53 protein-coding genes (1 of these 53 only partly in view) are annotated in these 55,581 nt (G+C 75.0%); 18 read left to right on the forward strand and 35 right to left on the reverse strand.

Translation table 11 applies throughout. The features are described 5' to 3' along the window. From ACZ3YL_RS02600 to ACZ3YL_RS02615, 4 genes are all read right to left on the reverse strand, one after another. Window positions 1-1,598 carry the 5' end (the start) of a hypothetical protein gene (locus ACZ3YL_RS02600; RefSeq protein ID WP_465654869.1) on the reverse strand. It extends 3,538 nt beyond the left edge of the window, so only the first 1,598 of its 5,136 coding nucleotides appear in the window; the start codon lies at window positions 1,596-1,598; its stop codon lies beyond the left edge, outside the window. Next, on the reverse strand, window positions 1,595-2,452 hold the full coding sequence (locus tag ACZ3YL_RS02605; protein ID WP_411293099.1) for a DUF4132 domain-containing protein: 858 nt from the start codon (window positions 2,450-2,452) through the stop codon (window positions 1,595-1,597). The genes ACZ3YL_RS02600 and ACZ3YL_RS02605 overlap by 4 nt, the downstream gene beginning before the upstream one ends. 277 nt (window positions 2,453-2,729) lie before the next feature. Beyond that, window positions 2,730-3,512, reverse strand: coding sequence for an ABC transporter ATP-binding protein (locus ACZ3YL_RS02610; protein ID WP_465654872.1), 783 nt, complete (start codon window positions 3,510-3,512; stop codon window positions 2,730-2,732). A 27-nt stretch (window positions 3,513-3,539) separates the two neighbouring features. Next, window positions 3,540-4,562 carry an ABC transporter substrate-binding protein gene (locus tag ACZ3YL_RS02615; RefSeq protein ID WP_465654874.1) on the reverse strand — a complete coding sequence of 341 codons (1,023 nt, stop codon included), beginning with the start codon at window positions 4,560-4,562 and terminating at the stop codon, window positions 3,540-3,542. 108 nt (window positions 4,563-4,670) lie between these two features. Between ACZ3YL_RS02615 and fhuB the strand changes: the two genes are divergently transcribed. The 3 genes from fhuB (at window position 4,671) to ACZ3YL_RS02630 (ending at window position 8,690) form a co-directional block, all read left to right on the forward strand. Next, entirely contained in the window at window positions 4,671-6,830 is a 2,160-nt protein-coding gene (gene fhuB, locus ACZ3YL_RS02620; RefSeq protein ID WP_465654876.1) for a Fe(3+)-hydroxamate ABC transporter permease FhuB, read from the forward strand. Further along, entirely contained in the window at window positions 6,800-8,026 is a 1,227-nt protein-coding gene (gene fes / locus ACZ3YL_RS02625) for an enterochelin esterase (RefSeq protein ID WP_465655250.1), read from the forward strand. Before fhuB ends, fes begins: the two co-directional genes overlap by 31 nt. A 70-nt stretch (window positions 8,027-8,096) precedes the next feature. Further along, window positions 8,097-8,690 carry a DUF397 domain-containing protein gene (locus ACZ3YL_RS02630; RefSeq protein ID WP_465654878.1) on the forward strand — a complete coding sequence of 198 codons (594 nt, stop codon included), beginning with the start codon at window positions 8,097-8,099 and terminating at the stop codon, window positions 8,688-8,690. Between the two features lie 43 nt (window positions 8,691-8,733). Here ACZ3YL_RS02630 and ACZ3YL_RS02635 read toward each other — a convergent pair whose 3' ends face one another. After that, window positions 8,734-9,285: a YceI family protein gene (locus ACZ3YL_RS02635; RefSeq protein WP_188309692.1), complete on the reverse strand. Its 552-nt coding sequence runs from the start codon at window positions 9,283-9,285 to the stop codon at window positions 8,734-8,736. A 121-nt stretch (window positions 9,286-9,406) separates the two neighbouring features. Beyond that, the gene (locus ACZ3YL_RS02640) at window positions 9,407-9,670 is read right to left on the reverse strand and encodes a Uma2 family endonuclease (RefSeq protein ID WP_188309691.1); all 264 of its coding nucleotides are present in this window, start codon (window positions 9,668-9,670) and stop codon (window positions 9,407-9,409) included. On the opposite strand from ACZ3YL_RS02640, the gene ACZ3YL_RS02645 reads away from it, so the two are divergent. Then, the gene (locus tag ACZ3YL_RS02645) at window positions 9,665-9,883 is read left to right on the forward strand and encodes a hypothetical protein (protein ID WP_188309690.1); all 219 of its coding nucleotides are present in this window, start codon (window positions 9,665-9,667) and stop codon (window positions 9,881-9,883) included. The two genes, ACZ3YL_RS02640 and ACZ3YL_RS02645, sit on opposite strands and share 6 nt — an antisense overlap. A 3-nt stretch (window positions 9,884-9,886) precedes the next feature. Here the strand turns inward: ACZ3YL_RS02645 and ACZ3YL_RS02650 are convergent, their stop codons facing one another. The 3 genes from ACZ3YL_RS02650 to ACZ3YL_RS02660 are packed head-to-tail and all read right to left on the reverse strand — an operon-like array spanning window position 9,887 to window position 18,757. Continuing rightward, entirely contained in the window at window positions 9,887-11,260 is a 1,374-nt protein-coding gene (locus ACZ3YL_RS02650) for a DHA2 family efflux MFS transporter permease subunit (protein ID WP_465654880.1), read from the reverse strand. Further along, window positions 11,257-11,442 carry an MbtH family protein gene (locus tag ACZ3YL_RS02655; RefSeq protein ID WP_188309688.1) on the reverse strand — a complete coding sequence of 62 codons (186 nt, stop codon included), beginning with the start codon at window positions 11,440-11,442 and terminating at the stop codon, window positions 11,257-11,259. Before ACZ3YL_RS02655 ends, ACZ3YL_RS02650 begins: the two co-directional genes overlap by 4 nt. Continuing rightward, entirely contained in the window at window positions 11,435-18,757 is a 7,323-nt protein-coding gene (locus ACZ3YL_RS02660) for an amino acid adenylation domain-containing protein (RefSeq protein ID WP_465654882.1), read from the reverse strand. Before ACZ3YL_RS02660 ends, ACZ3YL_RS02655 begins: the two co-directional genes overlap by 8 nt. A gap of 118 nt (window positions 18,758-18,875) precedes the next feature. On the opposite strand from ACZ3YL_RS02660, the gene ACZ3YL_RS02665 reads away from it, so the two are divergent. Continuing rightward, complete coding sequence (locus tag ACZ3YL_RS02665; RefSeq protein WP_465654884.1) at window positions 18,876-20,081, forward strand: amidohydrolase; 1,206 nt, start codon at window positions 18,876-18,878, stop codon at window positions 20,079-20,081. Window positions 20,082-20,224: 143 nt separating this feature from the next. On the opposite strand, the gene ACZ3YL_RS02670 is transcribed toward ACZ3YL_RS02665, so the two are convergent. The 8 genes from ACZ3YL_RS02670 to ACZ3YL_RS02705 form a co-directional block, all read right to left on the reverse strand. Next, window positions 20,225-20,848 carry an AMP-binding protein gene (locus tag ACZ3YL_RS02670; RefSeq protein ID WP_465654886.1) on the reverse strand — a complete coding sequence of 208 codons (624 nt, stop codon included), beginning with the start codon at window positions 20,846-20,848 and terminating at the stop codon, window positions 20,225-20,227. A gap of 137 nt (window positions 20,849-20,985) precedes the next feature. Continuing rightward, complete coding sequence (locus ACZ3YL_RS02675; protein WP_465654888.1) at window positions 20,986-21,219, reverse strand: phosphopantetheine-binding protein; 234 nt, start codon at window positions 21,217-21,219, stop codon at window positions 20,986-20,988. Continuing rightward, entirely contained in the window at window positions 21,216-21,902 is a 687-nt protein-coding gene (locus ACZ3YL_RS02680) for an isochorismatase family protein (RefSeq protein ID WP_465654890.1), read from the reverse strand. The genes ACZ3YL_RS02675 and ACZ3YL_RS02680 overlap by 4 nt, the downstream gene beginning before the upstream one ends. 41 nt (window positions 21,903-21,943) lie before the next feature. Continuing rightward, window positions 21,944-23,638 (reverse strand): (2,3-dihydroxybenzoyl)adenylate synthase, encoded by a 1,695-nt coding sequence (locus ACZ3YL_RS02685; protein WP_465654892.1) that lies wholly within the window; start codon window positions 23,636-23,638, stop codon window positions 21,944-21,946. After that, a complete protein-coding gene (gene dhbC, locus ACZ3YL_RS02690; protein ID WP_465654894.1) occupies window positions 23,635-24,837 on the reverse strand; it encodes an isochorismate synthase DhbC in 1,203 nt (400 codons plus the stop codon). Before dhbC ends, ACZ3YL_RS02685 begins: the two co-directional genes overlap by 4 nt. A gap of 73 nt (window positions 24,838-24,910) precedes the next feature. Further along, window positions 24,911-25,690, reverse strand: a complete 780-nt coding sequence (locus ACZ3YL_RS02695) for a 2,3-dihydro-2,3-dihydroxybenzoate dehydrogenase (RefSeq protein WP_465654896.1) — start codon at window positions 25,688-25,690, stop codon at window positions 24,911-24,913. Window positions 25,691-25,954: 264 nt separating this feature from the next. After that, window positions 25,955-26,515, reverse strand: coding sequence for a GNAT family N-acetyltransferase (locus tag ACZ3YL_RS02700; RefSeq protein ID WP_465654898.1), 561 nt, complete (start codon window positions 26,513-26,515; stop codon window positions 25,955-25,957). Window positions 26,516-26,537: 22 nt separating this feature from the next. Beyond that, window positions 26,538-27,674, reverse strand: coding sequence for a CapA family protein (locus tag ACZ3YL_RS02705; protein ID WP_465654900.1), 1,137 nt, complete (start codon window positions 27,672-27,674; stop codon window positions 26,538-26,540). Window positions 27,675-27,968: 294 nt separating this feature from the next. Between ACZ3YL_RS02705 and ACZ3YL_RS02710 the strand changes: the two genes are divergently transcribed. The 4 genes from ACZ3YL_RS02710 (at window position 27,969) to ACZ3YL_RS02725 (ending at window position 32,015) form a co-directional block, all read left to right on the forward strand. Further along, complete coding sequence (locus ACZ3YL_RS02710; protein WP_465654902.1) at window positions 27,969-28,724, forward strand: universal stress protein; 756 nt, start codon at window positions 27,969-27,971, stop codon at window positions 28,722-28,724. 141 nt (window positions 28,725-28,865) lie between these two features. Further along, on the forward strand, window positions 28,866-30,179 hold the full coding sequence (locus ACZ3YL_RS02715) for a M48 family metalloprotease (protein ID WP_465654904.1): 1,314 nt from the start codon (window positions 28,866-28,868) through the stop codon (window positions 30,177-30,179). Window positions 30,180-30,209: 30 nt separating this feature from the next. After that, the gene (locus ACZ3YL_RS02720; protein ID WP_188307094.1) at window positions 30,210-30,632 is read left to right on the forward strand and encodes a MarR family winged helix-turn-helix transcriptional regulator; all 423 of its coding nucleotides are present in this window, start codon (window positions 30,210-30,212) and stop codon (window positions 30,630-30,632) included. A gap of 285 nt (window positions 30,633-30,917) precedes the next feature. Beyond that, on the forward strand, window positions 30,918-32,015 hold the full coding sequence (locus ACZ3YL_RS02725; protein WP_465655252.1) for a PP2C family protein-serine/threonine phosphatase: 1,098 nt from the start codon (window positions 30,918-30,920) through the stop codon (window positions 32,013-32,015). 119 nt (window positions 32,016-32,134) lie between these two features. On the opposite strand, the gene ACZ3YL_RS02730 is transcribed toward ACZ3YL_RS02725, so the two are convergent. Together ACZ3YL_RS02730 and ACZ3YL_RS02735 are read right to left on the reverse strand one after the other, a co-directional pair. Further along, window positions 32,135-32,911 carry a GNAT family N-acetyltransferase gene (locus tag ACZ3YL_RS02730; RefSeq protein WP_188307093.1) on the reverse strand — a complete coding sequence of 259 codons (777 nt, stop codon included), beginning with the start codon at window positions 32,909-32,911 and terminating at the stop codon, window positions 32,135-32,137. Between the two features lie 4 nt (window positions 32,912-32,915). Then, a complete protein-coding gene (locus ACZ3YL_RS02735) occupies window positions 32,916-33,437 on the reverse strand; it encodes a MerR family transcriptional regulator (protein WP_188307092.1) in 522 nt (173 codons plus the stop codon). Window positions 33,438-33,557: 120 nt separating this feature from the next. On the opposite strand from ACZ3YL_RS02735, the gene ACZ3YL_RS02740 reads away from it, so the two are divergent. After that, entirely contained in the window at window positions 33,558-34,400 is an 843-nt protein-coding gene (locus ACZ3YL_RS02740) for an imine reductase family protein (protein WP_465654907.1), read from the forward strand. A 157-nt stretch (window positions 34,401-34,557) separates the two neighbouring features. Here the strand turns inward: ACZ3YL_RS02740 and ACZ3YL_RS02745 are convergent, their stop codons facing one another. Beyond that, complete coding sequence (locus tag ACZ3YL_RS02745) at window positions 34,558-35,334, reverse strand: SDR family NAD(P)-dependent oxidoreductase (RefSeq protein ID WP_465654909.1); 777 nt, start codon at window positions 35,332-35,334, stop codon at window positions 34,558-34,560. A gap of 233 nt (window positions 35,335-35,567) precedes the next feature. Further along, window positions 35,568-36,497 (reverse strand): NADP-dependent oxidoreductase, encoded by a 930-nt coding sequence (locus tag ACZ3YL_RS02750; protein ID WP_188310179.1) that lies wholly within the window; start codon window positions 36,495-36,497, stop codon window positions 35,568-35,570. A 148-nt stretch (window positions 36,498-36,645) separates the two neighbouring features. Here ACZ3YL_RS02750 and ACZ3YL_RS02755 point away from each other — a divergent pair, with 148 nt between their 5' ends. The 3 genes from ACZ3YL_RS02755 (at window position 36,646) to ACZ3YL_RS02765 (ending at window position 39,424) form a co-directional block, all read left to right on the forward strand. Further along, entirely contained in the window at window positions 36,646-38,007 is a 1,362-nt protein-coding gene (locus ACZ3YL_RS02755) for a helix-turn-helix transcriptional regulator (RefSeq protein ID WP_465654912.1), read from the forward strand. A gap of 103 nt (window positions 38,008-38,110) precedes the next feature. Further along, window positions 38,111-38,950 carry an SDR family NAD(P)-dependent oxidoreductase gene (locus tag ACZ3YL_RS02760; protein WP_465654914.1) on the forward strand — a complete coding sequence of 280 codons (840 nt, stop codon included), beginning with the start codon at window positions 38,111-38,113 and terminating at the stop codon, window positions 38,948-38,950. A 15-nt stretch (window positions 38,951-38,965) separates the two neighbouring features. Further along, the gene (locus ACZ3YL_RS02765; RefSeq protein ID WP_188310182.1) at window positions 38,966-39,424 is read left to right on the forward strand and encodes a protein-tyrosine phosphatase family protein; all 459 of its coding nucleotides are present in this window, start codon (window positions 38,966-38,968) and stop codon (window positions 39,422-39,424) included. A gap of 63 nt (window positions 39,425-39,487) precedes the next feature. Here the strand turns inward: ACZ3YL_RS02765 and ACZ3YL_RS02770 are convergent, their stop codons facing one another. Together ACZ3YL_RS02770 and ACZ3YL_RS02775 are read right to left on the reverse strand one after the other, a co-directional pair. After that, window positions 39,488-40,135: a restriction endonuclease gene (locus tag ACZ3YL_RS02770; protein WP_465654916.1), complete on the reverse strand. Its 648-nt coding sequence runs from the start codon at window positions 40,133-40,135 to the stop codon at window positions 39,488-39,490. Next, window positions 40,135-40,350: a hypothetical protein gene (locus ACZ3YL_RS02775; protein WP_465654918.1), complete on the reverse strand. Its 216-nt coding sequence runs from the start codon at window positions 40,348-40,350 to the stop codon at window positions 40,135-40,137. Before ACZ3YL_RS02775 ends, ACZ3YL_RS02770 begins: the two co-directional genes overlap by 1 nt. Window positions 40,351-40,843: 493 nt before the next feature. Between ACZ3YL_RS02775 and ACZ3YL_RS02780 the strand changes: the two genes are divergently transcribed. Further along, a complete protein-coding gene (locus ACZ3YL_RS02780; protein WP_188310184.1) occupies window positions 40,844-41,323 on the forward strand; it encodes a MarR family winged helix-turn-helix transcriptional regulator in 480 nt (159 codons plus the stop codon). Between the two features lie 27 nt (window positions 41,324-41,350). On the opposite strand, the gene ACZ3YL_RS02785 is transcribed toward ACZ3YL_RS02780, so the two are convergent. From ACZ3YL_RS02785 to ACZ3YL_RS02825, 9 genes are all read right to left on the reverse strand, one after another. Then, a complete protein-coding gene (locus ACZ3YL_RS02785; RefSeq protein WP_188310202.1) occupies window positions 41,351-42,295 on the reverse strand; it encodes an urease accessory protein UreD in 945 nt (314 codons plus the stop codon). A 95-nt stretch (window positions 42,296-42,390) separates the two neighbouring features. Next, window positions 42,391-43,011: an urease accessory protein UreG gene (gene ureG, locus ACZ3YL_RS02790; protein WP_188310185.1), complete on the reverse strand. Its 621-nt coding sequence runs from the start codon at window positions 43,009-43,011 to the stop codon at window positions 42,391-42,393. A gap of 30 nt (window positions 43,012-43,041) precedes the next feature. After that, window positions 43,042-43,743, reverse strand: a complete 702-nt coding sequence (locus ACZ3YL_RS02795) for an urease accessory protein UreF (RefSeq protein WP_188310186.1) — start codon at window positions 43,741-43,743, stop codon at window positions 43,042-43,044. Beyond that, the gene (gene ureC, locus ACZ3YL_RS02800; RefSeq protein WP_188310187.1) at window positions 43,740-45,464 is read right to left on the reverse strand and encodes an urease subunit alpha; all 1,725 of its coding nucleotides are present in this window, start codon (window positions 45,462-45,464) and stop codon (window positions 43,740-43,742) included. Before ureC ends, ACZ3YL_RS02795 begins: the two co-directional genes overlap by 4 nt. Continuing rightward, window positions 45,464-45,904, reverse strand: a complete 441-nt coding sequence (locus tag ACZ3YL_RS02805) for an urease subunit beta (RefSeq protein WP_465654921.1) — start codon at window positions 45,902-45,904, stop codon at window positions 45,464-45,466. Before ACZ3YL_RS02805 ends, ureC begins: the two co-directional genes overlap by 1 nt. Window positions 45,905-45,927: 23 nt before the next feature. Further along, window positions 45,928-46,827 (reverse strand): sirohydrochlorin chelatase, encoded by a 900-nt coding sequence (locus ACZ3YL_RS02810; RefSeq protein ID WP_465654923.1) that lies wholly within the window; start codon window positions 46,825-46,827, stop codon window positions 45,928-45,930. A 3-nt stretch (window positions 46,828-46,830) separates the two neighbouring features. Beyond that, a complete protein-coding gene (locus ACZ3YL_RS02815) occupies window positions 46,831-47,136 on the reverse strand; it encodes an urease subunit gamma (protein WP_188310190.1) in 306 nt (101 codons plus the stop codon). A 162-nt stretch (window positions 47,137-47,298) separates the two neighbouring features. Beyond that, window positions 47,299-47,784 (reverse strand): urea transporter, encoded by a 486-nt coding sequence (locus ACZ3YL_RS02820; RefSeq protein ID WP_465654926.1) that lies wholly within the window; start codon window positions 47,782-47,784, stop codon window positions 47,299-47,301. A 570-nt stretch (window positions 47,785-48,354) separates the two neighbouring features. Then, on the reverse strand, window positions 48,355-49,104 hold the full coding sequence (locus ACZ3YL_RS02825; protein WP_465654928.1) for an alpha/beta hydrolase: 750 nt from the start codon (window positions 49,102-49,104) through the stop codon (window positions 48,355-48,357). Between the two features lie 406 nt (window positions 49,105-49,510). Between ACZ3YL_RS02825 and ACZ3YL_RS02830 the strand changes: the two genes are divergently transcribed. Both ACZ3YL_RS02830 and ACZ3YL_RS02835 read left to right on the forward strand, forming a co-directional pair. Further along, the gene (locus ACZ3YL_RS02830) at window positions 49,511-50,044 is read left to right on the forward strand and encodes a SigE family RNA polymerase sigma factor (RefSeq protein WP_465654930.1); all 534 of its coding nucleotides are present in this window, start codon (window positions 49,511-49,513) and stop codon (window positions 50,042-50,044) included. After that, complete coding sequence (locus ACZ3YL_RS02835; protein WP_465654932.1) at window positions 50,041-50,955, forward strand: hypothetical protein; 915 nt, start codon at window positions 50,041-50,043, stop codon at window positions 50,953-50,955. The genes ACZ3YL_RS02830 and ACZ3YL_RS02835 overlap by 4 nt, the downstream gene beginning before the upstream one ends. A 335-nt stretch (window positions 50,956-51,290) precedes the next feature. On the opposite strand, the gene ACZ3YL_RS02840 is transcribed toward ACZ3YL_RS02835, so the two are convergent. Both ACZ3YL_RS02840 and ACZ3YL_RS02845 read right to left on the reverse strand, forming a co-directional pair. Further along, complete coding sequence (locus tag ACZ3YL_RS02840; RefSeq protein WP_465654934.1) at window positions 51,291-52,112, reverse strand: DUF4037 domain-containing protein; 822 nt, start codon at window positions 52,110-52,112, stop codon at window positions 51,291-51,293. A 158-nt stretch (window positions 52,113-52,270) separates the two neighbouring features. Then, the gene (locus tag ACZ3YL_RS02845) at window positions 52,271-53,227 is read right to left on the reverse strand and encodes a LysR family transcriptional regulator (protein ID WP_188310195.1); all 957 of its coding nucleotides are present in this window, start codon (window positions 53,225-53,227) and stop codon (window positions 52,271-52,273) included. A gap of 123 nt (window positions 53,228-53,350) precedes the next feature. On the opposite strand from ACZ3YL_RS02845, the gene ACZ3YL_RS02850 reads away from it, so the two are divergent. Together ACZ3YL_RS02850 and ACZ3YL_RS02855 are read left to right on the forward strand one after the other, a co-directional pair. After that, window positions 53,351-54,244 (forward strand): NAD-dependent epimerase/dehydratase family protein, encoded by an 894-nt coding sequence (locus ACZ3YL_RS02850; RefSeq protein WP_465654936.1) that lies wholly within the window; start codon window positions 53,351-53,353, stop codon window positions 54,242-54,244. Then, on the forward strand, window positions 54,241-55,137 hold the full coding sequence (locus ACZ3YL_RS02855; RefSeq protein ID WP_465654938.1) for an aldo/keto reductase: 897 nt from the start codon (window positions 54,241-54,243) through the stop codon (window positions 55,135-55,137). Before ACZ3YL_RS02850 ends, ACZ3YL_RS02855 begins: the two co-directional genes overlap by 4 nt. A 109-nt stretch (window positions 55,138-55,246) precedes the next feature. On the opposite strand, the gene ACZ3YL_RS02860 is transcribed toward ACZ3YL_RS02855, so the two are convergent. After that, window positions 55,247-55,549: a hypothetical protein gene (locus tag ACZ3YL_RS02860; protein WP_465654940.1), complete on the reverse strand. Its 303-nt coding sequence runs from the start codon at window positions 55,547-55,549 to the stop codon at window positions 55,247-55,249. Window positions 55,550-55,581: the final 32 nt, after the last annotated feature.

The following is a 55,581-nucleotide window of genomic DNA, read 5'->3' on the forward strand; positions in this document are numbered from 1 at the left end:
GGGGCGACCGTGCGGATGGCGGTGCGGTGCAGGGTCAGCGAGCGGACCAGGTCGTCGGCGCCGACCAGGCCGCGGATGGTTGCGAGGTCCTCGGCGCGCTCCTCTGCCCACTCCCGGAACAGCTCGTTCAGCAGCGGCAGGGCGGCCGAACGGTGCGTGACGGCCGGCTCCCAGGCAGCCGGGGCGGCGCGGCGCAGCAGCGGCCGGAAGCGTGCGTCGGCGGCGACGGCGGCGAGTGAGGCGCCGGCCGCACCCGGCCGGCCCTCCGTGCCGCTCTGGGAGACCCACTGGCGCAGGTCGAGGCCGAGGCCGGCCGGCGGGTCGGCCACCGGGATGCCCGCGGCGAGCAGGAGTTCCAGCAGGTCGATCCGGGTAAGGCTGCCGTTGGTGCCGGTGAGGAGGTCGACCGGGACGGCGTCGGTGCGCAGCCGCTCGACCATCCGCCCGGCCAGGGCGACAGTGTCCGGGCAGCTGGGCCTGTTGCGGTAGCCGCGGCCGAGGTGGTGGCACCAGCGCTGCAGCCAGGCGGCGGCGGGCTCGGCGCCCTCGGCGCGCGGGCCGGTGAGGAGTTCCTCGGCGCCGGTGTCGGCGAGGACCGCCAGCCAGGCGGCGTCCTGCGCGGCGGCGTCGGTGCCGCCGGTGGCCGGGTCGGGCAGCAGCTCCAGCAGCCGGGTGCGGATCTGGGCGTCGCGGCGGCCCAGTTCGACGAGGGCGCCGTGCCAGGACGTCCAGAACGCGGCGGGCGCCCGGTTGACCGCCGGGGACTCCAGCAGCTCGGCGAGCAGGGCCTGTTCGTGCTCGGCGCGGTCCAGCCCGGCGGCCCGGATCAGCGCTCGGGCGTCCTCGGCGACCCCGGCGTACGGGGCCATGCCGGCCGCGGAGCGTTCGGTGCACAGCTGGCGGAAGCGCTGCCAGGCGGTCTGCGGGTCGAGCCGCCGGGCGAGCTCCTTGACGTACTGGCGCAGGGACTTGACGGTGAGCGCACCGGCCAGGGCGAACTCCAGGAAGACGGCGCGCAGCCGCTCCTCGTCGACGGGCAGGGTGTGGGTGCGCTCGGCCTCGCGGGCCTTGCCGAACCAGGCGGCGGCGTAGGTCTGGTTGCCGTGGGCGAGGAAGATCCGGCCGACCTCCTCGCAGAAGGTGGGCAGGAAGTGCGGGACGGCGCGGCCGAGCCGGGTGGCGAGCTCGTCGAAGCCGTCCTTGGCGGCGCCGGGCTTGGACCGGGCCTGCCGGGCCAGCCGTTCCAGGTCCTTGACCAGGGCGAGCGCGTGGTGCCCGTTGGCGGGGTCGTGGACCAGCGCCCAGGCAGGGAAGCCGAGCGCCTCCTGGCGGACCTGGCCGACCTCGGCGGGCTCCCCGTCGGGGGCGAGGCCGAGGAACTCCAGCGCGAGGTCCTCGGCGGGGCCGAGCGCGCCGGGGACGAGCCGGACGATCCGGCGGCCGTCGAGGGCGGGGTGGGCGTAGCCGCGGGCGGTCAGCACGTCGGCGGCGCTGTCGGGGCGGCCGGCGTCGGGCAGGGTGCCGGAGGGCAGGACGGCGCCGGCGTCGAGCAGCGCCTCGGGCGTCGCGGCGCCCTGGTGCGGGACGGTGGTGGTCATGCGGCGTCCTCCCCTTCGATCGTGCGGCCCGCGTACAGGGCGGCGGCCATCCTCATGCCCTCGGACCAGGCGACCGGCCCGACCTCGGTGAGCGGCAGGGACCGGCCGTCGGGGCCGGCCCAGCTGAGCGCGCCCGTCTCGCAGGCGTCGTACTCGTAGTAGTCGCCGACCCACACCCGGGCCTCGACGGTGCGGCCACCCTCGGTGATCGGTTGGACGGCGGAGCCGCCGCGGACCCGGCAGCCGAGCCGGGTGCAGCGCCCGACCAGCTCGCGCAGTTCGCGGTAGCGGCCGCCGGCGTAGGTGCTCAGCCCGGTGCCGGCCGGGGGCTCGGCGGGCCGGTGCCAGACCTCGCGGTAGAGCTGCTGGACGCGCTGGGAGACGCCGAGTTCGACGGCGAACTCGCGCAGGTCGTCGAGGTCCGGGAGCAGCACCGGGTGGGGTATCAGGACCTCGCTGTCGGTGAGGCGCACGGTGTCGCCGTCCAGGTCGACCAGGCCGAGGCCGCGCTCGGCGTCGGCGTCGCGCAGGAAGCCGGCCACGGCGCCGTCCGCGCCGGTGACCACGACGTCCCGCAGGACGGCCTGCCAGGCCTCGTCCGGCCAGACGGCGGCGAGCACGGCGGCGGGCACCGGCAGCGAGCGCACCATCCACCGCTCGACGTCCTCCTGGCAGCGCCGCTCGTGCGCCGCGAGCCACTCGGCGAGCTGCTTGAGCTGGGTGACCACCGGGTCGTCACCGAGCTTCGACGGAACGGTTTTGAGCTCGCGGCCCGCCGCGTTGCGGCACACCACCCTGCCCGCTCCGTCGAGCGCGACGCGGTACCCGCCCGCGCCCGTTTCCACCCATGCCACGGCCGTACTCCTCCCACCGGGAACGTCGTCCTGGTCACCCTGCCGACCAGCGATGCGAGGAACGTAGCGAGGGACACTGACAACCCGACGGGCGGGGGGGGAGGCCGCTGGTGGGCGGGCGAGCCGAAACCACTCGAACGAGTGATCGATCGGGCACGAGGGGGCCGCCTTCGGGCACCTCGCCACCGGACGCCCGGACACCCGGACACCTCCGCCACCGGACACGCGCAGGCGGCGCCACCCCGGGGGTGGCGCCGCCGTACCGGCAGCCGGCCCGTCAGCCCCGCGGCGCCCGGGGCACGATGACCGGGGCGCCGTCGCCCGGCGCGGCCAGGACGTGGCTGTCGATGTCGTACAGCGCCCGCACCAGCGGCGCGTCCACCACCTCCCGGGGCGGCCCGCAGGCCACCACCGCCCCGCCCCGCAGGGCGACCAGCAGGTCGGCGTAGCGGGCGGCGGCCGCGAGGTCGTGCAGGACCATCACCACCGTGCGCCCGCCCGCCGCGACCTCCCGGACCAGTTCCAGCACCTCCACCGCGTGGCCGAGGTCGAGCGCGCTGGTCGGCTCGTCCAGCAGCACCACCGGGGCGTCCTGGGCGAGCACCATGGCGAGCCAGCAGCGCTGGCGCTGGCCGCCGGAGAGCTGGTCGAGGCGTCGGTCGGCGAGGGCGTCCACACCGGTGGCGCGCAGGGCCTCGGCGGTGAGCCGTTCGTCGTCGGGCGACCACTGGCGGAACAGGCCCTGGTGCGGGTGGCGCCCGTAGCGGACCAGCCCGGCCACGGTGACCGCCTCGGGCGCCTGGGGGCTCTGCGGGAGCAGCGCGACCCGGTGGGCGGCCCGGCGCGGGCTCAGCCGCCAGATGTCCTCGCCGCCGACCAGGATCCGCCCCCCGTCGGGCCGGTGCAGCCGGGCCACCACCCGCAGCAGGGTGGACTTTCCGCAGCCGTTCGGGCCGACCACCGCCACCACCTGCCCGGCGGGCACGGTGAGGTCGATGCCGCCGAGCACCGGGCGGCCGGGGCGGTACCCGGCGGTGACGCCCTGGATCGTCAACTCCATCTCACAGCCCCCCGGTTCCAGCCGCGCTCAGGATCCGGCCAGGGCCTTGCCGAGGTCGCCGATGACGACGTCGGCCGCCAGCGGGCCGCCCCGGGTGGACCAGACCGAACCGTCCACGGTGACGGTGTGGTCGTTCCTCACCGCGGTCAACTGCCGGTAGGCGGGCTTGGACTGGACGTCCTTGAGCGCGGCCTTGCCGTCGTCGGTGAGGGTGGACAGGAACAGCCAGTCGCCGTCGATCTCGGAGAGCTTCTCCAGGCTGAGCGCCGGGCTGTGGGCGTTGCCGTCCTTGTCCTGGGCGGCCGGGCGGGTGAGGCCCATGTCGAGGGCGACGCCGCTCGCGAACTGCTTCCTCTCCATCCAGCTCGGGCCGGTCGGGTTCCAGCGGACGATGGAGACGGCGGCGCCCTTGTTCTTGCCGAGGTCGGCGCCGGCCTTGACGGCCTTGGCCTGGTAGTCGTCGATCACCTTGTCGGCCCGGTCGAGCTTGTTGACGGCGTTCCCGATGCCCCGGAAGGCGAGCTTCCAGTCATCGGTGGGCGCCATGGTGACCAGGGTGGCGGGGGTGATCTCGCGCAGCTGCTTGAGCACCTGCTCGTCCTGCATGTCGCCGGCCAGGATGAGGTCGGGCTTGGCGGCGATCACCTTGTCCATCACCGGCTGCAGCAGGTTGCCGACCACCGGCACGCCCTGGACCTTGTCCTTGAGGTACGCGGGCGGCTCGCCCAGCCCCTGGCCGTTGGTGATGCCGACCGGCTTGACGCCGAGGGCGAGCACCGCGTCGAGGTCCTCCTGGGTGAGGGTGACGATCCGCTGGGGCGCGGCGGGGACCTCGACGGCCTTGCCGGTGGCGTCCTTGACGGTGCGCTTGCCGCCGTCGGCCGCGTCCGCCGCGCTGCCCGGGGCGGCGGACGCGGAGTTCGAGGACTTCTCGGAGTTCGAGCCCGAGGAGCCGCAGCCGGTGAGCAGGAGGGCGGCCGCCCCGGTGACGGCCAGCGCCCGGGCCGCGTGGCGGCGGGTGGGGCGGAGCGGGCTCTGGGCGTACGGCATGGATGCCTCCGGGGCGGGGGTGGTACGGGAGTTGGGTGGCGTCCGGGCAGCCGGGCAGCGCGGCGGTGCCCCACGGGACGCCCCCGTTGATTAGGTTAGCCTTACCTTATGACATCGTCGCACGTGGACGTCCACGAAGCGTCCACCGCCACCGCGCCCGACGCCCCTCCCCCACCGGCCCGGGCCCTGCGGGGCGGCGCCTGGGCGGTCGCCGCCGGGGCGGTCGCGCTCCTGCTCGCGCTCACCGCGCTGTCGCTGTCGGTCGGCGCCGGCGAGGCCGGAGCCGGACGGGTGCTGGACTACCTGCTCGACCGCCACGGCGCCCGCGCCGACGGCCGGCTCGCCCTGGTCGTCGGCGAACTGCGACTGCCCCGCACCCTCACCGCCCTGCTGGTCGGCGCCGCCCTCGGCGTGGCCGGTGCCCAACTCCAGTCCGTCACCCGCAATCCGCTGGCCGAGACCGGCCTGCTCGGCGTCAACGCGGGCGCCTCGCTCGGCGTCGTGCTCGGCATCGCCGTGCTCGGTGTGCAGACCTCCTACGGGTACCTCGCCTTCGCCTTCGGCGGCGCCGTCCTCGCCAGCACCCTGGTCCTGCTGATCGCGGGCAGCCGGGGCGGCGGCTCCCCCATGCGACTCGTCCTCGGCGGCTCCGCCGTCGGCGCGACCTTCGGCGGCATCACCGGCGTCCTCATCGTCAACTCACCCGAAGCGTACGACCGTTACCGGGTGTGGGTGCTCGGCTCACTGGCCGGGGTGGAGGGCTGGACGACCCTGCGCCAGCTCGCCCCCGTCCTCGGCGCCGGCTTCCTGCTCGCCTTGCTCACCACCCGGCCGCTCACCGCGCTCGCCCTCGGCGACGACCTCGCCCGCGGCCTCGGCCACCGCCCCGGCGCCACCCGCGCGGCCGTCGCCGTCGCCGTCACCCTGCTCACCGCCTCCGCCGTCGCCCTGGCCGGGCCGATCTCCTTCCTCGGCCTGCTCGCCGGCTTCCTGGCCCGCGCCCTCGCCGGGCCCCGGATCGGCCGACTCACCCTGCTCGCCGGGCTGTTCGGCGCCGCCGTGCTGACCGGCGCGGACGTCCTCGCCCGGGTGGTGGCCCGGCCCTTCGAGGCGCCGGTGTCGGTGATCGTCGCCCTGGTCGGCGCCCCCGCGCTGATCGCCATCGTCCGCTCCCGCCGCTCCGCCGCCCTGGCGCTCAACGACCCCGGCTCCGACGCTCCGCCCGTCCGGCGATCCGAACCACGCCCGGTGCGACCGGACTTGGTGCTGCGCCACGGAGCCTGGTCGCTGCTCGTCCCGCGCCGGCCCCTGCTCGCCGGACTCGCCCTGGCCGCCGGGCTGCTCGCCGCCGTGGTCGTCTCCGCGCACGCCGGGCAGAGCGAACTCGGCCTCGGCCGCACCTTCCAGGCCGTGTTCGGCCACGGCGAACGGCTGGACGTACTGCTGGTGCAGAAGTTCCGGCTCGGCCGGATCGTCGCCGGACTCGCCGCCGGCGCCGCCCTCGGACTCGCCGGCTGCCTGACCCAGACCCTCGCCCGCAACCGGCTGGCCACCCCCGAACTCCTCGGCGTCAACGACGGCGCCACCGCCGCCGTCCTGATCTCCGCCACCGCCTCCGGCACCTTCGGCGCCTGGTGGGCCGGACCGCTCGGCGCGCTGGCCGCCGTCCTGGTGGTCGCCCTGGTATCCGGCGGGCTCGGCGCGCGCGGCTACCGGGTGCTGGTCGTCGGGCTCGCCATGTCGGCGCTGGCCTCGGCGGTCATCCAGATCGCGCTGGCCCGGCGCTCGCTCAACTCGGCCGGCTCGCTGTACGTCTGGACCTCCGGCAGCCTCAACGGGCGGGACTACGCCATCGCCGCGCCCGTCCTGATCGGGCTCGCCGTGCTGGTCCCACTCGCCCTGGCGGTGGCCCGCCGGCTGGCGGTGCTGCGCTTCGACGACAGTGTGGCCGCCTCCCTCGGCGTCGACCCCGCCCGGGTCCGGCTGCTCTGCCTGCTGCTGGCCGTCACGCTCGCCGGGCTCGCCGTCGGGGTCTGCGGGCCGGTCGGCTTCGTGGCGCTCGCCGCGCCGGTGATCGCCGCCCGGCTGGCCGGACCGGCCCGGGTCCCGGTGCTCGGCTCCGCGCTGACCGGTGCGCTGCTCGTCGTCCTCGCGGACACCCTGGGGCGGGTGCTGATCGGCGGGGTGGAGATCCCGGTCGGCATCGTCACCACCGTGCTCGGCGGGCCCTTCCTGCTCTGGGTACTGCTCTCCCGCCGAACCAACTGAAGAAGGAACGAACGAAGTTGACCACCTTCCCGCTGATCGCCCCCGACCCCGACGACCCCGCGTACCGGCTGGTCACCTTCGTGTCCACCGCGCAGGACTGCGACGGCGTGCTCGCCCTCGTGCACACCGTCACCGACAAGGACCGGCACGCCGGAGACCTCACCCCGCACCTGATGCGGCGCCGGGGTGGCCGCTGGGAACTCACCCACCGGCTGCGCGCCGACCACCGCGCCTCCTACCAGCTGCACCCCTTCCACGGCCCGACCCCCGGCACCACCCGGGCCGACTGGCTGCACGTCCTCGACCACGCCCGCCCCGACCCCCACGACGACGAACCCCGCCTCCCGGCCCGCGACGGCCGCCACCCCTCCTCGGTGCTCAGCCTGCCGGAGGCCCCCGCCCAGCCGTACGTCCGGCGGCGCGAGGGCGTGCCGCGCGGGCGCACCGTCCGCCACACCGTCGCCGGGCGGCGGGTCGACGTCCACCTCCCGGCCGGGCACCTCCCGGACGGACACCTCCCGGCCGGACACGGCGCGGGCCCGTACCCGGTGGCGCTGCTGCTCGACGGCGAGCTGTGGGGCGAGGTGCTGTCCGTCGGCGACACCCTCGACAACCTGGTAGCGGACGGCGCGATCCCGCCCACCGTCACCCTGCTCGTCCACACCATGGGGCCGGGACGCCCCGACGACCTCAGCTGCAACCCGGCCTTCGTCGACCTCCTCGCCGACCGCCTCCTCCCCTGGGCCGGCGCCGAGTTCGGCGCGACCACCGACCCGCGCCGCACCGTCGTCGCCGGCCAGAGCGCGGGCGGCCTCACGGCCGCCTACGCGGCCTTCCGGCGGCCGGACCGCTTCGGCAACGCGCTCTCCCAGTCCGGCTCCTTCTGGTGGCCGGACGAGACGGAGTTCGACGAGGGCAGCGAATGGCTGACCCGCCGCTTCGCCGTCCAGCAGCGGCGGGAGGCCCGGTTCTACGTCGAGGTCGGCCTCCAGGAGTGGATGCTGCTCACCCAGAACCGCCACCTGCGGGACGTCCTCACCGCCCGGGGTTACGACCTCCACTACCGCGAGTTCAACGGCGGCCACGACTACGCCTGCTGGCGCGGCGGCCTCGCCGACGGCCTGGCCCACCTGCTGGGGTCACCCGTGGGGACGGTTCCGACCGGTCCGCACACCTCCGAGCCGCCGGGCGCCTGACGTCGAGGGCCCCACCGATGACCACGGGGGGTCAGCGATGAACACGTCCTCGTCCGCCACGCCACCGTCGATGTCCCGGAGGACCGAGGCGACCAGATCAAGCTCCGGCGGCACCGAGGACGGCGCCTGCGTCGAGGTCGCCCTCGCCCCGGGCACCATCCACCTCCGGGGCTCCAAGGACAGGACCGACCCCCAGCTCGCCTTCGGCCCGGACGCCTGGGCGCACTTCGGCTTCGACCAGGCCCCTGACGCCGCTGCCCGCGTCGACCTCGGCGGCGGGCGGGTGCTGGAATGCCTGGCCACCCCGGGCCACCACGAGGCGGCCGTCACCTCCTACGACCCGTGGACCGGCTTCCTGCTCACCGGCGACACCGTCTACCCCGGCCGGCTCTACATCGACGACTGGCCCGCCTTCGGCCGCACCGTCGAACGCCTGGTCCGCTTCGCGGAGAGCCGCCCCGTCACCCACGTCCTCGGCTGCCACATCGAGATGACCCGCGAGCCCGGCGTCGACTACCCGATCCGCACCACCTACCAGCCCGAGGAACCCCCGCTCCAGCTCACCGTCGGCCACCTGCACCGCATCCGCGCCGCCGTCGCCGAACTCGGCGACCGGCCGCGCCGGTACGCGCTGGACGACCTGATCCTCTGCCCGAACGACTGAGGCCCCGGCCGCCGCGTCGGCGACCGGGGCCCCGCACCTCGGACTACTTCTGCTTGATCGCGGAGATGTCGAACTCCAGGACGACCTTGTCGCCGACCAGCACGCCGCCGCCCTCCAGCGCCGCGTTCCAGGTCACTCCGTAGTCCTTGCGGCTGATCGTCACCGAGCCCTCCAGGCCGACCCGCAGGTTGCCGTACGGGTCGACGGCGTTGCCGGTGTACTCGAAGTCGATGTCGATCGAGCGGGTGGTGTCCTTGATGGTGAGGTCGCCGGTCACCCGGAACTCGGTGTCGGACTTCGCCGCGACCGAGGTGGAGCGGAAGGTGATCTCGGGGAAGGTGGGGGCGTCCAGGAAGTCGTTGGCCCGCAGGTGCTGGTCGCGCTGCTCGACGCCGGTGTCGATGCTCTCGGCCTTGATCACCACCTGGCCGGTCGACCGCGACGGGTCCGCGCCGTCCAGGTGGGCGGTGCCCTCGAACTGGTGGAACGCGCCCCGGACCTTCGTCACCATGGCATGGCGCGCCACGAAGCCGATCCGGGAGTGGGCGGGGTCGAGGACGTAGTCCCCGGTGAGGTCGGGGAGCGAAACGGTCATGGGTTACCTCCGCGTTGGCCTGGGTCCTGGCGTCAGTCTGCAACGTGTCAGTCCAATGCAGTACCCCCCGCCCGCCGCGCGGAGCCGCCCGGCCAAGTTCCCGCCAACGGACGAAGGCCGGTCAGTCCCGATAGGGGACGAGCCGCGCGAGGTCCAGTTCGAAGCCGAACGGCTCGGGGATCCGGATCGTCTCGCCGAACTCCCGCTCGGTGCGGGTGTGGTACCGGTCGCGGTTCGGCTCGGAGAACAGGGTGACGGTCTTCTGGCGTGGGTCGATGATCAGATAGAGCGGAAACCCCATGCGCGGGTAGTCGCGAACCTTCCCGGTCCAGTCGTTCTCGGGGTTGGAGGGGGAGACTGGATCGCCCTGGTGGTCGGCGTGCACTTCTTCGGTCTCGCGGCCGCCTGGCGCAGGCCCGCGCTGCGCACGCTCGGCGCGGGGATGGCGGGGTGCGGGGCGCTCGGGCTGGTGCTGGCGTTCTGCGGTGCCTCGGCGGCCGTGGTCGCCCTCGTGGCGGGAATCGCGCCCGGGCTGATGCTGCTCGGCTCGGTGTGGTGGTCCGGCCGGGCGGTGGTCGCGCCCGGCCGGACGGGGTGATGCTCAGGCCGCGCGCGGGAGGCGGAGGGCCAGCGGGGAGCCGGCGGCGACCAGGAGGCCGGTGAGGGCGAGGGCCAGGCGGTAGGGGGTGGGGTCGGGGCCGTCGGTGAGCGCGCCGATCAGGGCTGCGGTGGCGGCGATGCCGAGGGCGCCGCCGAGGGTGCGCAGGATGGTGAAGAGGGCCATCGCCCGGCCCATGGCGGGGGGCGGGACGTCGGCGAAGCCGGCGATCTGGACGGTGAGCACGGCGGTGCCCAGTACCAGCCCGACGGCGAACATCAACGCCCGTACGGCCCACGGGTTCTCGGCGAAGCCGAGGGCGGCGAGGACCGCCGCCGCCAGCAGGAGGGCGGGCAGGGCGAGGCGGCGCGGGCCGAGCCGGGGCAGCAGGCGGTCGACCAGCTGGGAGGCGGCCATCAGGCCGATCGCCTCCGGGAAGACGCTCAGTCCGGCGTCCAACGCCGTTGCGCCGCGCGCGGCTTGGTAGAGCAGTGGGAGGACGAACAGGGCGCCCATCAGTGCGGCCGAGGTGAGCAGGGCGAGCCAGCCCGCCGCGCCGTAGCACCGGTCGGCGAGCAGTCGTAGGTCCACCAGCGGCTCGGGGGCGCGGAGTTGGTTCCGTACCGCGAGGCCGAGCAGGGCGGCTCCGGTGAGCCCGCTGAGCCAGACCGCCGGTGCGGACCAGCCGTGGGCCGGGCCGAAGCCGAGGGCGTAGGTGAGCAGGCCGAGGCCGGGGGTGGCGAGCAGGAAGCCGCGGGTGTCGAAGCGGCCGGCCGGGGGTTCCGGCTCGCTCCGCAGCGCGATCAGGCCGATGGCGACGGCGGCGATCCCGATCGGCAGGTTGACCAGGAACAGCCAGTGCCAGGACAGGTGTTCGGTGAGGAAGCCGCCGAGCGGCGGCCCGAGGGCGGGCATCAGGGCGGTCGGCACGATCAGGATCCGGCCGAGGCGCGGGCGTTCCCGCGGTGCGAAGGCGCGGAACAGCAGGGTCATGCCGACCGGGGTGAGCAGTCCGCCGGCCACGCCCTGGACGGCGCGGGCGGTGGCCAGCGCGCCGAGGCCGGGGGCGGCGGCGCACAGCGCGGAGGCGAGGGTGAAGACGGCGAGCGCGCCGAGGAACACCCGTCTCACGCCGTACCGGTCGCCGAGCCAGCCGGCCACCGGCAGGCCGAGGGCGAGGCCGACCAGGAAGGCCGTCTCGACGGCGTTGGCCGCCGGGACGGGCCGGCCGAAGTCCTCGGCGATGCGGTAGAGGGCGGGGTTGACGATGGTGGAGTCCAGGCCGTTCATGCACATCGCGGCGGTGTACACGACGACCACGGCGGCGCGCCCCGCGAGCAGGGGGCGCGCCGGGGACTCGACGGCCGGAGCGGTCACAGGTCGGCCCAGTTCGCGGTGATCCAGGCCAGTGCGTCGGCGCGCCCGCAGGGGCCGTGGGCGACGTCCCAGCCAGCCGGGACGGCGGCGAAGGCGGGCCACAGGGAGTGCTGGCCCTGGTCGTTGACGAGGGCCAGGAACTCGCCGTCGGCGTCGAAGGGGTTGGCGGGGGCGTCACTCATGGGAGGACCTCTCCAGGTGGTCGGCGATCACGCGCGCGATGTGCGCGATCGGGGCGGGTAGGGTCATGTCCTTGTGGGAGCAGGCCACGTCGGTGCTGTCGATCCGGCCGGACACGTGGGGCGCCCAGAGTCCGGGCACCAGGGCGTCGTCGACGGTGTCGACGGTGGCGCGGAAGAACAGCACGTCGCCGTCGTAGCGGCGGTGGTCGTAGCCGCGCACCAGGTGGTTGGTGTTGAGGTAGATCTCGTTCAGCGCGGTGACGGTGGCCCGGTCGAGGCCGGCCAGCGGGCTGCCCTCGCGGCTCAACAGCTCGATCACGGCGTCGAGTTCGAGCGGCCGGCCGTCGAGGTCGGCGGGGCCGAAGCCGCCCATGGTGAGCAGTGCCTCCAGGGCCTCGGCCTGGTCGGGGACGGGCAGTCCGCGGAAGCCCTCGGCCGGGTAGGCGTCCAGGATCGCGAGCAACTCGACGCGCTGGCCGAGCTCTTGGAGCCGGACGGCCACGGCGTGGGCGATGATCCCGCCGGTGGACCAGCCGAGCAGCCGGTACGGGCCCTCGGGCTGGACCTCGCGCAGCCGGTCGGCGTAGTGCGCGGCCAGGTCCTCCATGGTGGCGGGCAGCGGCTCGCCGACGGTGGCGGCGCCGACGCCCTGGGCCTGGAGGCCGTAGATCGGCACCTCGGCCGGGAGGTGGCGGATCAGGCCGGTGTAGCACCAGCTCAGGCCGCCCGCCGGGTGGACGGCGAACAGCGGGGAGTGCCGTCCGGGGGCGGTGGGCCGCAGCGGGAGCAGGACGTCCAGGGCGTCGGCGTCGCGGGCGCCGTCGGACAGGGCCGCGTCGAGGGCGGCCACGCTGGGCGCCTGGAACAGGGTGCCGATGCCGACGTCCAGGCCGAGCACCTCGCGGATCCGGCCGGCCAGCCGGACCACCAGCAGGGAGTGCCCGCCGAGCGCGAAGAAGTCGTCCTCGACCCCGACCGTCGCCGACCCCAGGACTTCGGCGAAGAGTTGGCAGAGCTGCTGTTCGCGCGGGCTGCGCGGCGGGCGGCCGGCTCCGGCGGCGGGGGCGTCGGGGGCGGGCAGGGCCCGGCGGTCGAGCTTGCCGTTGGCGGTCAGCGGCAGCCGGTCGAGCGGGACCACGGCGGAGGGCACCATGTGGGCGGGGAGTCCGGCGGCGGCGTGGGCCCTGAGCGCCTCCGGTCCGGCGGTGCCCACCACGTAGCCGACCAGCCGCTGGTCGCCGGGGGCGTCCTCGCGGACCACCACGGCGGCGTCGGCGACGGCCGGGTGGGCGGCCAGCACGGCCTCGATCTCGCCGAGTTCGATCCGGAAGCCGCGCAGTTTGACCTGCTGGTCGGCACGGCCGAAGTACTCCAGCACGCCGTCCGCGCGGCGGCGGGCGAGGTCACCGGAGCGGTACATCCGGGTGCCCCGCTCGCCGAAGAGTTCGGCGAACGGGTCGGCGACGAAGCGGGTGGCGGTGAGGTCGGGGCGGCCGAGGTAGCCGCGGGCCAGGCCGGCCCCGGCCACGTACATCTCGCCGGTGACGCCGGGCGGGACGGGCTGGAGGTGCTGGTCGAGGACGTAGATCCGCAGGTCGGGGATGTTGACGCCGATGGTGCTGCTGCTGGTGGCGGCGGCGCTCGCCCGGTCGAGGGCGATGTACGAGACGTGCACGGTGGTCTCGGTGATGCCGTACATGTTGACCAGGGTGGGCGCGTCCTGGGGGTGGCGGGAGTACCAGTCGGCGAGGCGGCCCAGTTCGAGCGCCTCGCCGCCGAACACCACGTAGCGCAGGGCGAGTTCGGCGCCAGGGCGGTCCCGGTCGGCGGCGCTGAGCTGGTGGAAGGCGGACGGCGTCTGGTTGAGCACGGTGACGCGTTCGCGGGCGAGCAGGTCGAGGAAGGCGGCCGGGTCGCGGCTGACCAGGTGCGGGACGACGACCAGCCGGCCGCCGTACAGCAGGGCGCCCCAGAGTTCCCAGACCGAGAAGTCGAAGGCGTAGGAGTGGAAGAGGGTCCAGACGTCCTGAGCGCCGAAGCCGAACCAGTGGTCGGTGGAGCTGAACAGCCGGGCCACGTTGCGGTGGGTGACGGGTACGCCCTTGGGTCGGCCGGTGGAGCCGGAGGTGTAGATGACGTAGGCGGTGTCGTCGGCGCGCAGCGGGCGGGTGCGTTCGTGCTGGGCCAGCGGGGTGGCCGGGAAGGCGGCCGGCTCCGCGCCGTCGACGAGGAGTCGGGGCACCGAGTGGGCGGGCAGCCCGGGCGCGGTGGACCGGTCGGTGAGCAGGGCGGCGGGGGTGGCATCGGCCAGCATGTAGGCCAGGCGGTCGACCGGGTAGTCCGGGTCGAGCGGGAGGTAGGCGGCGCCGGACTTGGCCACCGCGAGCAGGGCGACGACCAGTTCGACCGAGCGGGGCAGGGCGAGGGCGACGATGGTGCCGGGGCCGATGCCGCGGGCGGTCAGCAGCCGGGCCAGGCGATCGGCGCGGGCGGCGAGTTCGGTGTAGTCGAGCCGGACGTCCCCGCAACTGACTGCGGTGGCGGACGGGTTGGCGGCGACGGCCGCCTCGAACAGCTCGGGCAGGGTGGCGGCCGGCGCGGCGGTCGGGGTGGCGCTCGGCGCGGCGGTCGGGGTGTCGGTCCGCGCGGCGTCGGCCGGGGTGCGGTTCCACTCGATCAGGGCGCGGCGGCGCTCCTCCGCGCTGACCAGCGGCAGCCGGCCGATCGGGGTGTCCGGGGCGCCGGCGGCGGCGGTGAGCAGTCGGGCGAGGCGGTCCGCGAGCGCGGCCACGGTGGCGGCGTCGAAGAGGTCGGTGCGGTACTCCAGGAAGCCGCCGATGCCGCCGCCGGGGAGCTCCCCCGCGTTGAGGGTGAGGTCGAACTTGGCGGTACCGCTGGGGATCGCGGTGATCTCGGCGGTCAGGCCGCCGCCCAGGGCGGTGGGCCGGTCGGCGCGGCTCTGCCAGGCGAGCATCACCTGGAACAGCGGGTGCCGGGCGAGCGAGCGGGCCGGGTTGAGCTCCTCGACCAGCCGGTCGAAGGGCAGGTCGGCGTGCTCGTGCGCGGCCAGGACGGTGCCGCGCACGCGCTGGAGCAGCTCGCGGAAGCCGGGGTCGCCGGAGACGTCGTTCCGCAGGACCACGGAGTTGACGAAGTAGCCGACGAGCGCGGCGGTCTGCTCCTCCTCGCGGCCGGCCAGCGGCGTGCCGACGGGGACGTCGGTGCCGCAGCCGTGTCGGCTGAGCAGCGCGGCCAGGCCCGCCTGGACGGCCATGAAGACGGTGCCGCCGGCGGCCCGGGCGAGCGCGGCAAGGGCGGCGTGCGCCTCGGCGCCGAGCGCGAAGGGCACGGTGGCGCCGTCGTGACCGGCCACGGCCGGGCGCGGACGGTCGGTGGGCAGGTCCAGCTGGTCGGGCTGTCCGGCGAGGGCGGCGCGCCAGTGCTCGGTCTGCCGTACGGCGAGCGGGGTGGGCGCTTCGACGGTGCCGAGCAGGCGCCGCTGCCAGGCCGCGTGGTCGGCGAACTGGACGGCCAGTGGCTCCTGTTCGGGCGCGTGCCCGGCGTGCCGGGCGGTGTAGGCGACGGCGAGGTCGCGCAGCAACGGGGTGGTGGAGGCGCCGTCGCCCGCGATGTGGTGGAGCAGCAGGAGCAGGGTGTGCCGCTCGGGCGCGTGGGTGAACAGCGTGGCGCGCAGCGGCGGTTCGGCGGCGAGGTCGAAGGCGTACCGGACGGCATCGGCCATCTCCCCTGCACCATCGTGGAGTTCGACCGGAGCGGGGGGCGTGATCCGCTGGAACGGCATGCCGTCCGGTTCCTCGCCGTAGACGGTGCGCAGGACTTCGTGCCGGGCGGCGAGGTCGCCGAGGGCGAGGGTGAGGGCGGCGCGGTCGAGCGGGCCGGTGAGGGTGAGGGCGAGCGGGATGTTGTAGGTGGGGCTGGGGCCTTCGAGCCGGTGCAGGAACCAGAGGCCGCGCTGGGCGGGCGAGAGCGGGAGGCGCTCGGTGCGGGGTACGGGCAGCAGGGCCGGACGGGGCTCGGGCCGTTCGACCTGCGGTTCGTCCTGGAGCAGGGTGGCGAGAGCGGCCGGGGTCGGGTGGCGGAACACGTCGGCGAAGGCGACCGGTGCGGCGAAGGTCTCGCGCAGCCGGGCGGCCAGGCGGCCGGCGAGCAGGGAGTGGCCGCCGAGGTCGAAGAAGGAGTCCTCCCGCCCAGGTGCCTCGGGCAGGCCGAGGACGTCGGCGAACAGTCCGCAGACCAGTTCCTCCTGCGGGGTGGCGGCTGCCGCGCCGCGGGCGGTGGCGGCGGGCTCCGGGAGGGCGCCGTGGTCGAGCTTGTCGTGGGCGGTGCGCGGCAGTTCGTCCAGCACCTGGACGGCCGCCGGGACCATGTGGGCGGGCAGCCGGGCGGCGAGCTCGGCGCGCAGGGCCTCCGGGTCGGGCGCGTCACCGGCGACGGGGTGGCCACCGGTGGCAGCCAGCCCACCCACGGCCGGGACGACGTAGCCGAGCAGTCGCTTGCCCTGCGGCCCGGGGCGGGCGATCACCACGGCCTGGGCGACGCCCGGCAGTTGGGCCAGGACGGCGGCGATCTCACCGGGCTCGATCCGGAAGCCGCGGATCTTCACCTGGTCGTCGGCCCGGCCGAGGAACTCCAAAGTGCCACCGGGGCGGCGGCGGGCGAGGTCGCCGGTGCGGTACATCCGGCCGCCGGGCGGCCCGAAGGGGTCGGCGATGAAGCGTTCGGCGGTGAGGTCGGGACGGCCGAGGTAGCCGCGGGCCACGCAGGCGCCGGCCACGTACAGTTCGCCGGTGACGCCGTCGGGCACGGGGCGCAGCGAGCCGTCCAGGACGTAGGCGCGGGAGCCGCGCACCACCCGGCCGACCGGGGCGCCGTCCGGGCCCGGGGTCCAGGCGTAGGCGTCGACGGTGGCCTCGGTGGGGCCGTAGAGGTCGATCAGGTGCAGTCCGGGGACGGCGGCCAGGCGCTGCCAGAGGGCGGGCGGGGTCGCTTCGCCGCCGACCGCGAGGACCGACGGGCGGTGCCGCCCCTCGTCCAACACGCCTTCGGCGAGCAGGACTTCGAGGTAGGAGGGGGTGAGGTCCAGGTAGTCGATGCGCTCGTGGTGGAGGTGGGCGGCGAGCGCGGCCGGGTCGCGGTACGTGGCGTCGTCGAGCAGGTGGAGTTCGTGGCCGTGGACCATCCACAGCACCGGGTCCCAGGAGGCGTCGAAGGCGAACGAGGCGCTGTGGGCGATGCGCAGCCGGTCGCGGCCGGTGCGGCGGACGGCGGGGGCGATGTGGTCCTCACCGTGGCCGGCGTGCAGGTTGGCGAGCGAGGCGTGGGTGACGACCACGCCCTTGGGGCGGCCGGTGGAGCCCGAGGTGTGCAACACGTAGGCGGCGTCGTGGAGTCGGGGCACCGGCAGGGGGGCGTCCGGCTCGTTCGCCGCCTCCGGCCCGGTCACGGCGTCCGGCCCGGTCACGGCCTCCGGCCCGGTCACGGCGTCCGGCTCGGTCACGGTGTCCTGCGGCCGCACGGTGGGCAGGCCGGGCGGCAGGTCCAGGGCGGCGAGCGCGTCGGGGGTGCCGACCGCGCAGACCGGGCGGGCGTCGGCCAGGACGGCGGCGAGCCGCTGCCGGGGGTGGGCCAGGTCGAGGCTGACGCAGGCGCCCCCGGCCTTGAGCACGGCGAGCATCGCGACCAGGGTGTCCGCGCTGCGCGGCAGGGCGAGCGCGACCGGCGCGCCGGCCCGGACGCCGAGGGCGGCCAGTCGGTGGGCGAGGCGGTTGGACCGGCGCTCCAGTTCGGCGAAGGTGAGGGCGGCCGGGCCGCAGCGGACGGCGACGGCGTCCGGGGTGCGGGCGGCCTGGGCGGAGAACAGCTCGGGCACCGTCCGCTCGACCGGCGGCTCGGTACGGCCCTCGGTCGCGCGGCGCAGGGCGTCGGCGTCCAGCAGGTCGATCCGGCCGATCGGGGTCCGCGGGTCGGTGAGCAACTGCTCGGCGAGGGCGTCGAGGTAGCGCAGCAGGCCGTCACGGTGGGTGGCGAGCGAGGCGGCGCCGTGGCGGGCCGGGTCGGCATCGAGCGCCAGCCGGAGGGCGCCGTCGGGGCCGGGTGAGACGTTCACGGCGAGGTCGTCGACGGGGCCGGCGGCGAGGTTGCGGACCACGCCGGGCAGGCCGCCCAGGTCGAGGTCGGCCTCGAAGGCCTTGATGTTGACCATCGGGCCGAACAGGGCGCGGCGCCCGCCGGTCAGGCCGAGGTCGCGGCGCAGGTCCTCCAGGGGGTAGCGCTGGTGGCGGCGGGCGGTGCGCAGGGCGCGGACCACCTGGCGCAGCAGGTCCTCGGCGGTGTCGGCGGGGCGGACGGCGAGGCGCAGCGGGAGGACGTTGGCGGTGGCGACGGGCGTGCGCAGGGTGGCCGGGCCGCGGCGGTTGGCGAGCGGCAGTCCGAGCACGACGTCCTCGGTGCCGGTCAGGCGGTGCAGGTAGCCGGCGGTGGCGGCGAGAAGGAGTTCGGCCCAGGTGGCGCGGACGGCAGCGGCGGCGCGCTCCAGGCGCTCGCGGGTGCCGGCGGGCAGGGTGGCGGTGAGGCGCAGCGGGGCGGACACGGCGGCTGGGTCCTCGGCGGGGCCGGGCAGGGTCGCGGGGGTCTCGGCGCCGGCGAGGTGGGCTGTCCAGTGGGCGCGGTCGGCCGCGTAGTCGCCGCCCGCGCGGTAGGCGGCCTCCTCGGCGGCGGCTTCGGCGAGGCCGGCGAAGGGGCTGGGGCCCGGTTCGGTGCCGGTGGTGTGGGCGGTGTAGCGGGCGGCGACGCGGTCGCCGAGGAGGGTCAACGCGTAGGCGTCGACAGCGAGGTGGTGGATCCGGCGGTACCAGAGCCGGCGGTCGTCGGTGAGCCGGATCAGGGCCTGGGTGAACAGCGGACCGGTGGTGAGGTCGGCCGGGCGGGCGAGGTCGGCGCGCATCCAGGCCTCGGCCTCGGCGTCCGGGTCGTGGGCGGCGCGCAGGTCGAGGCGGTGCAGCGGCCAGCGGGGGCCGGCGGGGCGCAACCGCTGGTACGGGGTGCCGTCCGGGCCGGTGACCACGACCGCGCCGAGCGCCTCGGCCTCGTCCACCGTCCGGCGCAGGGCCGCCGCGAACGCGTCCTCGTCGAGCGGTCCGGTGATCTCGACGGCGTCGCCGGTGTTGTAGGCCGGGCTGGCGGGGTCCAGCGACTGGGCGTACCAGACGGCGGCCTGGGCGGCGAGCAGCGGGATGTCGGCGGTCGGGGCCCCGGTGGGCTGCTGATCGGCGGGCTGCGTTTCGACGGCGGGCATGGTGCGGAGAGCTCCTCGGGGATCCGGAACGCCTGACTTAGGTTAGCCTAACCTAATTTCATTGGATCTGGTCAACGGCCCGCTGCGGCCGCACCCCTGACACTCCGGAGACGCCTCCATGCCCCGAACGCCGACGACGGCCACGGCCACAGCTGCGCCCCCGGACACGCCCCCGGACGCCACCAAGCAGGCCGTCCGCGAGCGCGTCCACGCACACCGGGCGGAGCTGCTCGCCCTCAGCCGCCGGATCCACGCCCACCCCGAGACCGCCTTCGAGGAGCACCGGGCGGCCGCCTGGTGCGCCGACCTGCTGCGCTCCCACGGCTACTCCGTCGCCGCGCCGGCCCACGGCCTGGCCACCGCCTTCACGGCGAGCCTCGGCAGCGGGCCGGTCACCGTCGCGCTGGTCTGCGAGTACGACGCCCTGCCCGGCCTCGGACACGCCTGCGGACACAACCTGATCGCCGCCGCGAGTCTCGGCGCGGCGCTCGGGCTCGCTCCGTACGCCGATCAACTCGGGCTCACCGTACGGGTGATCGGCGCACCGGCCGAGGAGCGCGGGGCGGGCAAGGCGCTCCTGCTGGCGGCGGGGGCGTTCGACGGGGTCGACGCGGCGATGATGGTCCACCCCTGCCCGGTCGAGGTCGCCGACTTCCGTTCCTTCGCGCTCGGCACGCTGTCCGTCCGCTACACCGGGCGCGCCGCCCACCCGAGCCTCAACCCGCACGAGGGCCGCAACGCCGCCGACGCGCTCACCGTCGCGCAGGTCGCACTCGGACTGCTGCGCCAGCAACTCCCGCCGCAGTGGCGGGTGCACGGCATCACCACGGCGGCCGGGACGGCACCGAACCTGATCCCCGACCGCGCGAGCGCCGAGTACGAGATCCGGGCCTCGGCGGCCGAGGACCTCGCCCTGCTGCGGGCGCGGGTCGAGGACTGCTTCCGGGCCGGGGCACTGGCCACCGGATGCGCGGTGGAGCTGAGCCGGCCCGAGCCGGACTACCTGGACATGCGCTCCGACCCGGCGCTGCTCGCGTACTGGCGGGCCAACGCGGCGGCGCTGGGGCGGCCGGAGCCGGTGGAGCGAGCGCCCTTCGCCTGTACGGACATGGGGAACGTGTCGCACGTGGTGCCCTCGATCCATCCGGTCCTGGACATCACCGGGGGCGCCTGCGCGCCGCACGAGCCGGCGTTCGTGGCGGCGGCGGTGGGGGCGGAGGCCGAACGGGCCCTGCTGGACGGCGCGGTGGCGATGGCGTGGACGGCGGCGGACCGGGCGGGGGCGGGTTGGGCGGGAGGACTCTCCGGGGGGACGGACACCTGACAGGCAACGGATGACGGATGACGGACGACAGCTGACAACTTTCAGCGAACGGATTTCATCATCTGTCCGCTGAAAGTTGTTCGCCGTTCGTCACCCACCGTTCGTTACCCGCCGTTCGTCACCCGCCGTTCGTCACCCGTCGGTCAGCACTCGCCGGTCAGCACCACGGCCGCCCCCGTCCGCAGCGGCCAGAGGAACCCCCAGTGCGGCAGCCGCAGCTGCAGCACCCGGTCCCCCGGCCCGAGCGGGTGGGCGGCCTGCAGTTCGCGCACCCGCCGGTCCGCCTCACCGTGGGTCAGCCGGACGGCGGCCGGCCGCCCGCCCGGGCCGTACCCCACGCACAGCAGGTGCTGCGGGGTCAGCGCGCGCGGCGGGTCGGTGTCCAGCTCACCCGAGGTGTCGAGGTCGGCCACCGCCCCCGGCACGCCCTCCCCCAGTACGCAGACCAGCTCGTTCTCGGCAAGCAGCCACTCCCGCCGCCCGGGCGGGTCCGCCGGGTCCAGCGACAGGTACGCCGCCCCCGACTTGGCCACCGCGAGCAGCGCCGTCAACAGCTCCTCCGGACGGCGGGCGGGCGCCAGCCCGACCATCGCTCCCGGCCGGGCGCCCTGCCGGAGCAGTACCCGCGCCAGCCGGTTGGCCGAGCCGTTCAGCTCCCGGTACGTCACCACCCCGCCGTCCGCGAGCACCAGCGCCGGGGCGTCCGGAGTCCGGGCCGCCTGCGCCTCGACCGGGCCCACCACCGTGGTGGCCGGGTACTCGGCCACCGGTCCGGACCGCACCGGGTCCGCCAGGACCAGCCCCTCTGCCGAGACCGTCGCCGGCGGGGTCGCTGACTCGGTGCCCTCGCCCGACTGCCCCGCTCCCGACCGCCCCGCGCCCGACTCCCGTACGACCGCCGCCATCAGGCCGCGCCCAGCAGTTCGGCCCAGGCCTCGACGGACGGCCGTTCCGCCAGCCGTACGAACGCCACCTCGGCGCCCTCGGCGCGCCAGCGCTCGGCGAGGGTCATCAGCCGGATCGAGTCCAGCCCCCAGTCCGCCAGGTCCTCGTCCAGCGGGATGTCCGCCGGGTCCTCGCCGAGCAGGTCGGCCACCTCGGCCCGGATCCGCTCCACGGTGAAGCCCACGCCCGTCACTTCCCGTCCGTCCCTTCCCACGTCCCTGCCTGCGTCCCTGCCGGCGTTCCTTCCAGCGCACCCAGCACGGCCCCGGTGGTGGTGACCACCCCGCACCGCCCGGCGATCCACTCCAGTGCCGCGCGGTGCTCGTCCGGCCCGAAGTCGGCCGTCGCGTCGGCCACCACGAAGGCCTGGACGTCCCGCATCCAGGCGTCGCAGGCGGTGGCCTGCACGCCGATGTGGGCGTACACCCCGGTGATCACCAGCTGGTCCCGGCCCTGTTCGCGCAGCAGCCGCTCCAACTCGGTGCGTACGAAGGCGCTGTACTTCCACTTGGTGAGCACGGTGTCGCCCGGCGCGGGGGCGACGGCCGGGGCGATCGCCGTGGCGCGCGGGTCGTCGGGGATGCCCGGCCCCCAGAAGTCCTGTTGCAGTCCGCGTTCGGCCGGGCTCTGCCCGCCGCGCTGCGCCGAGTAGACGACCGGTACGCCGCTCGCGCCCGCCGCCTTGGTCAACCCGGCGACGTTGTCCAGGAGTTCGGGCACCGGGGCGGCGTCGCCGGGGAACGCGTCCAGGAAGTGGTTCTGCAGGTCGTGCACCAGCAGGACGGCGCGGGCCGGGTCCACCGTCCAGGAGACCCGGTTGGCGGGCAGTTCCTCGACGGCGGGCAGCAGGTAGGAGGGAATGCGGGGCAGGCCCACGATGGTCGGACTCCTCGGGTGTGCGGGGTTGTCGGCGGGCTTCAGGAACGGGTGAGGGAGGTCGCGATGGCGGCGCGCAGGTCCTTCTTGCTGACCTTGCCGATCCCGGTGGCGGGAAAGGCGTCGACGAACTCCACCCGGTCCGGCACCTTGTAGTCGGCCAGGCCGCACTGCCGGACGAAGCGCTTCAACTCGACGCCCTTCGGCGGCCGTTCACGGTGTTCGGCGCGGATCACCACGTACGCGCAGGTCCGCTCGCCCAGGTACGGGTCGGGCATCGACACCACCGCCGCGTCGTGCACGGCCGGGTGGGCGAGCAGGTGGTTCTCGATCTCCTCGGCGGCGACCTTCTCGCCGCCCCGGTTGATCTGGTCCTTGGCCCGGCCCTCGACCACCAGGTGGCCGCCGGGGAGCCGGCGGACCAGGTCGCCGGTGCGGTAGAACCCGTCCGGGGTGAAGGAGTCGGCGTTGTGCACGGGCGCGTTCCAGTAGCCGCGGATGGTGTACGGGCCGCGGGTGAGCAGGTGCCCGGTGGTGCCGTCGGGCAGGTCGCGGTCCCGGTCGTCCACCACCCGGACCTCGTCGTCGGGCGAGATCGGCCGGCCCTGGGTGGTGGTGATCAGCTCCTCCGGGTCGTCCAGCCGGGTGTAGTTGACCAGGCCCTCGGCCATCCCGAACACCTGCTGCAGCGTGCAGCCCAGCACCGGCCGCACCCGGCGGGCCGCCTCCGTGCTGAACTTGGCGCCACCGACGAGCAGCGCCTCCAGGCTCTCGTAGCCGCGGGCACCGCGTTCGGCGGCGTCCAGCCAGAGCAGGGCGAGCGGCGGCACCAGGCCGGTGATGGTCACACCCTCGCGGGCGATCAGCGGGAAGGCCGTCTCCGGGTTCGGCTGCGGGCAGAGCACCACCCGGCCGCCCGCGTACAGCGTGCCGAGCGAACCGGGCGAGCTGAGCGGGAAGTTGTGGGCGGCGGGCAGCACGCACAGGTAGACGCTGCGCCCGTCCAGCGCGCACAGCTCGACCGAGCCGCGCAGCGAGTAGATGTAGTCGTCGTGGGTGCGCGGGATCAGCTTGGGCACGCCGGTGCTGCCGCCCGAGAGCTGGAGGAAGGCGACGTCCCCGGGCGCGGGTTCGCGTGCCGGTCCGGCGCCGTCACAAGGCACGTCGCCGGGCACGTCGCAGGGCACGTCGGCCAGCCGGACGTGCTCGCCCGGGTCCTCGCCCGCCACCAGCACCAGCCGTAGCGCGGGGTTCTCCGCCCGTACCCGTCCGGCGAGTTCGCGGTGGTCGAAGCCGCCCTCGACGCCCGGGACGACGTACGCCACCGCGCCCGTGAACGAGCAGAAGTGCGAGATCTCCGCGTACCGGTGCGCGGGCAGCGCGAAGACCGGCAGCGCACCGATCCGGAACAGGGCGAAGACCACCTCGAAGAACTCGGCGGCGTTGGGCAGTTGGACCACCACCCGGTCCCCGGCCCGGACGCCCCGGGCGAGCAGCCCGGCGGCCATCCGGTCGGCCCGGCGGTCGAGTTCGGCGTACGTCCAGCGCCGCTCCCCCGCCGCGACCGAGTGGCCGCCCGGGTCGACGACGGCGATCCGCTCGCCGTGTGCGGCGGCGCGCTCGCGCAGCATCCGCCCGAAGGTCTCGCCGCGCCAGTGGCCGGCGGCCCGGTAGCGTTCGGCGAACTCGGCCGGGTACGGGGTGAATCCGTCCAGCACATCGTCCAGGGCGGTCATCGGGCCACTCCCGCCGCGTCCAGGAAGGTGCGGAACTTGGCGCTGGTCTCGGCGAGTTCGGCCTCCGGCCGGGACTGCTCGACCACCCCGGCGCCGGCGTACACCCGCAGCGTCCGCTCGTCCGCCTCCGCGCAGCGGATGGTCACCACCCACTCGCCGTCGCCGGTCTCGTCACCCCAGCCGACCATGCCGGTGTACAGGCCCCGGTCGAAGGGCTCGACCTCGCCGATCACCCGGCGCGCGACGTCCGTCGGCGTTCCGCAGACCGCCGGGGTCGGGTGCAGCGCACAGGCCAACTCCAGTGCGGAGACGGTCGGATCGGCCAGCTCGCCGCTGATCGCGGTGGCCAGGTGCCACATCGCGGCCGTCCGCACCAGGGTGGGCCGCTCCGGCACCTCCAGACTGCGGCAGTACGGTGCCAGCGCCGCGCGGATGGCGTCCACCACGACGGCGTGCTCGTGCAGGTCCTTGGGCGATTCCAGCAGCGCGGCGGCGCGGCGCACGTCCTCGCCGAGGTCCTCGCCGCGCGGCACCGAGCCGGCCAGCGGGTTGGCCAGGACGGCCGTTCCCCGCCGGGAGAGCAGGAGTTCGGGGCTGGCGCCGATCAGGGTGCGGCCGCCGCCGGCGGGCACGGCGAAGGTGTAGCCGCCCGGGTCGCGCCGGGCCAGTCGCTGCAGGACGGCCGGCAGGTCGAGCGGCCGGTCGCTGCTCAGTTCCAGGGTGCGGGCCAGCACCACCTTGCTCAACTCCCCGCCGCGCAGCCGCTCGACGGCCGCCGCGACGCCCGCGCCGTACGCCTCGGGCGCCGGCACCGGGCGGATCCGCCAGGCGGCGTCCACGGCCGGCGGCGCCGGCAGCGCGATCAGCGGGTCGTCGCGCAGCGCCCCGGCGCTCCGGACCCGGGCGGGGACGGCCAGTTCGGCCCGGTTGTCGTGGTCGAAGGCCACCGCCCCGACCACCAGCGGCCGTTCGACCCCGGCCCGGCGCGCCTCGGCCAGCGTCTCCGCGACCCGGACGGGCAGCGGGCGCGCGTCCTGGGGCACCCGGGCGTGCACGCCGGCGGTGAGCAGGGTACGGGTCGGCGAGGCGAAGAACGCCTCGCCGGCGGCGGCCCGGTACTGGCCGAGCAGGCCGCTGGCCGCGCCGATGGCGACCTGATCGGGGCCGTGGTCGGTGGGCGTCGGCGGGGCGTGGTGCACCGTGGTCTCTCCAGTCTGGGGCGGGTCTGCGGTCTGCCGGCTTCTTCGGATCCACCGGGCTGCGGGGGGTGCCTCAGGCGCGCAGGGTCGCGCCGCCGTCGACGTACAGGTCGTGCATGGTGATGTGCCGGGCGCGGTCGGAGGCCAGGAAGAGCACCGCCTCCGCGACGTCGGCGGGCGCGGCGATCCGGCCGAGCGGGATGCCGACCCGCCAGGCCGCCAAGTCCCCGTCGATCACCCGCCGTTCGGACGCCTCGGCGTCCTCGCCCCAGAGCGCGCGCTGCATCTCGGTGTCGGTCGACCCGGGTGAGACGACGTTGCAGCGCACCCCGGAGCGCGCCAGCTCCAGCCCGAGGCAGCGGGTGAACATGGTGGCCGCGGCCTTGGACGCCGCATAGGCGGCCATCCCGGCCCGCGGCACCCCGGCGGCGTTGGAGCCGACGGTGATGATGGCGCCCCGCCCGCGCCCGGCCATCCGACGGCCGACCGCCCGGCTGGTGTGGAACACCCCGGTGGCGTTGACCGCGAAGGTCTCCGCCCAGTCGGCATCGGCGAGTTCGACCGCCGGCGCGGCCCGCAGGATGCCCGCGACGTTCACCAGCACGCCGACCGGTCCGAGTTGACTATCAATCAACTCGACTGCCCTGTCGACTTCCTGGACATCGGTGACATCCACCACGTAGGGGTGCACCGCGTCCGACTCCGCCGCGATCCCGGCGAGCGGGCCGGCGTTCCGGTCCACCGCCGCGACGACGGCCCCCTCCGCGGCCAGTGCCCGGACCACGGCCGCACCGATGCCCTGCCCGGCCCCGGTGACCATCGCGACGACACCGGCGAATTCGGACCGCTCCACGGGACTTCCCCTTCGACCAGCTTTGTTAGGCAAGCCTAACCTAACACAACTGTTCGTCTACACCGCGAGTCCGTTCGAGACCTGGGCGACCGTCAACCCGCCCGACCCACAGAAGAGGCCGCCCGCCCCAACGGTGGGACGGACGGCCTCAGGGCCCTTCCTCACTGAACTCCGACATCAGCGCTCGGACACCAGCGCTCCGACACCAGCGCTCCGACACCGGCCTCCGACACCGGCCTCCGGCGTCGACCTCCGGCGCGCGCGTCAGCTCCGCGGCCCGGCGCCCTCGAACCGGTGCCCACCGACGGGCCCGGCCGCGTAGATCCAGTCGAAGCCGTCGCACCCCGGCCCGTCCAGGTGTTCGGCCCGGTGGAGGCCGGCCCGGAGGGCGACGCGCTGGGAGGGGAGGTTCTCCGGGCGGATGCGGGCGATCAGGGGAAGCTCGGGGGCGTGGGTGGCAGCCCAGGTGACAACAGCAGTGGCGGCTTCGGCGGCGTAGCCGTGGCCCCAGGCGGCGGGGGCGAAGCGGTAGAAGAGGTTGAGGACCGGCCGGCCGGCCAGATCCATCGGCTTGACGCCGCAGAAGCCCAGCACCGGGGAGGCCTCGCGCGAGCGGACCGTCCAGTAGCCGAAGCCGCGGGCCCGCCACAGGGCGTCCCAGCGGCCGTGGCGCTCCTCGGCCTCCGCTCGGGTGGTGAGGGCGTCGGAGGGGTTGTGGCGGCAGGCGTCCGGGTCGCGGTGGATGGCGAGGACGGCGTCCACGTCGCCCTCGACCGGCCGACGCAGCGACAGTCGACTGGTCGTCAGTTCCTCGTGTCCGCTCACCGGTTGATGGTACGGGGTGGCGTCAGTGGGCCGCCGGGGGCGGGGTGAGTCCGGCGCAGCCGCGCAGGCCGTCGCGGCGCTTGAGGGCCGCCTCGGCGGCGGCGCCGGTGGACGGCTGGGGGATGCCCTTGTCGTCGATGGTGGCCGGGGCGAAGGCCTCGCCGGTGACCTTGCCGTCGGCGCCGAGGGTGAGGGTGGTGACGCCGGTCTCGTTGGAGAAGGCGTAGTCGGAGGTGCCGTACCAGAGGAAGTTGCCGAAGCCGTACCCCACGTAGGTGTTGCCGAGCATGCCCGAGCCGACCATGGTGTGGGCGTGGGTGCCGACCACGGCGGAGGCGCCGACGGCGGCGAGCTTCTTGGCGACGGCGGTCTGCGCGGCGGTGGGGCAGGCCTTGCCCTCCTCGCCCCAGTGCAGGTAGACGAGCACCACGGGGGCCTGCTGCTTGGCCGCCTGCACGGCCGCGACCAGCGCGGGGACGTCCAGGGCGGAGGCGATGCCGGGCTTGTTGGCGCCGGCCCGCCACTTCTGGTTGGTGATGTCCTCGACCTGGCTGGCCGCGACCACCGCGACCTTCACCCCGCGCACGGTGGTGACGTACGGGGCGTACGCCTCCTTGGCGTTGTGCCCGACACCGACCACCGGGATGGGCGCGGAGTCCTTGGCGGCCAGGGTGTCGGCGAGGCCGTCGGCACCGAAGTCGACGGCGTGGTTGTTGGCCATCGAGACGACGTCGACGCCGGAGTCCTTGAGGACGGACAGCGCCTTGGGGGTGGTGCGGAAGGTGTACGTCTTCGGCTCGGGTGCGCCGCGCCCGGTGATCGCGGTCTCCAGGTTGAGCACGGAGAGGTCGGCGTCGGCGAGGGTGCGGGAGATCGGGCCGAGGGCCTGCTCGGGCGGCTGGACGGACAGCCGGGACTGGGTGCGGCCCTCGAAGTGGACGTCCCCGGCGAAGGCGACGGTGATGCTGCCGTCGGGGCGGGGCGGGCCGCCCTTGGTGGGGGCGGCGGCGGGGGCCGTGCCGGAGGCGGCGGCGGAGGCCGCGGGCGCCGCGGCAGGCGGGGCGGTCGACGCCGGGGCGGGCGCCGGATCGTCCGGCCCGCAGGCGGCGACGGCGGTCAGCCCGACGAACACGGCGACGGCGGCCGCGGCACGGCGCATGAGTGGTTCCCCCCGAGGTTGACGCAAGAGCGGTCAGCCTACGCCACCGAATCAGCACCGCTTGGGCCCGCATCCACAACATTCCGGACACAGAGAGGCACTGGGGGCGCGGGAGGGGCGGGAGCCGCGACCGAGACCCGCTCTCACCTGGCCCGCCCGTCCCGATCCCGGGCCCCACCCGGCCACCGCGTCCCTGGCGCCCCGGCCGGGCGGCGCGCAGCGTGGAGGTGAGGGCCCAGGCGGGACGGGCGGGCCGCACGCCCGCTCGCGCCTGGGCGGCGGAGGAGGTGCGTGATGGCCAGCAGCGGACCGGCCCCCGGTCGGAAGCGCCGGATCGTGGTCGGCATCGACGGGTCGGAGCCGTCGAAGGCGGCACTGCGCTGGGCGGTCGACCAGGCCGTCCTCACCGGGGCCGCCGTGCACGCGGTGGCCGCCTGGGAGTACCCCGCGCTGTACGGCTGGTTCGCGCCGATGGTGGACGAGGGGTTCGAACAGGCCGCCCACCGCACGCTGACCGCCGAGGTCGACGGGATCGTCGGGCCGGAGCGCCCGGTGGAGATCCGGGAGAGCCTGGTGCCCGGGCACGCCGCCGAGGTGCTGCTGGAGGCGGCCGAGAACGCGGACCTGCTGGTGCTCGGCAGCCGCGGCCGGGGCACCTTCGCCCGGACGCTGCTCGGCTCGGTGTCCACCCGCTGCGCGGTGCACGGGGTCTGCCCGGTGGTGATCGTCCGGGCGGACGGTACGGCCCGCGCTCCGGCCCCGCCGGCCGAGGACGCCGCGGCGGCGGTGCGGGCCCCGGAGACCGCCCGCACCAAGGATTGGCAGCTCAGCCTGCACCTGGTCGAGGACCGGGACACCACCCGGGTGCACGCCGTGCTGGACGCCGACGGCACCGTCCTGCACAGCGACGCCCTGGCCCGCCGCAACCCCCGCGACACCCCGGCCCCGGCGGTCGGCGACGAGTTCGCGGTCGGCCGCGCCCTGGTGGACCTCGGTCACCAGCTGCTGCGCGCCGGGGTCCACGGCGCCACCGGGCCGACGGAGGGCTGAGCCTCACGACAGGTGAGCCGGCGCCACGAACAGGCACCACGAACGAGCACCACGAACGGTCACGACGAGTGGGCGCCCGCCACGTGCGGTAGGACATGCTGGACCCGCCCCCCTCACCCCCCCGCCGGAGCCACCCCGCCGATGAACACCCCCGACCCCGAAGCCCACGCCCCCGAAACCCCCGAACCCCCCGATGCCGCTGAACCCCCCGATGCCGCTGACGCCGCTGACCGCCGCACCGCCCCCGGCGGCGACACCGACTTCGCCCCCGCCGAGCGTGCCCGCGGCCGCGCGCTGCGCCGCGCCCAGCTGCCGTGGGCGCTCGGCGGCCGGGTGGCGGGCCTGGCGCTGACCCTGGTACTCGGCCTGACCCCGGCCGGCGCCGCGCTGGTGACCGCCACCGGCCGCTGGCTCGGCGGCTCCCGGACGGCCGGGGTGCTGGCCGGCGCGACGGCCCTGGTGGTGCTGGGCCAGGTGCTGCAGCTGCCCTTCGGCGCCGGGGTGCGGGCCGTCCGGGCCCGGTACGGGCTGGTGACCCAGGGCTGGGCGGGCTGGGCGACGGACACCCTGCGCTCGTTCGCGCTCACCCTGCTGCTGGTGCTGCCGCTCGTGCTCGGCCTGTTCGCGCTGACGGCCTGGTCGCCGCGGTACTGGTGGCTGCCGGCGGCGGGCGGGGCGGCGCTGCTGACGGTCGCGCTGTCCTTCCTCCACCCGCTGCTGATCGAGCCGGTGTTCAACCGGTTCGCCCCGATGCCGCCGGGCGAGCTGCGCACCGCCCTGCTGGCGCTGGCCGAGCGGGACGGGGTGCGGGTGCGGGACGTCCTGGTGGCGGACGCCTCCCGGCGGACCACCGCGCTGAACGCGTACGTGTCCGGCTTCGGCGCGACCCGCCGGATCGTCGCGTACGACACGCTGCTGTCGGCCGCGGAGCCGCGCGAGGTGGAGTTGGTGGTGGCGCACGAGCTGGGGCACGTCAAGCACCGGGACGTACCGGTCGGCACGGCGCTCGGGGCGGTGGGCGTCGCCGTGGCGGTGGCCGTGCTGGGCCTGCTGGCCGACTGGCGTCCGCTGGTGACGGCCGCCGGGGCGGTCGGCCCGGCCGACCCCCGGGCGCTGCCGCTGCTGGCCGCGCTCGCGGCGCTCATCAGGGCCCTGTCGGGGCCGGCCCAGTGCGCGGTGAGCCGCCGGATCGAGGCCAGGGCGGACCGGCACGCACTCGAACTGACCGGGGACGTCGAGCAGTTCGTGGCGATGCAGCGCAGACTGGCGGTGGTGAACGTCTCGGATGTCGACCCGCCGCGGCTGCTTGAGCTACTGTTCGCCACTCACCCGAGTGCGACCCGCCGGATCGCGGCCGCCCGTGCCTGGCAGGCCGCGCGAGGCCGGGCCGTGGGCGCTCCGGCCGACGGGCCGGCGACGGAGCAGCGCACGACCCCGGGCGAATCCGTTGTATAGTGCAACAAATTTCGAGGAGGTAGCAACGCTGTGCCCGGCCGCCAGTCGTCCATCGACACCATCCAGCGCGAGCTGACCGCCTTCGCCCGCCGTGCCCGGCACAAGGCCTCCCAGCTGCACCCCGACCTCTCCCTGGTCACCTACAGCATCCTCGACCTGATCACCGAGCGCGGCGGCTGCCGGGCCGCCGACGTGGCCGCGCACTTCATGCTCGACAAGTCCACCGTCAGCCGCCAGGTCACCGCCCTGGAGAAGCTCGGCCTGCTGCGCCGCGAGGCCGACCCGGACGACCAGCGCGGCCAGATCCTGCGCGCCACCGAGGCCGGACTCACCCTGCTGCGGGACGCCAACGAGCAGCGCCGGACGGCTTTCACCACCCGCTTCACCGACTGGTCCGACGAGGACGTCGCCCGCTTCGCCGACTACCTGGCCCGGTACGGCGAGGAAGGCTGACCTCCGACGCGAGGCTTCCCTCCCGCCGGAACGGCTGATCACCGGCGCGGGGCTGATCACCGGCGCGTGGCTGCTGATCTCCGGCGCGGGGCCGACCTCGGCCCCGGAGGACCGGCCTCGGGCCGGAAGGGCCGGCCCGGCACACCGGGCTCCACAGCCCGGGACCGCCGTCCCGGGGTGCGCCCCACCACTCCCACGGTGTACAGAGGAGAGGTGCCCCTCCGGCAGCGTCCCGACCAGTCCCGTCCACGCGCCCGCCGCCACTCCTGGCGGCCCGACCGGCGCATGATGACGGCACTGCCGCTCGCACTGATCGTCGTGATCACCGTCGTCGACATCCTCTCGCCGCCGGAGATCCACCTCGGCCCGCTGCTGATCGTCGCCCCTGCCCTCACCGCCTCCTTGGCGGGCCCCCGGGCCACCGCCGCGGTCGCTCTGCTCGCCATCGCCGCGCTCACCGTCATCGGCGCCGTCCGGGACGGCCTGACAAGCGCCAACATCGAGACCCAGCTCAGCGCCCAGGTGATCGTCTCGGTGCTGATCGTCGGCCTGCGGGTGCTGCGCGCCCGGCACGAACGCGAACTGGCCAGGGTGCGCTCCGTCTCCGAGGCCGCCCAGCGGGTACTGCTGCGCCCGCTGCCGGAACGGATCGGGACGCTGCACCTGGCCTCCGTCTACCTGGCCGCCGAGGCCGAGGCGCAGGTCGGCGGCGACCTCTACGCGGCCGCCCGGACCACCGACGGCACCCGGCTGCTGGTCGGCGACGTCCGCGGCAAGGGGCTGGCCTCGCTCGGCGACGCGGCCCTGCTGCTCGGCGCCTTCCGGGCCGCCGCCCACCTGCACGCGGACCTGCCGGGCCTGGCCGAGTACCTGGACGGCAGCGTCTGCTGGGACCTCGCCCAGTTGGCCGAGGCCCGGCAGGCCGAACGGTCCCGGCACCCGCGGCCGCCCGAGGACGCACCGGACGAGGGCGGCGAGTCGTTCATCACCGCCGTCCTGCTCGACATCCCGGACGACGAGGCGCTCGTCCACCTGATCGACTGCGGCCACCCGCCCCCGCTGCTGCTGCGCCCGGAGGGCGTCACCACGCTCACCACCCGGCACCCGGCACCGCCGCTCGGCCTCGGCGAGCTCGCCCCGGTCTCCTACGAGGTGCAGACCTACCCGTTCCGTCCCGGCGACCGGCTGCTGATCTACACCGACGGCGTGATCGAGGCCCGGGACGCCCAGCGCCGCTTCTACCCACTCACCGAACGGGTCACCGCCTGGCAGGCCGAACGCCCGGGCGTCCTGCTGCACCACCTGCGCCGCGACCTACTCGCCCACGTCGGCCGCCGGTTGGACGACGACGCGGCGATGGTGGTGGTGGAGCGGCTCCGGTGAGGGCGGGATCGGCGGGTGCCGGGTTTCAGCTGACAGATAACAGATAACAGCTGACAGATGTCGACATCTGTCAGCCGTTGGTTGTCAGCTGCCTCCTGCCCTTCCCCCCCCCGGGGCCGCTACGGCTGGTACACGTACGGCGTGGTGGTGCTCAACCGGGCGAAGCCGAGCCGCTCCAGGATCGGGCGGCTCTGGTCGCTCGCGTCGACCTGGAGGTACTCGTAGCCCAGTTCGGCGGCCTGGCGGGCCCGGTGGGCGACCAGGGCCCGGTAGATGCCCCGGCCTCGCCAGCCCGGGACGGTGCCGCCGCCCCACAGGCCCGCGAACCCGGTGCCCGGGGTGAGTTCCATCCGGGCTGCGCTGACCGGCTGGTCGCCGACCATCGCGACGACCATGAGGAGCGTCTCCGAGTCGTGCCGCAGGTGGTCGAGCAGCCGCTCGCGCAGGGCGGGCGATTCGGTACCGAAGGACAGCTCGTGGGCGACGACCATGAGGTCGACCCCGGCCTCGTCGGTCACCGGCTCCAGCCGGACGCCCTCCGGCAGGGCCGCGTCGGTGGGCAGGTCGGCGATCCGGGCGATCATCAGCGCCTCGTCCGGTTCGGCGGTGAACCCGGCCGCGAGCAGCCGACGGCCGAGGTCGGCGGGCTGGTCGTGGGCGTAGGTCTTCCACTCGAACTCCAGGCCCAGCCCGGTGAAGTGGGCCACCTGCGCGGCGATCGCGGCGTCCGCCCCGGCCTCGTCCAGACCGGACCAGACGATGCCGTTCCAGGCGCGCTCCCCGCCGACCAGGCGCACCACGGCGCCGTCGCGCTCCACGCGGACGCCGGGGCCGTCCGGCTGCGCGTCGCGCCGGATCCGCTGGTCGAACAGGGCACGTACGTGATCACGATCCATCCGGTCACTCCAGCACGAGGCGTGGCCGTCCGCCACCCGTTTTCCCCGCGGCCTTCCGCCCCACGGCCTTCCGTTCTGGGGCCTTCCGTTCTGGGGCCTTCCGCCCCACGGACTTCCGCTCGGCGCCCTTCCGCTCGGCCGGCTCCGGCCGGGGGGTGCGGATCACCTCGCTGGGCGCCTCCGCGCCCATGACGGCGTCCAACAGGTCGCGCGCGGCCGCGAGTTCCTCCAGCTGCCGGGTGATCCGGGCCCGTTCCCGGGCCAGGCCGTCGAGCAGCTCCGGGCAGGTCGGGCCGGGACGGCGCTGCCCGGGCAGCGGCAGGCCCGGGAGGATCTCGGCGATCACGCTGCTGCTGAGGCCGGCCGCGAGCAGGGTGCGGATGCCGTGGACGGTGTCCACGTCCCGGTCGCCGTAATCCCGGTAGCCGCTGGGGCGGCGTTCGGGGGTGAGCAGCCCCTGCTCCTCGTAGTAGCGCAGGGCGCGCGGGGTGACCCCGGTCCGCCGGGCGAGTTCTCCGATCCGCATCGCGGCACCTCCCGTCGAGCTGCCTCCGGCTTGACCCTGCCGTCGGCGTGAAGGTCTAGCGTAACCGCCATGCCGAACGAACAATCTTCCTCAACCCCCTTTTCCGGCAACGCCGTTGCCGTGCTCGGACTCGGCCCGATGGGCCGGGCACTGGCCGGGGCGCTGCTGGCCGCCGGCCACCCCGTCACGGTCTGGAACCGCACCCCCGGCCGGGAGGGCGAGCTGCTCGCCCGGGGCGCGCGGGCGGCCGGGACCGTCGCCGCGGCCGTGGCCTCCGCCCCGCTCGCGCTGCTCTGCGTCCGCGACCAGCCGGCCGCCCGGGCGGTACTGGACACCGCCGGGGCGGCGCTGCGCGGCCGGACCGTCGTCAACGCCACCTCGATCGCCCCGGCGGACGCCCGCGCCAACGCCGCCGAGACCGCCACCCGGGGCCACCGCCACCTCGACGCGGCGATCCTCACCCCCACCCCGACCATCGGCACCCCGGCGGGCACCGTCCTGCTGAGCGGTGACCCCGAGGCCTTCGCCGCGCACGAGCCGGCCCTCCGGGCGCTGGGCACCGTCCGGCACGTCGGCACCGACCCCGGACGGGCGGCCGCCTTCGACGCGGCCCTGCTGGACCTGTTCTGGACCACCGTGCACGGCCTGGCCCACGCCCTGGCCCTGGCCCGCGCCGAGGGCATCGGCGGCGGCGAACTCGCCCCGTACGCCCAGGCCCTGCCCCCACTGCTGGGCCCGCTGATCGAGGACTTCGCCCGGCGCGCGGACGAGCGCCACCACCCGGGCGACCGCAGCAGCGTGGCCTCCGCGGCGGCCGGGCTCGCCCACGTCGCCCACACCGCCCGCGCCCGCGGCCTGGACACCTCCGTCCTGGACGCCGCGCTCGCGGTGACCGGGCGGGCCGTCGACGCCGGGCACGGGTCGGACGGGGTGTCGGCGCTGGTCGAGCTGTTCGCCCGCTAGCGCCGCTCCCGGCGCAGGACGAACCCGCGCTGGGACACTGCTCCGATGCTGCTGACCTGGATCGCCGAACTGGCCGACGACCCGCTGGCCCTGGAGCCGGACGACCGTCCGGTGGAAGTGGGAGACCAACACCTGGTGGCCGAGCGCCCGTACGCCCCTACTGCGCCAGGTAGCCGCCGTCGACCGGCAGGACCGCCCCGGTGATGAAGGAGGCCTCGTCGGAGGCGAGGAAGAGGACGGCGGCGGCGACCTCGGCGGGGTACCCGAGGCGGCCCATCGGGTGCAGCTTCTCGATCGCCGCGAGGTACTCGGGCCCGCCGGGCTCGTCCCGCAGCCGGGCGACCCGCTCGGTGCCGATGGTTCCGGGGGCGACGGCGTTGACCCGGATGCCGCGGTCAGCCCATTCGACGGCGAGGTGCTTGGTCAGCCCGGAGGCGACGAACTTGGCGGGCCCGTAGACCGCCTGGCCGCGCTGGCCGGCCTCGCCGGAGATGGAGGACAGGCAGACGATGGAGCCGCCGGGCCGCTCCTGGGCGAGCATCGCCTCGATCGCGTACTTGCAGGTCAGGAACATGCCGCGGCCGTCGACGGCCATCACCTGGTCCCAGTCCTCGGCGGTCGCCTCGGTGATGTCCATCAGCGGGATCACCCCGGCGTTGGCCACCAGCACGTCGAGCCGCCCGTGCCGCTCGACGGCCGCCCCGACCATCCGGCGGGCGTCCTCGTCGCGGGCCACGTCACCGACCACCGTGCTGACGGCCCCCGGGAACCGCCCGGCCAGCCGGGCCAGCCCCTCGGCGTCCACGTCGGTGGCGATCACCGACGCACCCTCGCCGACGAACCGTTCCGCGACGGCCCGGCCGATGCCGCCGGCCGCGCCCGTCACCACGCAGGAACGGCCGGCCAACCGCCCCGCCGCGTTCAGAGTCACCATGGCGGGACTCTACCGAGCGCGGCGGCGCGGGGCCGGGCTTCCGCGAGATGACCGGTCCCGCGCCGCCGGGCTCGGTAGCTCAGCCTGGTCAGACAGTTCCGGCCGCTCAGCCGGCCCGGCCCAGCCCGGACCACCTGGACCACTCAGACCGCCCGGACCGCCCGGACCGTGAGGACCGCTCAGACCGTGAGGACCGCTCAGACCGTGAGGACCGCTCAGATCGTGAGGACCGCTCAGACCGTGAGGACGATCTTCCCGCGCACGTGCCCCTCCTCGCTGATCCGCTGCGCCCGCGCCGCCTCCGCGAGCGGGAGCACCTGGTGCACCGGCAGCCGCAGGGTGCCCGCCTCGTGCAGGGCGAGGGCGGCCGCGAAGGCGCGCCGGTGGTACGACTCGCCGTTCTCGGCGCCGCCGGAGAAGCGGACGCCGTGCTGCTGCGAGCCCGCGATGTCGGCGATCGTCAGCACCCGCTCCGCGCTGCCCGTCAGCTCGATGGACAGCGGCAGCACCCCGCCCTTGCCGGCCGCGTCCAGCACCCGGTCCACCCCGCCCGGCGCGGCGGCCCGCACCCGCTCGGCCAGGCCCTCGCCGTACGTCACCGGAATGGCGCCGAGTTCGCGCAGGTAGTCGTGGTTGGTCTCGCTCGCGGTGCCGACGACGGTGATCCCGCGGGCCCGGGCGATCTGCAGCAGCAGGGTGCCGACCCCGCCGGCCGCGCCGTGCACCAGCAGCGTCTCGCCGGAGCGGACGCCGAGGACGGCCAGGGCCCGCTCGGAGGTCTCGGCGGCGACCGGGATCGCCGCGGCCTCCTCCCAGCTCAGCGTGGCCGGCTTGAGCACCAGCTCGTCGGCGGCCAGCAGCGCGTGCTCGGCGTAGCCGCCGCCCATCAGGGCGCCGAACACCTCGTCGCCGGGCGCGAAGCCGGTCACCTCCGCGCCGACCGCCTCCACCACCCCGGACAGCTCGTAGCCGGGCACGGCGGGGAAGGTGACCGGGAAGAACCCGTCCAGCTCGCCGCTGCGCAGCTTGTGGTCCAGCGGGTTGACGCCCACCGCGCGGACCGCGACCCGCACCTGGCCGGGCCCGGGGGCGGGCAGCTCGATCTCGATCGGGCGCAGCACGTCCGCGCCGCCGTACTGGGGGAAGGCGATCGCCTTGCTCATGGAAGATCCTCGGTTCGTCCGGGAGTTGTTCGTTCCGACGGATCCATCCTGCGGCGCCCGCACCGCCCCTCGGCCCGGCCGTTCGGACAGTTCGAGCTGGCCGAAGGGAGGGGCGGTCGGCAGCCGCTCCGAAGCTAGGGTGAGAGGCATGGACGTGAACGGCATCGAGAGCACGGACGGCACGGACGACGCCTGGCAGCAGCACTGGGGCCGCCCCGAGGACGCGCTGGCGCGGGCCGTCGAGGTGCTGCGCGCGCCCCGGCCCGAGCTGGTGCCGCGGCTGTCCGAGGTGCTCGGCACACTCGTCCCGCACACCGCGATCGCCCACCTCAGCGGCGTCTGCACCTACGCCCCCGCCCACACCCACGGCCCGCGCGAAGTCACCGAGGGCGTCACCGGCCTGGAGCTGTCCCGGCTGGCCGACCGCGCCGCCGGGACGACCTCGACCGGCCGCCCCTGGCAGGGCGAGGCCGAACTCGCGGGCCGCACCAGGCCGGTGGTGGCGGTCGCCGCGCCGGGTGACGACAAGGGGGTGCTGCTGGTGCTCGTCCGGGCCGACGCCCGGCCGGTGGCCCCCGGCGCGCTCGCCGTCCTCCAGCAGCTGTGCGAGCTGGTGATCGCCCACTCCGCGCACCGCGCCACCGACGCCGCCCCCACCAACGCGATGATCTCCCGTACCGCCGCCGACACCCGCGCCCGGGCCATCGCCGAGTTCACCGGCACCCACAGCGCGGCCCTGACCGCCGTCCTGGCGCCGCTGCGCTCCGCCGACCTGGACGACACCGCCGCCCGCCGGGCCGCCACCGAGCTGGCCGTCACCGCCCTGCTGGACCTGCGCCGCGCCGCCGACCTCGACCGGGCGCTCAGCGAGGAGCCCGCCGACGCCGCCTTCGCCCGGCTGGCCCGCGAGCTGCGCCCGCTGCTGCGGCACACCCGGGTGCGGCTCGACCTCGCCCCGCCGTCCGACGCCACCCGGTCCGTCCCGGCGGACACCGCGCACACCGCTCGGGACGCCGTCCGGGTCGCCGTGATGCTGATGCTGGAACAGGAGAAGCCGACCAAGCTGCACCTGGGCTGGCAGTTCACGGCGGACGGCGCGCTGCGCGCGGTGGTGCGCGACGACGGCCTCGGCCTGCTCGCCGCCGACGCCCTCGCCGTCCACCGCACCGCCGACCGGATCGCCGCCCTCGGCGGGCACTACGGCGTCGAGTCGGTCCCCGGCTGGGGGACCACGGTGACGGTCGACCTGCCGCTCGGACTACCGGCGGCGGCCGCCGCCACCGACCCGCTCGACGGGCTCCAGCCGCGCGAACTGGAGGTGCTCGACCAGCTGGCCCAGGGCCGGCGCAACCGGGACATCGCCGAGGCGCTGCACATCAGCGAGTCCACGGTGAAGTTCCATGTCGCCAACATCCTGGCCAAGTTGGGCGTCAGCTCGCGCGGCGAGGCGGCCGCGCTGGCCCACCGGGCCGGAATGCCCGGCACCGCCCGGCTGCACGTGGCATCCTGATCCGGCTCCGCCACCCCGACCGACGACAACCGCCCCGACCGACGACAACCGCCCCGGGCGGTGTCGGCCGCCACCGCCGCCCCGTCCGATGACAGGAACCCCGATGACCCCGCCCACCCCGCCGCGGACCGTCCTCATCACCGGCTCCACCGACGGCCTCGGCCGCGCCCTCGCCCACCGCCTCGCCGCCGAGGGCGACACCGTCCTGCTGCACGGGCGCGACCAGGGCCGACTGGACCGCACCGCCGAGGAGATCGCCGCGGCCCACGGCGTCGACCGCCCGGCCACCCTGCTGGCCGACCTCGCCGAGCTGGACCAGGTCCGCGCCCTCGCCGCCGAGGTCCGCGCCACCACCGACCGGCTCGACGTCCTGGTCAACAACGCGGGCGTCGGCGGCGGCGAACCCGACGGCCGCACCCGTCGTACCAGCGCCGACGGCCACGAACTGCGGTTCGCCGTCAACCACTTGGCCGGCTTCCTGCTCAGCCTCGAACTACTGCCGCTGCTCCGCGCCAGCGCCCCCGCCCGGATCGTCAACGTCGCTTCCGCCGGGCAGGAGGAGGTCGACTTCGACGACCTGATGCTGGAGCACGACTACAGCGGGATGAGCGCGTACTGCCGCAGCAAGCTCGCCCAGGTCGCCTGCGGCTTCGAACTCGCCGCCCGGGTGCCCGCCGCCGAGTTGACCGTCAACAGCCTCCACCCGTCGACGTACATGCCCACCAAGATGGTCCTGCGGGAGATCGGCTACAGCATCGACACCCTGGAGGACGGCGTCACCGCCACCCACCGGCTGGTCACCGACCCCGGCCTCGTGGGCACCACCGGCCGCTACTACGACCGGCTGCGCGAGGCCCGCGCCAACCGCCAGGCCTACGACCTGCGGGCCCGCGCGGAGTTGTGGGAGCACAGCCTGAAGCTCGTCGGCCACGCCGGCGTCTGAGAGCGGCGAGACGACATGACCGACCCTTCAGCGCGGACCGGTTGGGACCCAGCGGCCCCCGGCGTGCTGCGCCTGCCCTCCGGGCGGCTGCTGCGCGGCCGGGGCGTCCGCAACCCGTTGCCGCCCGGCCCCCGGCCCGACGTCGGCTTCTACCTGCTGGACCGCGAACCGACGCCGCTCCCCTGGGAGAGCCGCTGGGTGCGCTGGCCCGACTTCCGGCTGCCCGCGGACCGCGCGGACGCGGCCGAGGCCTTCCGCGAGGCGTGGGAGCGCTGCGGGGGCGAGCGGGTCGAACTCGCCTGCGCGGGCGGCCGGGGGCGCACCGGCACGGCGCTCGCCTGCATCGCGGTGCTGGACGGCGTCCCGGCAAAGGAGGCGGTCGGGTACGTGCGGGAGCACTACAGCCGGCACGCGGTGGAGACGCCCTGGCAGCGGAAGTTCGTGGAACGCTGGGGCAGCTCCCGCCAGATCTGACGAATCGTGCCACCCCTTCGAATCCGACCTGCCGCGCGCCATCCACTCTGAGCCGACGGACCGTCAGGCGGCTTTGCCGGGACGCCTCCTCCTGAGGCCCAGCACCTCCTCCAGCGGGACCCCGGCCGCCGCCCACACCTCCAGCCGCGCCCGGTCCAGCCAGTGGACGGCGTGCCGGTCGCCCCAGGCCATGGCGCCCCGGGTGAGCCCGCCGTTGGTCACCACCACCGCCACGTCCGCGCCGTGGGCGGGGCCCGCGGTGCCCTTCACCTCGTACATCACTTTCACACCGACCTTCGCCGCGACCCTGGTGTGCTTCGCCTGGACGACGATGCGGCCGAGGTCCGGGTGGTGGCCGATCACGTCGGCCGCCTGGTCGAACTGCCCGCCGACCCGCTCGGCGCTCCAGCCGTCGCGGACCAGCAGGTCGCGCAGCGCGTACTCGAAGCTCCGGTCGTCCATGACGTCCACGGTGGCGAGCGGTATCCGCAGGGCGGCGAGGCGCCGGGTGCGGGCGCGGCCGAGGACGGGCGCGCGGGCGGCGGAGGCGAGGGCGAGCGCCGAGACCACCGCGAGGAACACCCAGGACCGCAGCAGGGCCTGGGTCACCCCGACGACCAGCACGGCGACGGCCAACCCCACCACACCCGCCGCGAGTTGCTCCCGCGCGCCGCGCGGGCGGCGGATCAGCCGGGCCCCCGGACGGGCCATCAGGGGGCGCCGATCGCGGTCGGGGCCGGGGTGTGCTGCGGAGCGGGCTGCGGCGGGGTGTCGGCGAAGCCGACGAAGTGGCCCCAGAGCCAGACGGCGGCCAGCGCACCCGCGATCAGCCAGCCGCCGCCCTTGACGGCGGCGCCACCAGGGGCGGACCTGCGGCGGTAGTGTCCGCGCACCCAGATCCGGTCGTCTCCGCTCCGGTTCCCCACTGTGCCTCCCGAGTCGGGCCCGGGCGCCCGGTGCGCCACTGCCCGCCCCACGGGTGTAGCAGCGGGGGTGGCCGCCCGCGGGCGGATCATCGGCACACGGACGACCGGCCCGTACGGAACCGGCCACCCACCGCCCACCGCCGGGCCCGCCCCGGACCTCCCGGCATGGGCCCTGAGCTGCACTGATGCCGGGGCCGCCGGCCTGGCGCGAACCCGCCCGGCTCACCGGGCGCACTGCCCGGCGCCCGTACGCCGTTCACTCCGCCGTTCACTCCGCCGCTTGTCACGCCGTTCGCTTCGCTGCCGCTCCGCCACTCTCTCCGCGGCACCCCCTCGCAGCGGATCGGGCGTCCACTGGCCGCGGCGATGGCAGCGGCGACGGCGGTGGCGCCGGTGACGGGCGGCTCGCCAGTTAACTGCGCCATGCAGGCAACATCCGGACAGATCCCTGCGCGGCACAACTTTCCATCGGGCCGCCGGTTACCCTGACCCCATGACGCCCTCCCGCGACGAACTGATGGCCCGGCTCTGGCCGGTCTCACGCCGCTACCTGGCCTCCTACGTGCTGTTCAACCAGGCCGTCGCCGACCACCTCGGCATGCACCCGACCGACGTCCAGTGCCTCAACCTGCTCACCCTCGAGGACGGCCCGGTCACCACCGGCCGGATCGCCGAGCTGACCGGGCTCACCAGCGGCTCGGCGACCCGGCTGGTCGACCGGCTGGAGAAGGCGGGCCTGGTCACCCGGCGGCGGGACGAGGCGGACCGCCGCCGGGTCCTGGTCGCCGTCCTCCCCGACGCACTGCGGCGCTTCGGGGAGGTGTGGCGGGACCTCGGCGGCGACTGGGCGGCCGCCTTCGCCGAGGACAGCGAGGCCGAACTCGCCTTCCTGCTAAGGCACATGGACCGCACGGTCGAGCTCAGCCACCGGCAGATCGCCCGCCTGGCGCACAAGGATCCCGAGAGCCCCTGACCCCGCGGCCGCTGGCCCCGGAGGCCCTCAGGTCTTCCGCAGGTCCGGCGCCGGGACCCCGATCAGCAGCCGCCGCACCGCGTCCCAGGCCGCCCGCAGCGCGGCCGCGCAGGCCCGGGTGTCGGAGTCGAGCAGCCGCAGCCAGGCCCCGCTGTCCTGCGGCAGCACGCTGACCCCGTACAGCAGTCCGCGCTCCGCCAGCGCCTCGTGCAGCACGTCGGCGATCCGCGCGGCCGGGGCGAGCGGGCTGAGCACGTACAGGCTGGACATCACATCGTGCCCGCCGAGCACGGCCGGGCCGGCCACTCCGCCGCCGGCGGGCTCCAGCCGTACGGTGTCCAGGGCCACCAACTCACCTCCCGGGCGCCGCACTTCGAGGTCGGAGGCGAACACCTGGTAGGCGTTGCGCTCGCCCCGGGCGAGGCGGCCGGCCAGCACGGTCTCACCGGCCAGCACCGTCGCCCCGGCGTCGACGGTCAGCACCGTGCGCTGGTAGAGGCGCGAGTCGACGAAGGGGATCACCGGCTCGGGCAGGTACTCCACGTACGCGCCCGGCCCGGCCTCCAGGTTGACCAGCTGCGTCGCGTAGTCGTACTCCATCCGGTAGACCTTGGTGGCCGCCTGGGTGGTCAGGTGGACCGCCGCGTCGGCCCCGCAGCGGATGTCGGTGCGCAGCCGGTCGGCCTGCAGGATGCCGCCGCCGGTGGACATCAGGAGGGTGACGGCGAGGTCGGGGCGGGCCGGGTCGAAGTACAGCGGGCGCATGATCTGCAACGGCGACTTCTGGTAGTGGCCGGTGAGTTCGGTGCGCCCGCCGATCCTCTCGAAGGCCAGTTCCAGCAGCCCGACCTTGCCGGGGCGCCCGACCGCGAGGGTGTCGGGCGTCCCGGCGTGCCGGCGGACCTCGTACGGGACGCGGGCGGGCTCGTAGTGCCGGGGGTCGAGCCGGGGCGGGGCCGCGGGAGCGGCCACCCGGCCAGCCACCGGATCGGCCACCGAACCGGCCGCCGCACCGGCCCCGGGACCATCCACCGGACCGGCCCCCGAACCGGCCGCCACGGGAGCCGTCACGCCGGGACCTTCCGGAAGGTCTCCAGGAAGGTCGCGATCTCCTCCAGCCCCTCCCCCGTCAGGCAGTTGGTGAGCACCACCGGCCCGCCCTCACGCACCCGCCGGGCGTCGGACTCCATGATGCCGAGGTCGGCGCGGACGTACTGGGCGATGTCGATCTTGTTGATGACCAGCAGCTCCGACTCGGTGATGCCCGGGCCTCGCTTGCGGGGCATCTTCTCGCCCTCGGCGGTGTCCAGCACGAAGAGGAAGAGGTCGACCAGCACCGGGCTGAAGGTCAGCGTCAGGTTGTCGCCGCCGGACTCGTACAGCAGGGTGTCGACGTCGGGGAAGCGCTCCAGCATCTCGGCCCCGGCGGCGAGGTTCATGGTCGGGTCGTCCCGGACGGCGGTGTGCGGGCAGGCGCCGGTCTCCACGCCGACCACCCGCTCGGGGTCCAGCACCCCGGCCAGGGTGCGGCGGACGTGCTGGGCATCCTCCTGGGTGTAGATGTCGTTGGTGATGACCGCCGGGCGGTGGCCGCGCGCGATCAGCACCGGCACCAGCGCCTCGATCAGCGCCGTCTTGCCGGAGCCGACCGGGCCACCGATGCCCACCCGGAGCACGTTCTCGGTCATGCGATCTCCCTGATGAGTGAGTGAGTGAGTTCAGCTCGCGAACAGCCGGGCCTCGGCCCGTTCGTGCCGACCGGACATCGCGTCCGCGACCGGTACGCAGCCGCCGAGGTCCGCCAACTCCCGTACCAGCGCGGCCGCCACCACCTCCCGGATGACCGGGGCGGCGGCCCGCAGCACCACCTGCGCCTTGCGGTGGTCGGTCAGCCGCAGGCGCAGCGCGGCGCCGACGAAGCTGGTGCAGAAGGCGAACAGGTCGCCGGCGACGGCCTGTTCGACCGGTACGGCGGCCGAGGCGTAGGCGACCCCGGCGGCCACCGCCTGGCAACCGGGGGCGCGCTTGTCGGCGACCAGGCCGGCGTACCTGTCCAGCGGCTCGCCACCCACCGACTCCCGGGCGATGTCCAGGAGTTGGCGCCCGGTGCGGGTGGCGGCGAGCCGCAGCTCACGGTTGAGCTTGGTGGCGTGCAGCCGCTGGTCGGTCTCGGCCAGCAGCTCCCAGTCCCCGGCCGAGGCGGCCCGGTGGGCCAGTGCCAGGGCGGTGGCGTCGGCCGGCCCGACGCTGTGCCGCAGCAGGTCGGCGAGCAGCGCGGGCATGGTGTCGGCGGTGACGGCCTTCGCCTGGGCGTAGCCCTCCAGCCCGTGCGAGAGGGTGTAGAAGCCGCTGGGGAAGGCGGAGTCGGTCAGCTGGAGGCTGACCAGCAGGGCGTCCAACCCCGGATCCGGGGTGCTCAAGCGAGGTAGAACAGGTGGTTGAGCGGCAGTTCGCGGGCCGGCTCGATGGTGGCGGGCTCGCCGTCCAGGGTGACCTTGTACGTCTCCGGATCGACCGCGATCTTCGGCAAGGCGTCGTTGCGCACCATGTGCTGCTTGCCGACCGAGCGGCAGTGCCGCACCGGCAACACCCGGCTGTCCAGCCCGAGTCGGGCGGGCACCCCGAGGTCGACGGCGGCCTGGGACATGAACGTGATCCGGGTGGCCTGCTTGGCCCGCCCGAACGCGCCGAACATCGGCCGGTAGTAGACCGGCTGCGGGGTGGGCAGCGAGGCGTTGGGGTCGCCCATCAGCGCCCAGTTGATGATGCCGCCCTTGATGACCAACTTGGGCTTGGCACCGAAGGAGTTGATCGGCCACAGCACGATGTCGGCCAGCTTGCCGGGCTCCAGCGAGCCGATGTGCTCGGCGGTGCCGGAGGCGATCGCCGGGTTGATGGTGAGCTTGGCGAGGTAGCGCAGCACCCGGAAGTTGTCGTTGCGCTCGCTGTCGCCGGCCAGCTTGCCGCGCTGGGCCTTGCAGTGGTGGGCGGTCTGGAAGGCGCGGGTGAAGGTCTCCCCGATCCGGCCCATGGCCTGCGAGTCGGAGGAGAAGATCGAGATGACGCCCTCGTCGTGCAGCACGGTCTCGGCGGCGATGGTCTCGGCGCGCACCCGGGAGTCGGCGAAGGAGACGTCCTCGGGGATGTCGTGGCTGAGGTGGTGGCAGACCATCACCATGTCCAGCAGTTCGTCGACCGAGTTGACGGTGTAGGGCAGGGTCGGATTGGTCGAGGACGGCAGCACGTTGGGCTCGCCGGCGATCCGCATGATGTCGGGGGCGTGGCCGCCGCCCGCGCCCTCGGTGTGGAAGGTGTGGATGGTGCGGCCGTCGATCGCGGACAGGGTGTCCTCGAAGAAGCCGCCCTCGTTGAGGGTGTCGGTGTGGATGGCCACCTGCACGTCGTACTCGTCGGCGACGCGCAGCGCGCTGTCGATCGCGGCCGGGGTGCTGCCCCAGTCCTCGTGCACCTTGAGCCCGCACACCCCGGCCTCGACCTGCTCGCGCAGCGCGCCCGGCAGCGAGCCGTTGCCCTTGCCGAGCAGCCCGACGTTGACCGGGAGGTCCTCGACCGCCTGGTACATCCGGCCGATGTTCCACGGGCCGGGCGTACACGTGGTGCCGTTGGTGCCGTCGGACGGGCCGGTGCCGCCGCCGATCAGGGTGGTGATGCCGTTGCTCAGCGCCTCCTGCGCCTGCTGCGGGGCGATGAAGTGGATGTGGGTGTCGACGCCGCCGGCGGTGGCGATCAGGTGCTCGCCGGAGATCACGTCGGTCCCGGGGCCGATCACCAGCTTGGGGTGCACCCCGCTCTGGGTGTGCGGGTTGCCGGCCTTGCCCACGGCGGTGATGAAGCCGTCCTTGACGCCGATGTCGCCCTTGACCACGCCGAGTACCGGGTCCATGACGACCACGTTGGTGATGACCAGGTCGAGCGCGCCCTGCACGGAGGTGGCGGCCGGGTCCTGGGCCATGCCGTCGCGGATGCCCTTGCCGCCGCCGTAGACGGCCTCGTCACCGTAGTGGCCCTGGTTGAAGTCCTGCTCGACCTCGACCACGAGGTTGGTGTCGGCGAGGTGGAACCGGTCGCCGACGGTGGGGCCGAACAGGTCCGTGTACTGCTTGCGGGACAGGATGGCCATCAGTGGTCGCCCTCCTCGTGGGTGTGCGTGTGGGAGTCCCCGCCGTACAGGTGGTCCTTGTGGTCGAGGTTGGTGCCCTTGAAGCCGAGGGCGATGGCCCGGTCGATGGCACGGGCCCGGGTGTCGCGGGCGGTGACGCCGCCGTCCACGAGGTTGCTGAAGCCGACCAGCCGGCGGTGCCCGGCGAACTCGGCGAGCGTGACGTCCTTGGTGTCGCCGGGCTCGAAGCGCACGGCGGTGCCGGCCGGGATGTCGAGGTGCTTGCCGAAGGCCGCGTTGCGGTCGAAGTCGAGGGCGCGGTTGGCCTCGAAGAAGTGGTAGTGCGAACCGACCTGGATCGCGCGGTCGCCCGTGTTGCTGACCGTGATGGTGGCCTTGGCTCGGCCGGCGTTGATCTCCACCGGGTCGTCGCCGTACAGGTATGCGGCGCTGCCGGACATGGCGGGCCTTCCTCTCTGACGGTTCAGTGGGGGGTGTGTGCGTGGGGGGTGTGTGCGGGTGCGTGGGCGGTGGGTGCGTGGGGGTGGTCGTGCCGGTGGGCGTGGCCGTGGTGCGCCTCACCCTGTCCGTGACCGTGGTGCGCCGAGCCCGGTCCGTGGCCGTGGTGCGCCGATCCCGGTCCGTGGCTGTGGGCGTAGCCGTGCCCGTGCTCGGCATCGAGGCCGGCCAGGATGCCGTCCTCGCCGTGGCCGAGCAGGTGCAGGGCCGCCGCCGTGCGGGCCGCGACCACCCCGGCGATCGCGGACGGGCGCAGCAGCGGTCCGCCGTCCCGTACGCCCTCGCCGGCCGAGCCGGGGGGCAGTGCGGGGCCGAAGGAGGCGGGGACGGCCGTGACCTGGGCCGCGCCGAGCAGACGGCAGCGTCCCACACCCTCGGCCGGGTCGGGGTCGCCGCCCGCGAAGGCCACCTCGACCCAGCGGTGCCGCCCGTACTGGCGGACCAGCCGGGCGATGCGGAACAGTTCGGCGTCCTCGAAGGGGCCGGCCGCCGGGGCGGTGACGAGTACGGCGTCCTCGCCGCCGGCCGAGGCCGCGGCGGCGCGGAGCCAGCCGATCAGGTGTTCGGCGGCGCCGAAGGGTGCGGTGAGGGCGAGCCGTCCGCAGCCCTGGTCGGCGGCGAGCCAGCGCAGGGCGCGGGCGGTGTCGGCGATCAGTCTCGGGTCGCGGCCGAGGGTCATCGGGACGACGCACACCGGTGCGCCGTCGGCCGCCAGGGCGGAACGGACGGCTTCGGCGAGTGCTCGACCGGGGGCCGCCACGGCGTGTACGGCGGGTTCGTGCGCGGCCACGGCGGCGAGGTGGCGCCCATCGTCGCTCTCGTGCCCGCCGGCCAGCACGACCGTGACTGGCTGACGTGCGGTCATCGGTCAGGCGCCGACGGGGTCGTGGCAGGAGACCAGCTTGGTGCCGTCCAGGAACGCGGCCTCGACCTGGAGCAGCGGCAGCATCTCGCGGACGCCCGGCATGACCTCGGCGTTGCTGACGACCTGCTTGCCGATCTCCATGCACTCGGCGACGGTGCGGCCGTCCCGGGCGCCCTCCATGATGGCCTCGCTGATCAGTGCGCAGGCCTCGCTGTAGTTGAGCTTGACGCCGCGGTCGCGGCGTTTGCGGGCCAGATCGGCCACGACGTAGATGTAGAGCTTGTCCATCTCACGCGGGGAGAGGTTCATGGGAACCACTTCTCCTTTCCGAGAATCCGACGAAATGCAAGTCAGAAGAAATGCAAGGGAGTTGGCCGACGGAATACCAGATTAGGGCGCCTGCTGGATCCGACGCCCACGATCCCGGCGCCGCGCGGGGTCCGGCGACCGCGGTCTCCGATGCCCGCCGGATCAGACCCGGCGCAGCCGGGGAATCGCCGGCACCGCCGCCAGGACCCGCCTGGCCGCGAACAGCCCGGCCAGGAACAACAGGCCGACGTACCACTGGGGCATGAAGGAGATCTGGCCGATGTCGGCGAAGAACCCGTGCCAGAGCCGTTCCCCGCTCAGCCCGCTACCCCCGGTGGCCGGTACCGGCGGCGCTGCCGGTCCGACACCCTGCGGCCACAGCCGCCGGAACCCGGGCGCGGCGACCGTGACGGCGGTCGCCACCAGGCACCCGCTGTACCCGGTCAGCCCGGCCTCGACGGTCTCCCGCCGCAGCCCGAGGCCGTAGCCGACGGCCGTGGAGACGGCGCTGCCCAGCAGGCCGTAGCGGCCGTACTGCCACCCGGCGGCGAACAGTGCGGCGACGAAGAAGAGTCCGCACACGGCGGACGGCAGGAAATCCACCTGGGCGACACCGCGCAGGACTTCGACGACCAACGTGACGACCAACGTGACGTGTGACGGACGGACAGCCGGCGGAGCCTCTTCCGTGACCCCTTCCCCACCCTTTCGTTGACCCATACGGCGCACCAATTCCCCGGTACGGCCGAGGGGCTCGGGAGATTACTCGGGAGCCCGTTCGGCGATTCGTTGGGAACCGTACTCCTGTGGATTGCGGAACGGGGCGGACACGGTGCGTCACGCCAAATCGACGCCGAGTCACCATCAGGCCACTGAGCTGCAACATTCTGTTGAAATAGGCGCCCGGGCGGGTCGCTGGAGAGAGCAATTCTTTGCGAAGTTTTACTCGCCCTCGACAAGCGCCGGAATATGACCATGTCGAGTAATCCTCGACAAATTCTATTCATCCCGGCAATACGGACACGCAAAGCTGGGGGAAAGCTGCGGGAAAGCTGTGAAGGACGGGGTCGGTGTGGCGGAAGTGTGAGCGGATCGGGGGCGGGGACGCACGGATCCGGCGACGGGCACCGCGCCCCCGGCGCCAGCCCCTGCCGTTCGCCCCGTCAATCGGCCACCCTCAGCCGGCCACCGTCAGTCGGCCACCGTAAGCGGCCGCCCTCAGTCCGCCACGGGTGCCGCGCAGCCGAGGTGCCGGCGCAGGAAACCCTCCGAGGCCGCCACCTCGAACTCGGGCACCGCCAGGTGACCCCCGGGGTTGGCGTGCAGCGACCGCTCCCCCGAACCCAGCGCGCCGTACAGCGCCAACGCGCCCTCGCGCGGTTGGAGTTCGTCGTCCCACTGCAGCACGAACTCCACCGGAACCGTCACCCGCCGGGCCGGCTCTACCAGCGCGGCGTGGCCCGCCAGCCCGAACACCGCCGCCACGATGCGCGGCTCGACCGCCGCGAGCGGAATGCCGATCACCGTCCCGAGCGACAACCCCCAGTAGCCGACCGGCCCGAGGCCCTCCCCGCCCGCACCCTCCAGCGCGTCCAGCACCGCCCGCCACTCCGGCACGGCCCGCTCCGCGAGCGCCGCCGTGTGCCGGGCCACCCAGGCGCTGATCGGCCGCCCGGCCGCCAGCAACTGCCCGGTCTCGGTGGCGAACCGCTCGTCCTGCGCGGTTCGCGCCCGCTCGCCGTGCCCGGGCGCGTCGATCGCCACCGCCGCCCACCCGAACCGCGCCGCGCACCGCCGGGCCCGCTCCCGCGGCCCCAGCTTGTCCTGCCCGCCGCCGTGCCCCAACAGCACCAACGGCCTGCCGCCGAGGCCCGATCCGTCCGGCTGCCAGAGCATGCCGGGAACGCCGTCGAGGACGAAGCGTCGTTCCACGACGCCGTCCGAGCTGGTCTCCGAGGTGAAGTGCACCCACCCATGATGGCGCCCGACACACGTTCGAGTCCGGTCTTTCCACCCCGTGGCCGATAGTCACCGGAGCCGGTCCGTTCGAGCCTGGGCCGACCGGGTTCCACCGTCCGGCCCGATACGAACTCACCCCCGGCGAGAGCCACTTCGCCGGCCTCGGCGTGGAACTCCCGGACGGCGTCCCGGGGCGCCCCGGCACCGTCCACGAGGGCGGCGTGGACCCTCAGGCGACGGCGGGTCCGGTGCCCGAGTCGTCATCGGAGAGGATCATTCGGCGGATGCCAGCCATCGGCGCTGGTCGGGCACCAGGCGTTTCGGGGTGGGGGCCCGTCGGTGCGGTCCGGATCTCTCCGGTGGGGAGTAAGCGCTTCCGGCCCCGGGTGGGCTCTAGGGGGGTGAGGAGGTGCTCATGGGAGAACCGAAGAGCGGGCGGGACGAGGAGTTCCAGTCGTTCATCGTGGCGGCCTGGCCGCGGCTGGTACGGACGGCGTTCCTACTGGCCGGGGAGCAGTACGCGGCGGAGGACTTGGTGCAGTCCGCGGCGGAGAAGGCGTGCGCGGCGTGGTCGAAGGTGTGTCGGGCGGACGATCCGTACGCCTACGTGCGGCGGATCCTGGTGAACCAGCACGCCCGCCGCTGGCGCCGCCGGCCGCCGGAGCTGCTGGTCGACGCGGTGCCGGACGCGGCGGGGACGGAGGACGGCTTCGCCCGCTCCGACCAGCGCGGGGCGCTGCTGGCGGCGCTCGCCACGTTGCCTCCGCGCCAGCGCGAGGCGGTGGTGCTGCGCCACTGGGAGGACCTCAGCGACAGCCAGACGGCGGTGGCGATGGGCTGCTCCGTGGGCGCGGTGCGCAGTCACGCGGCGAAGGGCATCGGGCGGTTGCGGCAGGTGTCGGCGCTGGTGGAACTGAAGGACAGGACTGAGATCGGAGGGGCGGTATGACCATGGGGAACGCGGGAACCGGCGAGGAAACCGATCTGTGGGTCGGGCTGGGACTGGCCGAGGCGGCGTCGACGGCTCGGATCGGGCCGGTGCCGGTGGTGGACATCATGGCCGGCGGCCGGCGGATCCGGCGCCGGCGGCGGACGGTGGTGGGCGCGTTGGCACTGGCCTCCGCGGTGGTGCTGGCAGGCGGGGCGATCTCCGAGCTGCGCCCGGTGCCGACGGCCTCCCAGCCGCTGGTCGCGGCGGGTACCGGCCACGGCGCGGGCACCGGTGGCCCGCCGACGGCCACCCCGGGCGCGACGACGACCCCGGCGCCGCGGGATCCGTTCACCCCGGTACGGGTGGTGGTCGGGCAGGGCACCACGCCCGACGGCAAGCAGTGGAAGCTGTGGCGGGCCGTGTGGCCGACGGCACCGAAGGACCGCGCGTACGAGCAGGCGCTGGCGATGTGGCAGGAGCGGAGCCCGTACGACTCGGCGCTCACCAAGCCGACGAAGGAGTTCGTGGACCAGTACTACGACGCCGACTCCGACATCGCCAACACCTACTTCACGGTGGACGGCGTTCGCCTGAGCCACGACTCCGAGGGCACCACGCCGGCGCCGGGCAAGCTCGACCCCCGCGAGGGGGCGTACATCTCGGGCGGTCTGCTGGGCGCCCGGGGCAAGGACGACACCGTGGCGCCGGGGGAGATCATCGGGCTGAGCCTGGGCCCGGACATCGCCCGGGTGAAGGTGACCTGGACGGACGGCACCACGACCGAGCCGCAGATCGTCACCGTGGCCGACTCACCGCTGCGCTCCGTCGTGCTGGCCCGTCCGGAGGGCAAGACGGCGAAGCTCTGGGAGTACTTCGACAAGGCCGGCACCAAGCTCCCGGACTCCGGGGAGCAGTTCCTGACGCGCTGAGCCCGTCCGACCTCCCCTGTGGTCTGACGCACCGCCACCCGGCCCCGCTGTTCCGTGAACGGGCACCTGCTGCCGGGCGCCTGGTCGCCCCTGGCCGTCGTGCCGGTCTGCACGTCGTTCCCGGCCCGGCCGGTGACACCGCCGCCCCTTCACGTTCGGCCTGGCCTGGTTGACCCACCTCGTCCTGCGCCGCGCGGTGGGCGGTTCGACGGCAAGGGCGGAAGTGGGAGTGGGAGTGGGAGTGGGAAGTCGGCTCTAGCGACTTCCCACTCCCACTCTCGTTCAGCCCGGCAGCAGTTGTGAGTTGGCGGGGAGCGCGGGCGATCACCGGCTCGTCATCCGCGCAGGACCGCCCTCACCTCCCCGACCAGGGCCCGCGCCCGCTCCACCGTCGCGGTCAGCGCCTCGGGCGTCTCCCCGGCGGCTCCCAGCAACGCATGCACTCTCACCCCGAAGTCGTGCGGCACTCCCGGGAGTTGAGCGGCGACGGCGAGCGCGCCCTTCTCGTTGAGGCACCAGCGCCGGTCGCGTGCGTACAGCGCCTGCACCAGTACGCCCACCGCCCGGGAGAGGCAGAGCGAGACGTACAGGACGTCGCCGCGCGCCGCGCCCTTCGACGCGACGCCGACCAGGAACTCGGCCTCCCACGCCCCGGCCGTCAGGGCCTCACGCAGCGGCTCGGGGTAGTCGGCGGTCTCGGCCCGGAGTGCGGCCAACTCTCCGGCCGGGTCGGCGAGCACGCGTCCGAGCGCGACCTCGCCGGGGTAGCACGGCGACCAGAACCCCAGCGGGTGCCCGGCCTGCACCCCGACCTCGTAGCGGCCCGCGCGGCAGTCCGCCCACACCCGATCGACCCGGTCGAGGTCCCGCAGGATCCAGTCCACGGCGACGCCGTCGACGGCCAGCCACGCCCCGCCGTTCACCCAGGGCCCCCAGCCGCCGGGCCCGGCCACCTCCACCCCCGGGCCGGCCAACTCCCGCAGTGCGGCGAGGTCGAGTGCGCCGCGGTAGTAGACACCGAGGTCCCAGTCCGACTCCGGCCGGTGCTCACCGCGCGCCCGGCTCCCGCCGAGCATCACCCCCACCACGCCCGGCACGTCGGCCAGTCGGGCCGCCATGTTCTCGATGTGTTCGGTGATCGAGTGCATGACGGGCATTCTGGCGGGCGAGTGGGAGGCGGGGCCAGCGGATTCTGCCGGGGGGTGGGGCTCGGTGGCCGGGTCTCGGCGGCCGGGGCTCGTTGGCCGGGGCTGGGGCTGGGCGGCCGGGGTCCGATCGGCCGGCGGCTCCCCGGCCGTCAGAAGGGCCGCGCTGCTCACCCCCGTGCGGTACCGGCCGGCGCCTCCCGCTCCCCTTCCGCCTCCCCTGTTCCCACCAGCCGGGCGGCCAGGTCCTCCGCCAGGCGCGCGGCCCGTCCGCGCCGGCGGCGGGCGAGGGCCAGGCCGAGGTGGCGGCGCGGGCCGGGTTCGGCCAGCGGGAGGGCGACCAGCTGCGGGTGCCGGGCGAGGCCGATCTCGGGGATCAGGGCGATGCCGATCCCCGCGTGGACCAGGGACTGGGCGAACTCGTAGTCCGTCGCGGTGCACGAGATCCGCAGTTCGACGCCGGCCAGGGCGGCGTACCGGGCGAGCTGGCCGGCGGACTTGCGGCAGCCCAGGATCCAGCGCTGGTCCGCGAGTTCGGCCAGGTGGAGCGCCTCGGGCCGGTCCCGGTAGCGGGCCGCTGCCGGGTGGTGGACGGGCAGCACGACGCGCAGCGGATCCTCGCCGAGCGCGGTCCAGTCCAGGCCCGAGCGGTCGCCGGGCCGGACGGGCGGCGGACCTTCGAGGTGGTAGGCGAGCGCGAGGTCGGCCCGCCCTTCGCGGACGGCGGGCAGGCTCTCCTCCGGTTCCGCCTCCAGGATGGTCAGTTCCACCTCCGGGTGGTCGGCGGTGAAGCCGGCCAGGGCCGCGGGCAGCAGCCGTCGCCCGCCGCTGGCGAAGGTGGCGACGGTCAGGGCGGTCCGTTCGGCGGTCAGCCGGGCGATGCGCTGCTGGGTGTCGGTGAGTTCGGCGGCGATCGCGTCGGCGGCCTCGACCAGCAGCCGGCCCGCGTCGGTGAGCGTGACGCCCCGGGTGGAGCGCTCCACCACGGGTGCGCCGAGGCCGCGTTCGAGTGCGGCGACCTGCTGGGAGACGGCCGAAGGGGTGCAGCGCAGCGTCCGGGCCGCCTGGTTGAAGCTGCCTCGGCGGGCGACTTCCCGCAGCACCGCGAGGCGCTGGACGTCGATCAACAGTTCTCCTAACGACTGGTCCTCGATCTCGACACTACCGCTGTTGTCCAGGGCTCGGCAGACTGATCACCGGAACCGCACGACAGGGGCGGGACCGGGCACAGCGGGGAAGGGATCGACGGCATGGACGTGTGCGTGATCGGCGGGAACCGCCACTTCGGGAGGCGACTGGTCGCGGAACTCCGGGACGCGGGCGCGGCGGTGACCGTGCTCAACCGCGGTTCGGCCCCCGCCCCGCCCGGAGTGACCCACCTGCGCGCCGACCGCGACGACGAGGCCGCGCTGCGCACCGCGCTCGCCGGCCGGCGCTTCGACGCCGTCGTGGACCAGGTCTGCTACACGCCCGTCCAGGCGGCCGCCGCCGCCCGGGTGTTCGCCGACCTCACCCCGCGCTACCTGCTCACCTCCACCGTCGAGGTCTACGCCCACCTCGGCCGGCCCGGCGGGCCGCCGCTCGCGGAGGCGGCACTGGACCTTTCCGCCGAGGCCGTCGACCTGCGACTCCCCTGGACCGACCGGGGGTTCCGGGACGACCACTACGCCGAGGGCAAGCGTCAGGCGGAGGCGCTGCTCTCCCGGCAGGCGTCCTTCGACGTCGTCACCGTCCGCACGGCCCACGTCCTCGGCGGCGCCGACTTCACCGGGCGGCTGGCCCACTACGTGGAGCGGATCGGCGCCGGCCTGCCGGTGGCCGTCCACCCGGCGCCGCAGCCCGCGTCCTTCGTCCACGCGCCGGAGATCGCCCGCTTCCTGGCCTGGGCCGCACTGGCGGACTTCACCGGGCCGGTCAACGCGGCCTCCGAAGGCGGCGTTGACGTACGGCAGTTGTGCGAGGTCGTCGGCCAGGTGGTCGGCACCGAGGCCGAGTTGACGGTCGGCGGTGCGGGCGAGCCGCTCTCGCCGTTCTCCTTCGACCGCTGCTACGCGATGGACACCGGCCGGTCGGCCCACCAGGGCTTCCGTTTCTCCCCCGTCAGCGACTGGCTGCCGCAGGCCGTCAAGGAGGCACGCGCATGACCGCCGTTCAGGCAACTCCCGCCACTCGCACGATCGGTGACGTGACCGTCGGCGCCGTCGGCCTCGGCGCGATGCCGCTGTCCGTCGAGGGCCGGCCCGACGAGCAGCAGGCGATCGCCACGATCCACGCCGCACTCGACGCGGGGGTGACGCTGATCGACACCGCCGACTCCTACCACTGGCACGCCGACGAAGTCGGCCACAACGAGCGGCTGATCGCCCGCGCGCTGGCCGCTTACGGCAGCGGGGCGGATGGCGTCCTGGTGGCGAGCAAGGGCGGCCGGGGCCGCCCCGGGGACGGCAGCTGGACGGTCGACGGCGATCCGCGCCACCTGCGCCGGGCCGCCCAGGCCTCGGCCGCGCGGCTCGGCGTCGAGGCCATCGGCCTCTACCAACTGCACAAGCCCGACCCGGCCGTGCCCTTCACCGACTCGGTCGGCGCGCTGCGCGAGCTGGCCGACGCGGGCACCATCCGGCTGGTCGGCCTCTCCAACGTGGACTGCGCGCAGATCCGCACCGCCCAAGAGATCCTCGGCCCGCGCCTGGTCTCCGTGCAGAACCGTTTCTCCCCGGCGCACCAGGCCACCCGCGACACCCTCGACCTGTGCACCGAACTCGGCCTCACCTTCCTCCCCTGGAGCCCCCTCGGCGGCATCTCCCGCAGCGCCGTCGACGACCCGGCAACCGGCACCCCGGGCTCGGACACCCCCTTCCACACCCTCGCCCGCGCCCGGGGCGTCAGCCCCCAACAGGTCTGCCTCGCCTGGCACCTGGCCCAGACCCCCGCCGCCCTGCCCATCCCGGGCGCCCGCCGCCCGGCTTCCATCCGCGACTCCGCGGCTGCGGCGGGGCTGGCGCTGTCGGCGGCGGAGCTGGCGACACTGCGGCAGTAGTCCGGCGGGCACTGCGGCGGCGGTGACGGGCCCGGGTCGCGCTCCGCGTCCACGCCCTACTGCGGGGGGCGCGGGGAGTGGGAAGTCGACGGGGCCGACTTCCCACTCCTCACGCGTGACGGGGCGACCGTGTCAGGTGAAGTGGTCGGCGAACGGGTGTGGTTGGGGCGGCGGGCAGCGCGGAGGCCCCGGCGGGCGGCGCGAAGGGGAGGAGCGCGCGGGAGGCCTGCTCGTACCGGACGTGCTGTCCGGTGCGGGTGCGGGTGAGCAGTCCGGTGCGGTGCAGGATGCCGAGGCGGCAGGAGACCGTGCCGGCGGCGAGGAAGTGCCGCTCGCCCAACTCCGAGGTGGTGCGGGCGATGCGGAGGACGGACAGCAGCCGCGCCCGGGTCACTCCGGGCAGGGCGTGCACCGTCGGACCGGGGCCGGTGTCCGGGCCCGGTG

This window comes from Kitasatospora sp. NPDC023176 (assembly GCF_055560495.1).

Excerpts from the sequence above, each read along its gene's own strand:
- ACZ3YL_RS02610 (WP_465654872.1), bottom strand. The coding sequence starts at position 3,512 with ATGGAGTTGACGATCCAGGGCGTCACCGCCGGGTACCGCCCCGGCCGC.
- ACZ3YL_RS02615 (WP_465654874.1), bottom strand. The coding sequence starts at position 4,562 with ATGCCGTACGCCCAGAGCCCGCTCCGCCCCACCCGCCGCCACGCGGCC.
- fhuB (WP_465654876.1), top strand. The coding sequence starts at position 4,671 with ATGACATCGTCGCACGTGGACGTCCACGAAGCGTCCACCGCCACCGCG.
- ACZ3YL_RS02630 (WP_465654878.1), top strand. The coding sequence starts at position 8,097 with ATGTCCCGGAGGACCGAGGCGACCAGATCAAGCTCCGGCGGCACCGAG.
- ACZ3YL_RS02635 (WP_188309692.1), bottom strand. The coding sequence starts at position 9,285 with ATGACCGTTTCGCTCCCCGACCTCACCGGGGACTACGTCCTCGACCCC.
- ACZ3YL_RS02655 (WP_188309688.1), bottom strand. The coding sequence starts at position 11,442 with ATGAGTGACGCCCCCGCCAACCCCTTCGACGCCGACGGCGAGTTCCTG.
- ACZ3YL_RS02660 (WP_465654882.1), bottom strand. The coding sequence starts at position 18,757 with ATGCCCGCCGTCGAAACGCAGCCCGCCGATCAGCAGCCCACCGGGGCC.
- ACZ3YL_RS02665 (WP_465654884.1), top strand. The coding sequence starts at position 18,876 with ATGCCCCGAACGCCGACGACGGCCACGGCCACAGCTGCGCCCCCGGAC.
- ACZ3YL_RS02685 (WP_465654892.1), bottom strand. The coding sequence starts at position 23,638 with ATGACCGCCCTGGACGATGTGCTGGACGGATTCACCCCGTACCCGGCC.
- ACZ3YL_RS02705 (WP_465654900.1), bottom strand. The coding sequence starts at position 27,674 with ATGCGCCGTGCCGCGGCCGCCGTCGCCGTGTTCGTCGGGCTGACCGCC.
- ACZ3YL_RS02710 (WP_465654902.1), top strand. The coding sequence starts at position 27,969 with ATGGCCAGCAGCGGACCGGCCCCCGGTCGGAAGCGCCGGATCGTGGTC.
- ACZ3YL_RS02715 (WP_465654904.1), top strand. The coding sequence starts at position 28,866 with ATGAACACCCCCGACCCCGAAGCCCACGCCCCCGAAACCCCCGAACCC.
- ACZ3YL_RS02725 (WP_465655252.1), top strand. The coding sequence starts at position 30,918 with ATGATGACGGCACTGCCGCTCGCACTGATCGTCGTGATCACCGTCGTC.
- ACZ3YL_RS02730 (WP_188307093.1), bottom strand. The coding sequence starts at position 32,911 with ATGGATCGTGATCACGTACGTGCCCTGTTCGACCAGCGGATCCGGCGC.
- ACZ3YL_RS02735 (WP_188307092.1), bottom strand. The coding sequence starts at position 33,437 with ATGCGGATCGGAGAACTCGCCCGGCGGACCGGGGTCACCCCGCGCGCC.
- ACZ3YL_RS02745 (WP_465654909.1), bottom strand. The coding sequence starts at position 35,334 with ATGGTGACTCTGAACGCGGCGGGGCGGTTGGCCGGCCGTTCCTGCGTG.
- ACZ3YL_RS02750 (WP_188310179.1), bottom strand. The coding sequence starts at position 36,497 with ATGAGCAAGGCGATCGCCTTCCCCCAGTACGGCGGCGCGGACGTGCTG.
- ACZ3YL_RS02755 (WP_465654912.1), top strand. The coding sequence starts at position 36,646 with ATGGACGTGAACGGCATCGAGAGCACGGACGGCACGGACGACGCCTGG.
- ACZ3YL_RS02760 (WP_465654914.1), top strand. The coding sequence starts at position 38,111 with ATGACCCCGCCCACCCCGCCGCGGACCGTCCTCATCACCGGCTCCACC.
- ACZ3YL_RS02765 (WP_188310182.1), top strand. The coding sequence starts at position 38,966 with ATGACCGACCCTTCAGCGCGGACCGGTTGGGACCCAGCGGCCCCCGGC.
- ACZ3YL_RS02770 (WP_465654916.1), bottom strand. The coding sequence starts at position 40,135 with ATGGCCCGTCCGGGGGCCCGGCTGATCCGCCGCCCGCGCGGCGCGCGG.
- ACZ3YL_RS02780 (WP_188310184.1), top strand. The coding sequence starts at position 40,844 with ATGACGCCCTCCCGCGACGAACTGATGGCCCGGCTCTGGCCGGTCTCA.
- ureG (WP_188310185.1), bottom strand. The coding sequence starts at position 43,011 with ATGACCGAGAACGTGCTCCGGGTGGGCATCGGTGGCCCGGTCGGCTCC.
- ureC (WP_188310187.1), bottom strand. The coding sequence starts at position 45,464 with ATGGCCATCCTGTCCCGCAAGCAGTACACGGACCTGTTCGGCCCCACC.
- ACZ3YL_RS02805 (WP_465654921.1), bottom strand. The coding sequence starts at position 45,904 with ATGTCCGGCAGCGCCGCATACCTGTACGGCGACGACCCGGTGGAGATC.
- ACZ3YL_RS02810 (WP_465654923.1), bottom strand. The coding sequence starts at position 46,827 with ATGACCGCACGTCAGCCAGTCACGGTCGTGCTGGCCGGCGGGCACGAG.
- ACZ3YL_RS02815 (WP_188310190.1), bottom strand. The coding sequence starts at position 47,136 with ATGAACCTCTCCCCGCGTGAGATGGACAAGCTCTACATCTACGTCGTG.
- ACZ3YL_RS02830 (WP_465654930.1), top strand. The coding sequence starts at position 49,511 with ATGGGAGAACCGAAGAGCGGGCGGGACGAGGAGTTCCAGTCGTTCATC.
- ACZ3YL_RS02835 (WP_465654932.1), top strand. The coding sequence starts at position 50,041 with ATGACCATGGGGAACGCGGGAACCGGCGAGGAAACCGATCTGTGGGTC.
- ACZ3YL_RS02840 (WP_465654934.1), bottom strand. The coding sequence starts at position 52,112 with ATGCCCGTCATGCACTCGATCACCGAACACATCGAGAACATGGCGGCC.
- ACZ3YL_RS02850 (WP_465654936.1), top strand. The coding sequence starts at position 53,351 with ATGGACGTGTGCGTGATCGGCGGGAACCGCCACTTCGGGAGGCGACTG.
- ACZ3YL_RS02855 (WP_465654938.1), top strand. The coding sequence starts at position 54,241 with ATGACCGCCGTTCAGGCAACTCCCGCCACTCGCACGATCGGTGACGTG.